Annotated in this window: 44 protein-coding genes; 24 read left to right on the top strand and 20 right to left on the bottom strand. The window is 73.2% G+C overall.

Annotation, left to right across the window (positions count from 1 at the left end; genetic code table 11):
* A partial coding sequence (locus ACZ6H8_RS11110) for a hypothetical protein (RefSeq protein ID WP_464146893.1) occupies positions 1-194 on the bottom strand: 194 nt, incomplete at its 3' end.
* A gap of 18 nt (positions 195-212) precedes the next feature.
* Between ACZ6H8_RS11110 and ACZ6H8_RS11105 the strand changes: the two genes are divergently transcribed.
* The 3 genes from ACZ6H8_RS11105 to nhaA all read left to right on the top strand — a co-directional run bounded on the left by ACZ6H8_RS11105 (position 213) and on the right by nhaA (position 4,235).
* The gene (locus tag ACZ6H8_RS11105) at positions 213-818 is read left to right on the top strand and encodes a DUF6652 family protein (RefSeq protein WP_464146892.1); all 606 of its coding nucleotides are present in this window, start codon (positions 213-215) and stop codon (positions 816-818) included.
* Positions 819-908: 90 nt separating this feature from the next.
* The gene (locus ACZ6H8_RS11100; protein ID WP_464146891.1) at positions 909-2,285 is read left to right on the top strand and encodes a serine/threonine-protein kinase; all 1,377 of its coding nucleotides are present in this window, start codon (positions 909-911) and stop codon (positions 2,283-2,285) included.
* 111 nt (positions 2,286-2,396) lie between these two features.
* The gene (gene nhaA / locus ACZ6H8_RS11095) at positions 2,397-4,235 is read left to right on the top strand and encodes a Na+/H+ antiporter NhaA (RefSeq protein WP_464146890.1); all 1,839 of its coding nucleotides are present in this window, start codon (positions 2,397-2,399) and stop codon (positions 4,233-4,235) included.
* Between the two features lie 148 nt (positions 4,236-4,383).
* Here the strand turns inward: nhaA and ACZ6H8_RS11090 are convergent, their stop codons facing one another.
* Positions 4,384-6,072, bottom strand: coding sequence for an NAD(P)/FAD-dependent oxidoreductase (locus ACZ6H8_RS11090; protein WP_464146889.1), 1,689 nt, complete (start codon positions 6,070-6,072; stop codon positions 4,384-4,386).
* 62 nt (positions 6,073-6,134) lie between these two features.
* Positions 6,135-6,674, bottom strand: a complete 540-nt coding sequence (locus ACZ6H8_RS11085) for a MarR family winged helix-turn-helix transcriptional regulator (RefSeq protein WP_464146887.1) — start codon at positions 6,672-6,674, stop codon at positions 6,135-6,137.
* An 81-nt stretch (positions 6,675-6,755) separates the two neighbouring features.
* Between ACZ6H8_RS11085 and ACZ6H8_RS11080 the strand changes: the two genes are divergently transcribed.
* Positions 6,756-7,670 (top strand): VOC family protein, encoded by a 915-nt coding sequence (locus ACZ6H8_RS11080; RefSeq protein WP_464146886.1) that lies wholly within the window; start codon positions 6,756-6,758, stop codon positions 7,668-7,670.
* A gap of 76 nt (positions 7,671-7,746) precedes the next feature.
* On the opposite strand, the gene ACZ6H8_RS11075 is transcribed toward ACZ6H8_RS11080, so the two are convergent.
* The 4 genes from ACZ6H8_RS11075 to ACZ6H8_RS11060 are packed head-to-tail and all read right to left on the bottom strand — an operon-like array spanning position 7,747 to position 10,127.
* Positions 7,747-8,724, bottom strand: a complete 978-nt coding sequence (locus tag ACZ6H8_RS11075) for a zinc-binding dehydrogenase (protein ID WP_464146884.1) — start codon at positions 8,722-8,724, stop codon at positions 7,747-7,749.
* 49 nt (positions 8,725-8,773) lie between these two features.
* Entirely contained in the window at positions 8,774-9,226 is a 453-nt protein-coding gene (locus ACZ6H8_RS11070) for a DoxX family protein (protein ID WP_464146883.1), read from the bottom strand.
* Position 9,227: 1 nt separating this feature from the next.
* Entirely contained in the window at positions 9,228-9,650 is a 423-nt protein-coding gene (locus tag ACZ6H8_RS11065; RefSeq protein ID WP_464146882.1) for an organic hydroperoxide resistance protein, read from the bottom strand.
* A gap of 45 nt (positions 9,651-9,695) precedes the next feature.
* A complete protein-coding gene (locus tag ACZ6H8_RS11060; RefSeq protein ID WP_464146881.1) occupies positions 9,696-10,127 on the bottom strand; it encodes a MarR family winged helix-turn-helix transcriptional regulator in 432 nt (143 codons plus the stop codon).
* Between the two features lie 161 nt (positions 10,128-10,288).
* On the opposite strand from ACZ6H8_RS11060, the gene ACZ6H8_RS11055 reads away from it, so the two are divergent.
* The 12 genes from ACZ6H8_RS11055 to rpsN all read left to right on the top strand — a co-directional run bounded on the left by ACZ6H8_RS11055 (position 10,289) and on the right by rpsN (position 18,795).
* Positions 10,289-11,383 (top strand): metal ABC transporter substrate-binding protein, encoded by a 1,095-nt coding sequence (locus ACZ6H8_RS11055; RefSeq protein WP_464146880.1) that lies wholly within the window; start codon positions 10,289-10,291, stop codon positions 11,381-11,383.
* Positions 11,380-12,183, top strand: coding sequence for a metal ABC transporter ATP-binding protein (locus tag ACZ6H8_RS11050; RefSeq protein WP_464146879.1), 804 nt, complete (start codon positions 11,380-11,382; stop codon positions 12,181-12,183). The genes ACZ6H8_RS11055 and ACZ6H8_RS11050 overlap by 4 nt, the downstream gene beginning before the upstream one ends.
* 2 nt (positions 12,184-12,185) lie before the next feature.
* A complete protein-coding gene (locus ACZ6H8_RS11045; RefSeq protein WP_464146878.1) occupies positions 12,186-13,040 on the top strand; it encodes a metal ABC transporter permease in 855 nt (284 codons plus the stop codon).
* Positions 13,037-13,876 carry a metal ABC transporter permease gene (locus ACZ6H8_RS11040; RefSeq protein ID WP_464146877.1) on the top strand — a complete coding sequence of 280 codons (840 nt, stop codon included), beginning with the start codon at positions 13,037-13,039 and terminating at the stop codon, positions 13,874-13,876. Before ACZ6H8_RS11045 ends, ACZ6H8_RS11040 begins: the two co-directional genes overlap by 4 nt.
* Complete coding sequence (locus ACZ6H8_RS11035; protein ID WP_464146876.1) at positions 13,873-14,274, top strand: Fur family transcriptional regulator; 402 nt, start codon at positions 13,873-13,875, stop codon at positions 14,272-14,274. Before ACZ6H8_RS11040 ends, ACZ6H8_RS11035 begins: the two co-directional genes overlap by 4 nt.
* The gene (map, locus tag ACZ6H8_RS11030; protein WP_464146874.1) at positions 14,271-15,074 is read left to right on the top strand and encodes a type I methionyl aminopeptidase; all 804 of its coding nucleotides are present in this window, start codon (positions 14,271-14,273) and stop codon (positions 15,072-15,074) included. Before ACZ6H8_RS11035 ends, map begins: the two co-directional genes overlap by 4 nt.
* Positions 15,075-15,083: 9 nt before the next feature.
* Entirely contained in the window at positions 15,084-15,713 is a 630-nt protein-coding gene (locus ACZ6H8_RS11025) for a hypothetical protein (RefSeq protein ID WP_464146872.1), read from the top strand.
* A 76-nt stretch (positions 15,714-15,789) separates the two neighbouring features.
* Positions 15,790-16,788, top strand: coding sequence for a magnesium and cobalt transport protein CorA (locus ACZ6H8_RS11020; protein WP_464146871.1), 999 nt, complete (start codon positions 15,790-15,792; stop codon positions 16,786-16,788).
* Positions 16,789-16,916: 128 nt separating this feature from the next.
* Positions 16,917-17,897, top strand: a complete 981-nt coding sequence (locus ACZ6H8_RS11015; RefSeq protein WP_464146870.1) for a hypothetical protein — start codon at positions 16,917-16,919, stop codon at positions 17,895-17,897.
* A 184-nt stretch (positions 17,898-18,081) separates the two neighbouring features.
* Positions 18,082-18,318, top strand: a complete 237-nt coding sequence (rpmB, locus tag ACZ6H8_RS11010; protein WP_464146869.1) for a 50S ribosomal protein L28 — start codon at positions 18,082-18,084, stop codon at positions 18,316-18,318.
* On the top strand, positions 18,318-18,488 hold the full coding sequence (gene rpmG / locus ACZ6H8_RS11005; protein ID WP_092503806.1) for a 50S ribosomal protein L33: 171 nt from the start codon (positions 18,318-18,320) through the stop codon (positions 18,486-18,488). The genes rpmB and rpmG overlap by 1 nt, the downstream gene beginning before the upstream one ends.
* A gap of 1 nt (position 18,489) precedes the next feature.
* The gene (gene rpsN, locus ACZ6H8_RS11000; RefSeq protein WP_144720329.1) at positions 18,490-18,795 is read left to right on the top strand and encodes a 30S ribosomal protein S14; all 306 of its coding nucleotides are present in this window, start codon (positions 18,490-18,492) and stop codon (positions 18,793-18,795) included.
* Between the two features lie 161 nt (positions 18,796-18,956).
* Here the strand turns inward: rpsN and ACZ6H8_RS10995 are convergent, their stop codons facing one another.
* Positions 18,957-19,496, bottom strand: a complete 540-nt coding sequence (locus tag ACZ6H8_RS10995; protein WP_464146868.1) for a YaeQ family protein — start codon at positions 19,494-19,496, stop codon at positions 18,957-18,959.
* 66 nt (positions 19,497-19,562) lie between these two features.
* Entirely contained in the window at positions 19,563-20,069 is a 507-nt protein-coding gene (locus ACZ6H8_RS10990) for a hypothetical protein (RefSeq protein WP_464146867.1), read from the bottom strand.
* Between the two features lie 104 nt (positions 20,070-20,173).
* On the opposite strand from ACZ6H8_RS10990, the gene ACZ6H8_RS10985 reads away from it, so the two are divergent.
* Positions 20,174-21,790 (top strand): hypothetical protein, encoded by a 1,617-nt coding sequence (locus ACZ6H8_RS10985; protein ID WP_464146866.1) that lies wholly within the window; start codon positions 20,174-20,176, stop codon positions 21,788-21,790.
* A gap of 3 nt (positions 21,791-21,793) precedes the next feature.
* On the opposite strand, the gene yczR is transcribed toward ACZ6H8_RS10985, so the two are convergent.
* Positions 21,794-23,194, bottom strand: coding sequence for a MocR-like transcription factor YczR (yczR, locus tag ACZ6H8_RS10980; protein WP_464146865.1), 1,401 nt, complete (start codon positions 23,192-23,194; stop codon positions 21,794-21,796).
* Positions 23,195-23,289: 95 nt separating this feature from the next.
* On the opposite strand from yczR, the gene yczE reads away from it, so the two are divergent.
* The gene (gene yczE, locus ACZ6H8_RS10975; protein WP_464146864.1) at positions 23,290-24,024 is read left to right on the top strand and encodes a membrane protein YczE; all 735 of its coding nucleotides are present in this window, start codon (positions 23,290-23,292) and stop codon (positions 24,022-24,024) included.
* Positions 24,025-24,066: 42 nt separating this feature from the next.
* Here the strand turns inward: yczE and ACZ6H8_RS10970 are convergent, their stop codons facing one another.
* The 7 genes from ACZ6H8_RS10970 to ACZ6H8_RS10940 are packed head-to-tail and all read right to left on the bottom strand — an operon-like array spanning position 24,067 to position 32,596.
* The gene (locus ACZ6H8_RS10970; protein ID WP_464146863.1) at positions 24,067-24,954 is read right to left on the bottom strand and encodes an ROK family protein; all 888 of its coding nucleotides are present in this window, start codon (positions 24,952-24,954) and stop codon (positions 24,067-24,069) included.
* Between the two features lie 31 nt (positions 24,955-24,985).
* On the bottom strand, positions 24,986-25,714 hold the full coding sequence (locus ACZ6H8_RS10965; protein ID WP_464146862.1) for a copper homeostasis protein CutC: 729 nt from the start codon (positions 25,712-25,714) through the stop codon (positions 24,986-24,988).
* Complete coding sequence (locus ACZ6H8_RS10960) at positions 25,714-27,240, bottom strand: M81 family metallopeptidase (RefSeq protein ID WP_464146861.1); 1,527 nt, start codon at positions 27,238-27,240, stop codon at positions 25,714-25,716. The genes ACZ6H8_RS10965 and ACZ6H8_RS10960 overlap by 1 nt, the downstream gene beginning before the upstream one ends.
* On the bottom strand, positions 27,237-28,925 hold the full coding sequence (locus ACZ6H8_RS10955) for a dipeptide ABC transporter ATP-binding protein (protein ID WP_464146860.1): 1,689 nt from the start codon (positions 28,923-28,925) through the stop codon (positions 27,237-27,239). The genes ACZ6H8_RS10960 and ACZ6H8_RS10955 overlap by 4 nt, the downstream gene beginning before the upstream one ends.
* On the bottom strand, positions 28,922-29,758 hold the full coding sequence (locus tag ACZ6H8_RS10950) for an ABC transporter permease (RefSeq protein WP_464146859.1): 837 nt from the start codon (positions 29,756-29,758) through the stop codon (positions 28,922-28,924). Before ACZ6H8_RS10950 ends, ACZ6H8_RS10955 begins: the two co-directional genes overlap by 4 nt.
* Positions 29,755-30,783: an ABC transporter permease gene (locus ACZ6H8_RS10945; protein ID WP_464146858.1), complete on the bottom strand. Its 1,029-nt coding sequence runs from the start codon at positions 30,781-30,783 to the stop codon at positions 29,755-29,757. Before ACZ6H8_RS10945 ends, ACZ6H8_RS10950 begins: the two co-directional genes overlap by 4 nt.
* A 4-nt stretch (positions 30,784-30,787) precedes the next feature.
* Positions 30,788-32,596 (bottom strand): peptide ABC transporter substrate-binding protein, encoded by a 1,809-nt coding sequence (locus tag ACZ6H8_RS10940; protein ID WP_464146857.1) that lies wholly within the window; start codon positions 32,594-32,596, stop codon positions 30,788-30,790.
* Positions 32,597-32,783: 187 nt separating this feature from the next.
* On the opposite strand from ACZ6H8_RS10940, the gene ACZ6H8_RS10935 reads away from it, so the two are divergent.
* The 4 genes from ACZ6H8_RS10935 to ACZ6H8_RS10920 all read left to right on the top strand — a co-directional run bounded on the left by ACZ6H8_RS10935 (position 32,784) and on the right by ACZ6H8_RS10920 (position 37,286).
* The gene (locus ACZ6H8_RS10935) at positions 32,784-33,920 is read left to right on the top strand and encodes an ROK family transcriptional regulator (protein WP_464146856.1); all 1,137 of its coding nucleotides are present in this window, start codon (positions 32,784-32,786) and stop codon (positions 33,918-33,920) included.
* A gap of 269 nt (positions 33,921-34,189) precedes the next feature.
* Entirely contained in the window at positions 34,190-34,474 is a 285-nt protein-coding gene (locus ACZ6H8_RS10930; protein ID WP_092503791.1) for an HU family DNA-binding protein, read from the top strand.
* A gap of 125 nt (positions 34,475-34,599) precedes the next feature.
* Positions 34,600-36,528 carry a bifunctional copper resistance protein CopD/cytochrome c oxidase assembly protein gene (locus ACZ6H8_RS10925; protein ID WP_464146855.1) on the top strand — a complete coding sequence of 643 codons (1,929 nt, stop codon included), beginning with the start codon at positions 34,600-34,602 and terminating at the stop codon, positions 36,526-36,528.
* Positions 36,525-37,286: a histidine phosphatase family protein gene (locus tag ACZ6H8_RS10920; protein ID WP_464146854.1), complete on the top strand. Its 762-nt coding sequence runs from the start codon at positions 36,525-36,527 to the stop codon at positions 37,284-37,286. Before ACZ6H8_RS10925 ends, ACZ6H8_RS10920 begins: the two co-directional genes overlap by 4 nt.
* 19 nt (positions 37,287-37,305) lie before the next feature.
* Here the strand turns inward: ACZ6H8_RS10920 and ACZ6H8_RS10915 are convergent, their stop codons facing one another.
* The 3 genes from ACZ6H8_RS10915 to ACZ6H8_RS10905 form a co-directional block, all read right to left on the bottom strand.
* Entirely contained in the window at positions 37,306-38,118 is an 813-nt protein-coding gene (locus ACZ6H8_RS10915; RefSeq protein ID WP_464146853.1) for a class II glutamine amidotransferase, read from the bottom strand.
* Between the two features lie 106 nt (positions 38,119-38,224).
* Complete coding sequence (locus ACZ6H8_RS10910; RefSeq protein ID WP_464146852.1) at positions 38,225-39,058, bottom strand: MurR/RpiR family transcriptional regulator; 834 nt, start codon at positions 39,056-39,058, stop codon at positions 38,225-38,227.
* A 7-nt stretch (positions 39,059-39,065) separates the two neighbouring features.
* Positions 39,066-39,878, bottom strand: coding sequence for a class II glutamine amidotransferase (locus ACZ6H8_RS10905; RefSeq protein WP_464146851.1), 813 nt, complete (start codon positions 39,876-39,878; stop codon positions 39,066-39,068).
* 148 nt (positions 39,879-40,026) lie between these two features.
* On the opposite strand from ACZ6H8_RS10905, the gene ACZ6H8_RS10900 reads away from it, so the two are divergent.
* Together ACZ6H8_RS10900 and ACZ6H8_RS10895 are read left to right on the top strand one after the other, a co-directional pair.
* The gene (locus ACZ6H8_RS10900) at positions 40,027-41,349 is read left to right on the top strand and encodes a type I glutamate--ammonia ligase (protein WP_464146850.1); all 1,323 of its coding nucleotides are present in this window, start codon (positions 40,027-40,029) and stop codon (positions 41,347-41,349) included.
* A gap of 2 nt (positions 41,350-41,351) precedes the next feature.
* A complete protein-coding gene (locus ACZ6H8_RS10895) occupies positions 41,352-42,470 on the top strand; it encodes an amidohydrolase family protein (protein WP_464146849.1) in 1,119 nt (372 codons plus the stop codon).
* Positions 42,471-42,533: the final 63 nt, after the last annotated feature.

Raw genomic sequence — 42,533 nt, 5'->3', positions numbered from 1 at the left:
CCGCCCACGACGTCGCCGGAGCCCACGCCGTCGACGCCGCCGGAGCCGAGCGAGCCCGCGCCCACCGAGTCGAGCGCACCGCCGTCCGCCGAGCCCTCGCCGGCGCCGACGCCGTAGCGCGCGTCGGCGTCCAGCCGACCCGCAGACGCCCTGCAGCCGGCGCTGCGGGTCGCACGCCATGCTGGGGCGATCATGCTCGGGGGAGGCGGCGGATGATCCGGTGGGCCTTCGCGATCGTGCTGCTGATCGGCGGCCTGCTGCCGCTCACGGGCTTCACGTTCCTGGGCGACGACGCCGCCGACGAGCACCCGGTGGCGATCGCCTCCGGGTTCGTGCTCATGGCCTGGCCGCTGCTCTACGTCGTCGTCGGCACCGCCGGCGTGGTCGACGCCGTCGTCCGCGCCGTGCGTGGCGACATGCGCACCCTCGCCACCGGCATGCTCGCGGTCAAGCTCTCGAGCATCCCGTTCTTCGTGCTGAGCTTCGTCATGTCGCTCGGGCTGCTGACGTTCCTCACCCTCATCGCCGTGCCTGCGATCCTCACGGTGCCCGTCGCGGTCGTGATCACCTACCTCGCGATGCTGCCGACGTCGGCGTACGGCGTCGCAGCCCTCATCCGCCTCCGGCGCGACCGCATGGTCGGCGGCGTCTTCTTCTGGCTCCTGCTGCCGATGCACCTCCTGTTCGTCGTCGACGTCGTGGCCTCGATCGTCGTCTTCGCACGCATCCGCCGCATCCTCGCCGTACCGCCGCCGATGCACGAGTGGCGGGCGCCCGAGCAGGTGACGGCGCTGCAGCCGCGTCCGCCGTCGCCCTAGGTACGCGCCCGCCTGCTCGGCCGAAGCACGCCGCGCACCGCGCCGCAACCCGCCCGACGACCGCACGTGCCGGGCTACGCTCGCCAGGTCATGGATGGGGATCTCCACGCGCCGACGCTCGAGGTCGGATCGCTGCTCGCGGGTCGCTACCGCGTCGGCGCGATGCTCGGCGCGGGAGGCATGGCCACGGTGCACCGAGCGACCGACGAGGTGCTGGGGCGCGACGTCGCGATGAAGGTGCTCGCGCACGCGGGCGAGGATCCCGCGGCCCGTCGTCGGGAGCAGACGGAGATCGAGATGCTCGCAGCGCTGAGCCATCGCGCGCTCGTGCCCGTGCACGACGCCGCGATCGTGCGCCTCGCAGGCGGCCTCAGCACGATCATCGTCATGGAGCTCGTCGACGGGCCCACGCTCGCGCGACGGCGAGCGGACGGCGTGATCGCCGACGCCGAGCTCGCACGCCTCGCGCTGGACGTCGCCGAGGCGCTCGTCGTCGTCCACGCGCGAGGGATCGTGCATCGCGACGTCAAGCCGTCGAACATCCTGCTCGCGCCGTCGCCGCTCGCGGGCCGGGAGTTCGACGCGAGGCTCGCCGACTTCGGCATCGCGACGCTCGAGGGTGGCGCGCGCCTCACGGCGACGGGGGCGGTGCTCGGCACGGCCGCATATCTGAGTCCCGAGCAGGCGATGGGCGGCGCCGTGACGGCGGCGACCGACGTCTACTCGCTGGGGCTCGTGCTGCTCGAGGCCATCACGGGATCGCGGGAGTTCCCAGGGCCCATGCTCGAGGCGCTGACGGCGCGGATGCTGCGCGACCCAGTGATCCCCGAGACCATGCATCCGCGCTGGGGTGCGCTGCTCGCCGCGATGACCGCGCGGGAGGCCGACGAGCGTCCCTCGCCCCAGCAGGTGGTCGAGATCGCGACCGGCCTCGTCGCCGACCGCGTGCCGGCATCGACCGTCGCGGTCGCCGCCACGCTGCCGCTGCCCGCGCCGTCCATGTCCGCGCCGTCCATGTCCGCGTCGGCGCGGTGGGATGAGGCCGGCGCCTCCTCGGCGGCGGCCTCGACGGTCGTCCACGCTGCCTCCCCAGCGCAGGCGACCGAGGGCAGGCGACCCTGGCGACGCGTGCTGGGGATCGCGGCGGCAGCGGCGACCATCGCCGCGGTCGTCGGCGTCGCCATCGCGATGCAGCCGTCGACGAGCGCGCCGTCCGAGGTCGCCGAGGTCTCCTCCCCGCCGGAGACGACGTCGCCCAGCGTGTCCCCGGTCCCCGATCCCGTCCAGCCGACCGAGGTCGCCCCGACCATCGCACCCACGGTCGCACCTCCGCTCGAGCCCACCGTCGAGCCCGGCAATGGCGGCAACGGCAACGGCGGTGGCGGGAACGGCGCCGGCGGAGGCGGGAACGGCAACGGCGGAGGCGGCAACGGCAACGGCAACGGGAACGGGAACGGGAACGGCTGAGCCAGGGCTCAGCAGGGCCACCCTCGCCGGGAAGCGGGGAGCCGGTGTGCGCGTTGCCAGCATCCTGACCGGTACCGTGCGGAGCACGGTCGGACGCGGCGAGAGGCGAGCATGGCACGTGGGGTCGGATGGGCGCAGGCCGTCATCGACAGGATGCGCACCGAGTCGGGCAGCGCGCTGCTGCTCGTGGTCGTCTCGATCGTCGCGCTGCTGTGGGCGAACTCGCCGTGGTCGCAGACGTACGTCGACCTGTGGCACACCGAGGCGGCCGTCACGATCGGCGACTTCGCGATCGACCTGAGCCTCCACCACTGGGTCAACGACGGCCTCATGGTCATCTTCTTCTTCCTCATCGGCCTCGAGGTGCGCGAGGAGCTCGCCGTCGGATCGCTGCGCGACCGCAGGCGGGCGCTCGTGCCGCTCGCCGCCGGTCTCGCGGGCGTCGCGCTGCCTGCCGCGATCTACCTCGCGATCGCAGGCCGCGAGGCGGCGAGCGGCTGGGGCGTCGTCATCGGCACCGACACGGCGTTCCTGCTCGGGGCGCTCGCGCTCGTCGGCCCCAGGATGTCGGCGCAGCTGCGCGTGTTCCTGCTGACGCTCACCGTCGTCGACGACTTCCTCGCCGTCACGATCATCGGCGTCTTCTACACCGACGACGTGCAGCTCGTGCCGCTCGGCATCGCCGTCGTGAGCCTCGCGCTGCTGTACTGGCTGGGCCGTGCACGACAGTGGCGTTCGAGCCCGTACGTCACGGTGATCGTCGTGCTGTGGGCGGCGACGCTGCTGTCGGGCATCCACCCGTCGCTCGCAGGCATGGCCGCGGGCCTCCTCGTGCCTGCCGCCGCGACCGAGCGCGGCGACGTGCTCGCCGCCAAGCACCTGTTCCGCGACTACTGGCAGTCGCCGGATGCCTCCGTCGCGCGATCGGTGCAGCGAGGGCTCGCGCGCTCCATCTCGGTGAACCAACGCCTCCACGAGGTGCTGCGCGGCCCGGTGTCGCTCGTGATCGTGCCGATCTTCGCGCTCGCGAACGCAGGCGTCGACCTGCGCGGCGGCGTGCTGGGCGAGGCGCTCACGAGCCCCGTGACGTGGGGCGTCGTCGCGGGCCTCGTGCTCGGCAAGCTCGGCGGCATCGCGCTGGGGGCGTGGGGCGCGGTGCGCGCGGGCCTCGGACGCCTGCCGGACGGCGTCGGGCCGGGCAGCGTCGCTGGCGGTGCCGCGCTGTCCGGCATCGGCTTCACGATGTCGCTGCTCATCATCTCCCTCGCGTTCGAGGGCGAGACGGCCGACGCCGCGACCGTGGGCGTGCTCATCGCGCTCGTGCTGTCGTGGGCGCTCGGCTGGATCGTGTTCCGTGTCGCCCGCACGAAGATGGGCGAGACCGAGGCCGACCTGCCCTCGACGCTCGAGCCCGCGTTCGACCCCGAGCTCGACCACACGCGCGGCACCGAGGGTGCGCAGCTGACGGTCGTGGAGTACCTCGACTTCGAGTGCCCGTTCTGCGCCCGTGCGACGGGCATGTGGAAGGACATCCGCGAGCACTTCGGCGACCGCGTGCGGTACGTCGTGCGCCACCTGCCGCTCGACGACGTGCACCCCCACGCGCGCGGCGCGGCGATCGCGGCCGAGGCCGCCGCGCGCCAGGACCGCTTCTGGGAGATGCACGACGTGCTGTTCGCGAACCAGTCGGCGCTCGAGCCGAGCGACCTGCGGCGCTACGCCGAGCAGGTCGGGCTCGACCTCGACCGCTACGACGAGGACGTCGCCGACGAGGCCACCGCGCGCCTGGTCGAGAAGCACGCGCGCAGCGCGCGCGACAGCGGCGCGCGCGGCACCCCGACGTTCTTCATCGACGGCACGCGGCACCGCGGACCGCACGACGGTCGCACGATGATCGCCGCGATCGAGGCGAAGGAGGCGGCGCTGGCATCCGCCAGGCGCCGCTCGTAGCTGGCCCCCCGAGGCCAGCGCCGTGCGGCGTCGCAGCGTGCGCCGCCGAACCTGCACGGGAGGCGTTCCTCAGGTGCACCATGCATGCGAGGTGCCGCTGACGTGCAGGTTCGGCGCTCGCGCTCGGGGCATCTCGCGACCGCGCAGCTCAGCCGGTGAGCTGCAGGGCGCGCAGGCGCGCGAGCTCGGCATGCACGAGCGGCAGCGCCGATGCGCCCTCGCCTGCCGCCGACGCGACGCGCTTCATCGAGCCCGCGCGCACGTCGCCGACGGCGAAGATGCCGCGCACCGTCGTCTCGAGGCTCGCAGGCGGCACGCCGTCGACCCACGCGTGCATGGGCACGTCGCGACCCGTGAGCACGAAGCCGTGGTCGTCGCGGGCGATGTCGTCGGGCAGCCAGCCGCAGGCGGGGTCGGCGCCGAGCATGCAGCACAGCCCGTCGGCGGCGAGCGTCTCGCGCTCGCCGGTGTCGAGGTCCTCGACCGTGAGGTGCTCGAGCCTGGCTGCGCCACCGCCGTCGACGACCGCCGTGCGGCACCGCACGTGCACGGCGGGCGTCGCGGCGATCTCGCGGATGAGGTACTCCGACATCGTCTCGGCGAGGTCGCCGCGGCGCACGAGCATCGTCACCGAGCGCGCGAACTTCGCCAGGTGCACGGCCGCCTGGCCCGCGGAGTTGCCCGCGCCCACCACGAACACGTCGCGATCCTGCATCTCGCGCGCCATCGTCGTCGCCGAGCCGTACGTGACGCCGTTGCCGACGTGCTCGTCGACCCCGTCGACCGCGAGCCGGCGGTACTGCACGCCGGTGGCGAGCACGACGGTGCGCGCGCAGATCTGCGCGCCGTCGACGAGCACGTGGTGGTGCTCGGGCTCATGCTCCGGCCCGCGCTCGATGCGTGCCGCCGACCTGCCGGTGTAGAACCTCGCGCCGAAGCGGCTCGCCTGGATGCGGGATCGTTGCGCGAGCCGCATGCCCGAGATGCCGCGCGGGAAGCCGAGGTAGTTGCGGATCATCGACGACGAGCCGGCCTGCCCGCCGATCGCGTCGCGCTCGAGCACGATCGTCGACAGGCCCTCGGAGGCGGCGTACACGGCGGCGGCGAGGCCGGCGGGACCCGCACCCACGACGACGACGTCGGCGACCTCGCCGTCTGGGATGGCGTCGAAGCCGCCGTACATCGCCTCGCTCACCTTCGCGGGCGTCGCATCCTGCAGCACCTGCCCCGTGAACGAGCGCACGAGCGGCAGCACGGCATCGGAGCCGGCGATCTCGAGCATGCCGAGGGCCTCGGGAGCGTCGGGGGCGAGCACCCGGTTGGGCATGCCGAGCCGGTCGAGCAGGTCGCGGATGGCGCCGACGCGGCGGTCGCCTGGCTCGGCGACGATGTCGGCGGACGACACCACGGGCCCCGCCACCGACCATCCCCACTCCGAGAGCAGCTCGGTGAGGGCGATGTGGAACTCCTCGTCGCGCGTGCCGCGTGGCACGCCGACGAACGTGTCGATGTCGCGGCGAAGGATCGCGAGCCGCATCTCCTCGATGGCGTCGGCGTACTCGCCTGGCACGAGCAGCGCGACGCGGCGGGCAGCGGGCGCCAGCTCCTGGGTGTCGTGCAGCAGCGCGAGGCCCGGGCCGTCGGGCAGCGCCCGCTCGGCGCCGAGCATCGCCACCTGCGTGCCTGCCTCGACGAGCTCCGCGAGGCGTGCGAGCGTCGAGGCCGCGTCGGGTGCGATCTCGATGCGGTAGTCGCGGTCGTACCGGGCGCGGAACTCGCGGTCGATCGACTCGGCGGCGTCGTTCGAGGCGAGCAGGATGACGGGACGCGTGTCCATGCGGTCAGGATAGGCGGCGCGTCGCGCGTGCGCGCCGTGCGGATCGGCGGCGATGCGCCTGGTCAGCTCGCGGTCGCGCGCCGCACGGGGTCGGCGGGGCACGCGTCCTGGTCGCCGCTGGCGTCGGCGTCGGCGTCGGCGGTGATCGCGAGGCGTCGCTCGGGGTCGAGCCGGCCGAGGATCGCGGATGCGATGCGCGCGAGATCGTCGACGCCGGCGTCGTCGAGGCCGTCGAGGATCGTCGAGCGCACGGCGCGTGCGTGCACGGGCACCGCGGCGAGGTACGCCTGCTCGCCGGCGGGCAGCAGCACGGCGTTCGTGGCGCGACCGTCCTCCTCGCAGGCGGCGCGCTGCACGAGGCCCTTGCGCTCGAGCGCCGTGACGACCCGCGAGAGCCGCGGCAGCGTCGCGTTCGTGCGGGAGGCGAGGGCCGTGAGGCGCAGTCGGCCCCGGTCGGCCTCGTGGAGCGCCTCGAGCAGGGTGAGCTCGAACGACGTGAGCCCCGTGGGTGCGAGCTCGCGGTCGAGGGCGGTGGGCAGCAGCTCGAGCATCGCGTGGAGGCGGGCGATCGCGACGCGCTCGCGGTGCTGGAGTGGGCCCATGCCTCCAGCGTAGCCATTGGTTGCAGGTACAAGCAATGGCTGATAGTTTCAGGTACAAGCAACGGCAGGGAGCCAAGGGCCATGACTGGGACGACCGACGAGCGAGTGCTGGACGCCGCGACCTCGATGGGTGCCGTGACGCTGCGCGTCGGCGACCTCGAGGGCATGGCCGACTACTACGCGGGCGCGTTCGCGATGGAGCCGCTCGAGGAGGCCGCGCGCGGCCGCGAGGTGCATCGCGTGCTCGGCCGCGGCAGCACGCCGCTCGTGCGCCTCGTGCACACGCCCGGCCTGCCCGCCGTCGATCGCAGGCAGTCGGGCCTCTTCCACACGGCGTTCCTGTTCGAGGACGCATCCGCGCTCGCCGCGACCGTCTACCGGGCCGCGCAGGAGCCGCGCAGCCGCTTCGTCGGCTCGAGCGACCACCTCGTCAGCGAGGCGTTCTACTTCACCGACCCCGAGGGCAATGGGGTCGAGCTGTACACCGACCGCGACCGGTCGACGTGGATCCACGACGGCGAGCAGATCCGCATGGCGACGAACCATCTCGACCCGAACGCGTACCTGCGCCGCCACCTCGAGCAGCGCGCGGTCGATGCGGGCCCCGCGCTCGCGGGCGCCGTCGGGCACGTGCACCTGCAGGTGGGCGACGTCGAGGCGGCGCGGGCGTTCTACGTCGACGCCCTGGGCTTCGAGACGACCGTGTCGACGTATCCGGGCGCGCTGTTCGCCTCCGCGGGCGGCTACCACCACCACGTGGCGATGAACACGTGGAACAGCGCAGGCTCGGGCCCGCGCGCCGCGAGCCTCGGCCTCGGCGACGTGTCGGTGACGGTGCCGACGGCGGAGGGGCTCGATGCGCTCGCAGCTCGCCTGCGCGCCCGGGGCCTCCCGTTCGCCGCCGATGGCCGCTCGGTCACGGTCGCGGACCCGTGGGGCACGCAGGTGACCGTCGCGCTGCCCGATCTCACCACCGACGAGCTGCTCGCCCGCTGACCGCTCGGCCCGCATGGCTGGGCCGCGAACGGGGCCCGATCCTGCGCGGATCGGGCCCCGTCTCGTGGTGGCGTCGCTACGGGCGCAGCAGCACCTTGCCGACGCGGCCCGGCGTGAGGCTCGCGCGCACGGCATCCCGCACGTCCTCGAAGGGGTGGATGCTCGACACCGGCAGCGTGAGCACGCCGGTTGCGATGCGCTCTGCGAGCTCGCCGAAGAGCGCCTGCCGCGTCTCGGCGTCCATCGTCCTGCTGACGACGGCGCCCCAGAATCCGCGCACCGTGGCCTGCTTGAAGATGAGGTCGCCCGAGCGCAGCTCGAGCACGGGCGAGTCCATCGCGCCGAACGCGATGAGCGTGCCGCCCTCGCCGAGCACCGACAGCACGTCGCCGGCGGAGGAGCCGCCGACCGAGTCGACGCCCGCGACGATCGGCGCGTCGCCCACGAGCGCGGCGACCTGCTCGCGCCAGTCGTCGGCGTCGGTCGCGACGACGTTGCCGATGCCCGCCTCGCGCAGCTCGTCGACGGCGGCCGCGCGACGCACGAGCCCGACGACGTGCACGCCGCGCGCCTCGGCGAGCTGGGCGACCATGCGGCCCACGGCGCCGTTCGCGGCGTTCTGCACGATCCACGATCCCGGCTCGAGGCTCAGGTCGTGCAGCAGCGAGATGGCGCTGAACGGCATCGCCACGAGCTGGGCGGCCGCCTCGTCGGGCAGTCCGTCCGGCGCGGGCACGAGCGAGGCGGCGTCGGCGAGCACGTGCTCTGCCCACACGCCGAACGTGCCGCCCGTGACGACGCGATCGCCGACGGCGAGCGAGTCGACGCCCTCGCCGAGCGCGTCGACGATGCCGACGGCCTCGGTGCCGCTCGCGGCGGGCAGGTCGGGCACGAACCCGTAGGTGCCGCGCACCGTCCAGAGGTCGTGGTTGTGGATGGCGGCGAGCAGGATGCGCACGCGCACCTGTCCGGGGCCGGGCTCGGGGGTGGGGCGGTCTGCGACCGACAGGACGTCGGCCGGCTCGCCGAACGTCTCGTGCACGACTGCACGCATGGGGTGCTCCTCTCGAGAGCGGGGATGGGTCGGGGGATGACGGGGCGCGTCAGCGCCGTCTGCGGGTGCGGATGCGGTGCAGCAGCGCGTGCCGCGCACCGGTCGACCACAGGGCGCCTGCGACGAGCAGGGGCTGGAACCAGAGGCGTGCGAAGCGCGCCGCGTCGGTGTCGAGGCCGAAGCCGTCGCGCCCGTGCACCCACTGGGCGAGGTTGCCGGGGAAGACGGCGACGAAGAACGCCGCGGCCGCGACGCCCACGGCGACGCGGCGTCGCCTGGCGGCGGCGAGCGCGAGGCCGAGCACGATCTCGACGACGCCGGATGCGAGCACGGTGACGTCGGGATCGAGTGGCACGAACCGCGGGACCTGCGCCTGGAAGTCGTCGCGGGCGACCGTGAGGTGGGCGATGCCCGCGCCCACGAGGGCGACGCCCATGAGGATGCGCACGACGTGCTGCGCCGGCCGTCGTCCGCGGCGGCGGTCCTCGCGGGCGTCGGTCACGTCAGTCGTCCGTGACCGTGACGGTCACGTCGATGTTGCCGCGCGTCGCGTTGGAGTACGGGCACACCTGGTGCGCGGCGTCGGCGAGCTCCTGCGCCTGGTCGTGCGGCAGGTCGGGGATGACGACCTCGAGCTCGACGGCGAGGCGGTAGCCGCCCGAGCCGTCGGGGCCGATGTGCACGCGGCCGCCGACGCTCGAGTCGGCGATCTGCACCTTCTTGGCACGTGCGACGCCCTGCAGCGCGGAGTGGAAGCACGCGGCGTAGCCGGCGGCGAAGAGCTGCTCGGGGTTCGAGCCGGCGCCGGTGCCGCCCATCTCGGCGGGCACGGCCATGTCGATGGCGAGGCGGCCGTCCGGCGTCGTGACCTTGCCATCGCGGCCGGCGCCGGTCGAGAGTGCCTCAGCGGTGTAGAGCACGTCCATGGTGATCCTCCTGGATGTCGTGGGTGGGGAAGTCGGGTGGAGCCGTCAGGCGCGGGCGGCGTGCATCGACGCCGTCAGGCCCTGCAGGCGCGCGAGCAGCAGCTCGTCGTCGCGGTCGCCGACGACGCCCATGGCGCCTGCGATGGCGGCGGGGATGTGGGCGAGCTCTCCGCGCAGGGCGAGGCCTCGCCTCGTCGGCGCGACCTCGACGACGCGGGCGTCGTCGGTGCGGCGCACGCGCTGCACGAGGCCGTCGTCCTCCATGCGCCGCAGCAGCGGCGAGAGGGTGCCGCTGTCGAGCTGCATGCGCTCGCCGAGTCCGCGCACGCTCTGCGGCCCCTCGACCCAGAGCGTCACGAGCACGAGGTACTGCGGGTACGTGAGGCCCCACGGCTCCAGCAGCGAGCGGTAGGTCTGCGTCGTCGCGCGCGTCGCCGCGTAGAGCGCGAAGCACAGCATCTCGTCGGTCACGGCCATGGAAGAAGCATTGCACGCAATCGAATCGTGCACAACTCAATCGAGGACGGATGCGCCATGGAGACGGTGGCCCCGGAACGCGGCCCCGGGCTGGCGCGACGGTCACGCCGTGGATGCCTCTGTTTTGACAACGGTTCTCATTCGCGAGTAGCGTCGGCTCCATGCCTCGCCTGTCCACGCGCATCGCCCTGCCCGCCCTCGTCGCGGTGTCCGCCATCGCCCTCGCCGGGTGCTCCTCGTCGGCCGACTCGAGCGCAGGCGACGACGGCACGCTGCAGGTCGTCGCGACGACGACGCAGATGGGCGACGTCGTGCGCGAGATCGTGGGCGACGACGCCGACGTGACGCAGCTGCTGCAGCCCGGCCAGTCCGCCCACTCGTACGACCCGACGCCCGAGGCGCTGCAGGCGCTCGCGGATGCCGACGTGCTCGTCATCAACGGCGCGGGGCTCGAGGAGTGGCTCGACGACACCATCGAGGCGTCGGGCTTCGACGGCGAGCTCGTCGACGCCTCCGCCGACGTGCACCTGCACGAGGGCGAGGCGCACGACCACGGCGACGAGGAGCACGCAGAGGGGGAGCACGCAGAGGGGGAGCACGCCGACGAGTCCTCGTCGAGCGAGCCCGCGGCATCCGAGTCCGAGGAGCACGCCGACGAGGACCACGACCACGACCACGGCGGCACCGACCCGCACGTGTGGAGCGACCCGCACCAGGTCGTGCACATGGCCGAGACGATCGGCGCGGGCATCGCCGCCGCCGACGAGGCGAACGCCGAGACCTTCGAGGCCTCGACCGAGGCGTACGTCGCGCAGCTCGAGGAGCTCGACGCGTGGGTGCACGCCTCCATCGAGCAGGTGCCCGCCGAGCAGCGTCTGCTCGTGACGAACCACGACACCTTTTCGTACCTCGCCGAGGCGACGGACATGACGATCGTCGGCAGCGTCATGCCGTCGTTCGACGACAACGCCGAGCCGAGCGCCGCCGACATCGACGCGCTCGTCGCCGCGATCCGCGAGTCGGGCGTGCGCGCCGTGTTCTCCGAGACGAGCATCGACCCGCAGATCGCCGAGACGATCGCGAGCGAGGCGGACGTCGAGGTCTACTCGGGCGAGGACGCGCTGTACGCCGACTCGCTCGGCGCGGAGGGCACGCCGGGGGCGACGTACGTCGGCAGCGTCGTGCACAACGTGACGCTCATCGTCGAGTCGTGGGGCGTCGAGCCGCTGCCGGTGCCGGATACGCTCGCTCCGTGAGCGTCGTCCGGATCGATCGTGCGTCCTTCCGCAGGGGAGGGCGCACGGTGCTGTCCGGCGTGACCTTCGCGGTGGAGCCCGGCGAGGCCGTCGCGCTCGTCGGGCCCAACGGCGCAGGCAAGTCGACGCTGCTCGACGGACTGCTCGGGCTCGTGCCGCACGACGCCGAGCGCTTCGAGGTGCCCACGGGCCCCGGTGCCATCGGCATGCTCCCGCAGTCGTCGACGACGGATGCCGCGTTCCCCATCTCGCTCGAGCAGGTCGTCATGCAGGGCCGCACCGCGCGCCTCGGGCTGCGCTGGCCCGGCCGCGCAGACCGCGACGCGGTCGCGGCCGCGCTCGAGACCGTGCGCCTCACGGCGCACGCCAAGGCTCGCTTCGGCGACCTCTCCGGAGGCCAGCAGCGTCGCGGCCTGCTCGCGCGCGCCATCGCGGGCGAGCCTGCGCTGCTGCTGCTCGACGAGCCGTTCAACGGGCTCGACTCGGCGAGCAGGCAGTCGCTGCTCGACGCCGTCGAGCGCCTGAAGGCGGCTGGCGTCGCGCTCGTCGTCACGACCCACGACCTCGAGCTCGCACGCGCCGTCTGCGAGCGCACGCTGCTCATCGACCGCGAGCAGATCGCGTTCGACGACACGGTGTGCGTGCTCACGCTCGAGCAGGTGCGCAAGACCTTCGAGCACCACGCGGTCGAGATCGACGGGCACACGCTCGCGACCGCAGAGCATCACGCGGCTGAGCACGGCCACGAGCACGACACGCACCGCGAGCACGAGGTCGACCCGCACGAGCGCCACCGCTGATCGTGCTCGACCTCGTCACCCCCTTCGCGCTGCCGTTCATGCTGCGGCCGCTCGTGCTGCTGCTCGGCCTCGCCGTCGCTGCGGGCACCGTCGGCACGATCGTGAACCTGCGCAGGCTCGAGTTCGCCTCCGACGGCCTCACCCACGCCGTCTTCCCCGGCCTCGTCATCGGCTTCATCGTCGCGGGCGCAGGCGGCGTGCTGCCCGGCGCGCTCGTCGCCGCGGTCGTCGCGGCGCTCGTGCTCGTGGTCGTCGCGAGGCGCACGGGCACCGAGACGGGCGTCGCGATCGTGCTCACCGCCTGCTTCTCGCTCGGCGTCGTGCTCGTGTCGCTGCGCTCGGAGTGGGCGGGGCAGATGGAGTCGTTCTTCTTCGGCAGCCTGCTCACCGTCACCGACGGGCAGCTGTGGCTGTCGCTCGCGATCGTCGCCGTCGCGGTCGTCGGCGTCGTCGTCACGTGGCGCTGGCAGGTGCTGCGCGCGTTCGACGAGCACGCGGCCCGCGTCGCAGGCGTGCCGGTGCGCAGCACCGACGTCGTCGCGAACGTCGCCGTCGCCCTCGTGGTCGTCGCCGCATCCGCCGCCGTCGGCACCCTGCTCGTGCTCGCCGTGCTCATCGTGCCCGCCGCCGCCTCCCGTGCCGTCACGCGCCGCGTCGTGCCCGGCGCGCTCGTCGCGACCGGCATCGCGGCGGGAGCCTCGTGGCTGGGGATGTCGCTGGCGTTCTCGGCGTCGATGGCGGGCGTGCAGGCGTCGCCGTCGTCGATCGTCGCCCTCACGATGCTCGCCGCGTACCTCGTGGCGCTCGCCGTGGGTGCCGTGCGCGACGGTGCGCTCGCCAGGAGGGTCACGGCATGACGCTCGACTACTTCTCGCGTGCGCTGCTCGAGGCGGTGCTCGCCGGTGCGCTCGCCGGGCTCGTGGGCGTGCTCGTCGTGCTGCGCGGGCGCGCGTTCTTCACGATGTCGCTCACGCACGCGACGTTCCCCGGCGCCGTGCTCGCCGCGATCCTCGGCGTCTCCATCCCGCTCGGCGCGGCCGCGACCGCCGTGGCGCTCGTGCTCGTGGCGACGCTCGTCGGCCGCATCCGCACGCAGGGCTCCGCCGTCGCCTCCGGCATCATGCTCACCGCGGGCTTCGCGGTCGGGTCGTTCGCCGAGACGGCCACGCACGTGCCCGTCGACGTCGGCTCGTTCCTCACCGGCACGATCCTCGCGACGACGACGGCCGACCTGTGGCTCACGGCCGCCGTGCTCGGCGTCGCCATCGCCGCGATCGGGCTGTACGGGCGCCACCTGCTGTTCGCGTCGTTCGACGAGGCCGGCTTCCGCGCCGCGGGCCTGCACCCTGCGCGGGCGGAGGCGGTGTCGCTCGCGCTCATCGCCGCGACCGTCGTGGCGATCATGCCGGCGCTCGGCGCGATCCTCGCCGTCGGGCTCATCGTCGCGCCCGCTGCCGCGGCGAGGCGGCTCGTGCGCTCCGCGACGACGATGCTGTGGGTCGCGCCGCTCATCGGCGTCGTGTGCGCCGTCGCCGGGCTGCTCGTCTCGCGGGCCTGGTCGGTCTCGGCAGGCGGCGCGATCACGCTCATCGCCGCCGCCGTCGTCGGCCTCGCGCACCTCGTGCCGCGGCGCTCCGCCGCCCTCGCCGCTCCCACGTCGCCCGCGGCCGCGGGTAGCGTGGTCGCATCATGACCGACGTGCGCCGACGATCCACGAAGCAGCGCGAGGCCGTGCGCGAGGCGCTCGACGCCGCCGACGGCTTCGTGTCCGCGCAGTCGCTGCACGCGACGATGCGCGAGGGAGGCTCGACCGTGGGCCTCGCGACCGTGTACCGCGCGCTGTCGACGCTCGAGGGCGACGGCGTCGCCGACTCGGTGCTGCACGAGGGCGAGACCGTCTACCGCGCGTGCACGCCCACGCACCATCACCACCTCATCTGCCGGGTCTGCGGCCGCACGGTCGAGCTCGACGCCGACCCCGTGGAGTCGTGGACGCGCGAGGTCGCTGCGAGGCACGGCTACTCCGACCCGCACCACACCATCGAGATCACCGGCATCTGCGACCGGCATGCCCCGGGAGGCGACGCATGATCGAGATCCTGTCCGCACGCGAGGTCGAGGCGGCGAAGCCGGCCGGCGAGCTCGTCGGCCGCATCCTGCAGACCGTCCGCGACCGCGTCGTGCCCGGCACGAACCTGCTCGAGATCGACGCGTGGGCCGCCGAGATGATCCGCGACGCCGGCGCGACCTCCTGCTACGTCGACTACGCGCCGTCGTTCGGGCGCGGACCGTTCGGCTTCCACATCTGCACCGCGATCGACGACGCCGTGCTGCACGGCAAGCCGTACGACCGCGTCGTGCGGCAGGGCGAGCTGCTCACGCTCGACCTCGCCGTCATCGTCGACGGCTGGGCGGCCGACTCGGCGCTCACGTTCGGCGTGGGCGGCACGCGGCCGGAGGACGTCGCGCTCGTGGATGCCACGCGCCTCGCGCTCGAGGCGGGCATCGCGCAGGCGCAGGTCGGCAACCGCATCGGCGACATCAGCCACGCGATCGGCGAGACGCTGCGCGGCGCGGGCTACACGATCAACGGGCAGTTCGGCGGGCACGGCATCGGCTCGACGATGCACCAGGATCCGCACGTCGCCAACGACGGCGCCGCAGGCCGCGGCTACACGTTGCGCCCCGGCCTGCTGCTCGCGATCGAGCCGTGGGTCATGGCCGGCACCGACGAGCTGCGCATGGATGCCGACGGGTGGACGCTGCGCTCGGCCGACGGCTCGCGCACCGCGCACTCCGAGCACACGGTCGCGATCACCGACGACGGCCCCGTCGTGCTCACGCGTCGTGCAGACGAGGTGCCGCCGACGCTCGGGCTCGCAGCGGCCTGAGGCACGCTGGTGCGCTGGGAGCAGGGAGACGAACCTCCCGCGTCGTGGCAGCGCGACGACGCGCGCTACCGAGTCTTCGTCTTCGCGGGCCCAGACCTCGAGACGTCGACGACCGATGTGCTCGACGCCTCCGTGGAGCAGGCGCTCGACGCGGCGCACACGCTGTCGCACCACGACGAGCACCTCTGGTCGCTCGCCCTCGTCGAGCATGACGGGCGCGGGCGCGATGGTCTCGTCTGGCTCTCGGGCATGGACTACCACCAGCAGCCCGACACGCAGGCGCAGTGGCGTCGCCGAGGGCAGATGCAGAGCAGGCTCCTGTCGGCGCGATCGCAGGCGGGCAGGCCGCTCGTGCTGCCGAACGGGCTGCGCGTCATACGCATGTTCCCGGAGTGGTGGCCCGGCTCGCCGCTGTGGGAGTCGTTCAGCGACGACTACCGGCTGCCGCTCGACGAGCTCGGGCTGACTCCCGAGCTCTGCGACGCCCTCCGCACGTGGCATGACGCCTGGAGCGAGCGCCAGGTCGAGGAGCCGCTCCCGGACGAGGAGGCGTGGGTCGCCGAGGGGCTGCGACTGCACGCTGCGGTGCAGGGCGAGCTCGACGGCGTGGCGGAGGTGCGGCGCGAGTTCGGTCCCTGACGCACGGATCGGCGGCCGCCGCACGGATCTCGTGAGGATGCACGCGCATCCACCGCAGCGGGTCCATCATGGGCCGGTGCCCATCATCGACAACGCCGTCTACGTCGACGGCCACCGCATCGACGACCCCTCGAGCCTCGAGCAGACGTTCGAGCACATGCGCGATGCCCGTGGCATGGCGTGGATCGGTCTGCTGCGGCCCACGGAGGAGGAGCTGCAGGAGGTCGCCGCCGAGCTCTCGCTGCATCCGCTCGCGGTCGAGGATGCGCTCGAGGGGCATCAGCGCGCGAAGCTCGAGCGCTACGGCGACACCCTGTTCGCCGTGCTGCGTCCCGCGCGGTACGTCGACGAGCGCGAGGCGGTCGAGTTCGGCGAGCTGCACGTGTTCGTCGGCGCCGACTTCGTCGTGACGGTGCGCCACGCGGAGGGGCCTGACCTCGCCGCCGTGCGCCAGCGCATGCAGGCCACCCCCGACCTGCTGCGCCTGGGACCGGAGGCCGTGCTGTACGCGATCCTCGACCAGGTCGTCGACGACTACGCCCCGGTCGTGCGGGGGCTGCAGGCCGACATCGACGAGATCGACGACGCGCTCTTCCAAGGCGGCGAGCCGGGGTTGGCCCGCAGGATCTACGAGCTCGCGCGCGAGGTCGTGAGCTTCCAACGCGCGACGACGCCGCTCGTGGCGATGCTCGAGACGCTGCGCGACGGCGTCGACGAGCATGCGGTCGACGTCGAGCTGCGGCGGCTGCTGCGCGACGTGCTCGACCACGTGATCCGCGTGAACGAGCGCGCCGCCGCCTTCCGAGCCGTGCTGCACAACGCGCTGACCGTGAACGCGACGCTCGTGACCGAGCGGCACACCGAGACGGCGCTCGCGCAGAACGAGAGCGTGAAGAAGATCTCCGGTTGGGCGGCGATCCTCTTCGCACCGAGCCTCGTCGGCACGGTCTACGGCATGAACTTCGAGCACATGCCCGAGCTCGAGTGGGCGTTCGGGTACCCGATGGCGCTCGGGCTCATGGTCGCCACGAGCGTCGCGCTGTACGCGGTGTTCCGCGGCAAGCACTGGCTCTGACCACCTGGAGGAGCCTGGGACCGGCGGGGCGCACCTGTCCGCACAGCGCATGGATCCGCCGATCCGTCCACAGATCCCAGGCGGCGCGCAGCGGCGCGTGGTGGAGTGACGGCGTCGAGAGGACCGTCATGAGCGACCCGACCGCATCCCAGCCGCATCCCGCATCCCAGCCGCATCCCGTGTCGCAGCCCCATCCCGCTGCCCAGCAGCATGCCCGGGCATTCGCCCAGCAGGCGGCGCCGCCTCCCGGCGAGCGCACCCCTCGCCGCGTGCTCGGCATCCAGCCCGTGCTGCTCGTCGGCATCGTGCTGCTCACGCTCGTGTCGCTGCTCACGATCGTGCTGATCTTCGTCGGCGACATCGAGACGCAGGCGCCGCGCGTCGTGTGGACCGTCGTCGCCTTCGTCGGCTTCACGGCGCTGCTCGCGCTCGACCTCGCGCTCTCGAGGCGCTCGGTCGTGCCGCTCGTCATCGGCGTCGCGGCGAACGTCTATCTGCTGTCGGTGCTCATGCTCGCGACGTGGGTGGAGCCGGTCGTCGTCGTGGCTCCCGAGACGATCTGCGACCCGTACGACGGATGCGACTACGCCGACCCCGACCGGTACGGGCCGCCCCTGGCCCTGGCGCTGTTCGGCGTGTACCTGCTCGCGTTCGTCGTCGTGCGCGCTGCGGCGGCGGGCGCGTGGGCGCTCGTGGCGCTCGGGCGGCGCGGCGGGCTGCCGATCGCTCGCGTCGTGGGCGTGGTGGCCGCTGCGCTCGTCGGTCTCGCCGCGGTGCTGCTCACCCTGCACCTCGCGATCACGCCGTTCGGCGTCCGCATCGGCGATCTCTACTGGCGTGTTGCCGTGGCGGTCGTCGTGCTCGCCGCGCTCGCCGCGTGCGTGACGACGCTGCTGTACTGGAGTCGCAGGCAGCTCGAGCCCCGGCCCACCCCACTGCCTCCCGTTCCCCAGCAGCCCGTGGCCCAGCAGCCGTGGCCCGACGGTGCGTGGCAGGCGTCGCAGCCGCCGCGCCGCGACCAGGGCGTCGTGCCGAATCCGATGCAGCCCCAGCAGCAGTGGCCGCCGCAGCCGCCTCCCTCGCATCAGGACTGGCCGCCGCCCGCCTGATCTGGGCGTCGTCCGAGGGTGCGCCACGCCGCGGTGGCGCATCGGCCCGGGCGTGTCGTAGGATGGTCGTTTGTGTGGCGTCGCCGCACGGCGCATCCCAAGCCGCTCCTCGGAGCAGAACTGGGCGCGCAGGCAAGTGATCTTGGGTGAGGCCTCGAGGCCTCACGGTACCCCTGGAGGAATCATGGCAGCAGTGTGCCAGGTGACTGGAGCCGTTCCCGGCTTCGGACACGCCATCTCGCACTCGCACCGCCGGACGAAGCGCCGCTTCGACCCGAACGTGCAGAAGAAGACGTACTACGTTCCCTCGCTCCGCAAGAACGTCACCCTCACGCTGTCCGCTAAGGGCATCAAGGTGATCGACGTTCGCGGCATCGAGTCCGTGGTCCGTGACCTGCAGAAGAAGGGGGTGAAGCTCTGATGGCCAAGAAGGCTCAGGACGTTCGTCCGATCATCAAGCTCCGCTCGACTGCCGGCACCGGCTACACCTACGTGACGAAGAAGAACCGTCGCAACAACCCCGACCGTCTCGTGCTGAAGAAGTACGACCCCGTCGTGCGCAAGCACGTCGAGTTCCGAGAGGAGCGCTGACATGGCCAAGAAGTCCATGATCGCGAAGAACGAGCAGCGCAAGGTCATCGTCGCGCGCTACGCAGAGAAGCGGGCTGCCCTGAAGAAGGCGCTCGTCGACCCCAACGGCACCGACGAGTCGCGCGAGGAGGCCCGTCTGGGTCTGCAGAAGCTGCCTCGCAACGCCTCGCCCGTGCGCGTGCGCAAGCGCGATGCCATCGACGGCCGCCCGCGCGGCCACGTCGGCCAGTACGGCATCTCGCGTGTGCGCTTCCGCATGATGGCGCACCGTGGCGAGCTGCCCGGCGTGACCAAGTCGAGCTGGTAGCCACCAGCCCCTCGCCGGGAGACCGGCATCGCACGAAGGCCCCCGTCCGCATGGACGGGGGCCTTCGTCGTGCCGCAGCACGAGGTGACGCTGAGCGGGCGAGCAGGTGCACATGGCACGTGCGACCCCACTCGGCGTCACCTCGCGTCGGCCAGCGCGGCTCAGGCGGCGCGACGCTCGTGGATCGCGCTCGTGAGGGTCGTGCCGCCGACCTCGACGTAGATCACGCGCTCCGTCACCGAGAACGACATCGTCGTGCGCCTCGCGATCGTCGCGGCGAGCGCCTCGACGAATCCGGCGTCGAACGACACGAGCCGCACGTCCTCCGCCTTGTGGATGCGCTTGCCCGTCCACCTGCCCGCGACCTTCGCCGGGTCGCGGTGCGTGTACACGGCGGTGCGCTCGGCGGCCATGCTGCCGCGGTGGATGCGGTCTGCCTCGGGTGCGCCGACCTCGATCCACGCCATGAGCGCCCCCGTGAGGTCGCGCACGAGCACGGCCGGCTCCTCGCCGCCGGAGAGCGAGTCGCCGAACGCGATGCCCTCCTCGTGCTCGAGCAGGTAGGCGAGCACGCGCGTCGTCATGAACTCCGCCGTCTCCGACGGATGCTGCGCGACCTTGAACGACAGCTCGTCGTAGACGCCGCGGTCGACGTCGGCGAGCTGCACGTCGAAGGTGTGGATGGTCGCGCCGATGCCCATGTCGCCCAAGCCTAGGTGCGCAGCCGGCGGCGTCGGCGCCGCCAGGCTGCGCGCGGGCAGCGCCCGTCAGGCCTGCACGATCGTCATCGGGTAGGCGGTGCCGGAGCCGTCGTCGCCGACGAGCTCCATGCCGCCGGTTGCCGAGGTGCCCGTGAACACGATGTCGGCGACGGCGCCGGCAGGGGACTGCAGCTGCGAGATCGTCAGCGAGAGGGTGTCGCCCTCGACGCTCCACACGTCGGTCGGGGAGTCGTACGGCTGACCGTTGAAGCTGGCGAAGTCGACGGTGCCGTCGGCGTTCAGGGTGAAGGTGACCTCTGCGACGCCTTCGGCGGTGCCGAACCAGGACGTGCCTGCCAGGGTCTCGGCGGTCGCGCCGGGCACGATCTCCGGCGCGTCGGTCGTCGGCGCCTCGCTCGTGGGCGCCTCGGACGACTCCGTCGCAGGAGCCTGAGACTCGGCGGCGCTCGAGGCGGGAGCGCTCGCCTCGGGCTCGTCGGACGAGCTGCAGCCGGCCACGGCCAGCACCCCCGCAGCGACGAGCACGGGCACGGTCAGGGTTCGCTTCCTCATCCGCGTGAGCGTACGCCCTCGCGCACTGCGTCGCCGATGCGGGCGGCGTCCAGCGACCGCGCCTACGCTCGCAGGCGACGGACACCGCGCGGAGGAGAGGCGTCATGGCGATCGCACACGGCAGCGGCACGGCCCACGAGTCGAGCGGCACCGCGAGCCGCGGACGCGCCGTCGGGCTCGTGCTCCTGGCACCCATGCTGCTCGCGACGGCGATCAGCGTCGGCTGGCCGACGATCGACGCGCTCACGGCAGCGAGCGTCGGCGCGTCGAACCCGATCGTCGATGCCGGCCCGGCCGACTGGGGGCCGGTCGTCGCAGCCGCCGGAGGGCTCGCGCTCGCCGGGTTCGGCATCACCCTGCCCTCGCTGCTCGCCGGGATGCTGCTGGCGATCCCGATCGCGCAGGCCCTCGCCGTCGGCGCCGTCGCAGCACGCATCGCCGTGGCGGTGCTCGTCGTCGCACCCATGCCGGTCGCATCGGCGATGTGGTGGGCGAGCGGGGCGGCGACGCTCGGGCCGTCGGGGGCGCTCGGCGCCTTCGCCGCCGCAGCCCTGCCCACGATCGCCGGCGTCGCCGCGATCGCGCTCGTGCCGGTCGTGCGCGCCGGCATGCGCCTGCGGCACGTGCTCCTCGTCGTCGCAGGCGTCGGGGGCGCCGCCGTCGCGCTCGCGCTGCAGACGTTCGTGACGTCGCTCTTCCCCACGGACACCGCGTCGACCTTCGCCTCGACGTCGTACGAGCGCACGTTCCGCATGCTCGACGTCGCCGGCGGCGCCGCATACGACGCCGTCGTGCTGGTGGTGCTCGGTGGCGCGGGCATCGCGGGCGTGGCGCTCGTCGCGGCGCTGCGCCCGGCGATCGTCGTGCACGAGGTCGCCTCCGCCCGCCCGCTCGCCGCGACGATCGGCGCGCTCGTCGCAGGCGTCCTCGCGCTCGGCGTGCTCGCGATGCCGATCGCGCTCGCGGCCTCGCCAGGCGAGCGGGGCGTGCCGCTCGACGTGCTCGCGTCGGCGGCGGCCGGCTCGTGGGTGCCTGCGCTGCTGGGTGCGGTCGCCGCTGCGGTGCTGGCCGCGCTCGCCGCCGTCGGCATCGGTTGGTTCCGACCGCTGGGCAGGCACAGCCTCTGGCTGCTGCTGCCGTTCGCGCCGGCCCTGCTCGTCACGACCACGCCGCTGATGGGCTCCATGTACCTGCGTCGCATCACCCTGCTCGACGAGCTGCTGCCGCTGCTGCCGAGCCTCGTCGTGTCGGTGCCGCTGCTCGTGGCGCTCACGCTGCTCGTGGCGGGCATGCGCCGCACGGGCGCGCTGCAGATGCGCACGCTGCTGTGGGCGTCGCTCGTGGGCGTCGCGGTCCTCGCAGCCCTGCAGGCGCAGGCCGTGCTGCCCGGGCTCGTGCTCGCCTCCGGCCCCGAGGGCTCGATCTCGCTCGCGCTCGTGAGCCTGCTCGGTGTCGGTGGGCTCAGCGGCGGGATCGGCGCCGCGGCGCTCGCGACGACGCTGCCGGTCGCCGTCGTGCTCGCCCCCGTGGTCGTGCTGGGGCTCGGCGCGCTGCGCGGCGCGACGCTCGTCGGCGAGGACGCGCCCCTGCCGGCGGCGCACGCCGCGTCAGCGCACGTGTCGCCTCCGCAGGGCTACCAGCCGCATCCGCAGGGATACGCGCAGCCGCATCCGCAGGGATACGCGCAGCCGCAGCCTCCGCAGCCGCAGCAGCCGTCCTGACGCTCAGACGACCGCGAGCTCCTCGTACGTGCCGCGCGGCGAGCTGCCGGCGCGCACGTCTCGCCACGCGATGCCGAGGCGTTCCATCGCGGCGCCCGTCACCTCCGGCTCCCACGTGATCGGGATGCGCGCGAAGCGATCCAGCACGCCCGTCGCCGTGAAGCGAGGTCCTGGCGGCAGGAGCAGCCCGTGCTCGCGTGCCGCGAGCGACAGGCTCGTCGACACGGGTGCTCCGAGGTCGACCCATGCGGCGAGGCCGCCGGGCACCGCCGGCATCGTCACGCCGGGCATGTGCGTCTCGAGCCCGGCACGCACAGCCTCGCGGCCGGCCGAGAGCCTGCGACGCGTGTGGGCGAGCAGCCCCTCCATGTCGTCGAGGAGCTCGGTGGCGATGCACTGCTCGAGCAGCGCGCTGCCGAGGTCGAACGACGGCCGGATGGCGAGGATGCGCTCGACCTGCGGTGCGTCGGCGCGGATCCAGCCGATGCGCAGGCCACCCCATGCGAGCTTCGACATCGAGCCGACGCTGATCGCCGGCCCGTGGGCGGCGAAGGGGCGCGGCGTCCAGCCGCGGTCGACGTCGAGCTCGACGCACGTCTCGTCGACGACGACGAGCGCGCCGACGCTGCGCGCCGTGGCGGCGAGCTTCGCCCGCTCGAGGTCGGGCATCGTCGCGCCCGTGGGGTTGTGGAGGTCGGCGATCGTGTAGACGATCGCGGGCCGGGTCTCGCGGATGCGGCCGGCCATGTGCTGCAGGTCCCAGCCCTCGGTGCCCACCGGCGTCGGCACGAGGCGCATGCCGACGCGGCGCAGCGCCTCCATGGCGTGCGGGAAGGTCGGCTGCTCGACGACCGCGGCGCGGCCGCGCTCGCCGAACGCGGCGGTGATGAGGGTGAGGGCGTGCATCGCGCCGCTCGTGACGACGATCTGCGAGGCGTCGGTCGGCAGGCCGCGCTGCGTGTAGCGCGCCGCGATGCGCTCGCGCAGGTCGGCGAGGCCGTCGAGGCAGTAGCCGGGGGTGCTCAGCAGCGACGCGAGGCGGTCGAGGGCGCGCACCGTGGCGGCGTGCAGCCCGGGCGTCGAGCCGACGGAGGCGATCGTGAGGTCGATGACGTCGTCGGTGGGGCCTGCGACGCGCGCCGCCGAGCGGTGCGGCAGCGCGACGCGCGTGCCGGAGCCGTGCACGCGGGCGAGGTAGCCGGCATCGGCGAGGGTCTCGTAGGCCTTCGTGACCGTGGCGCGCGACCGGCCGATCTCGGCGGCGAGCGCTCGCTCGCTCGGCACGCGCTCGCCGACCGTCACGCGGCCGTCGAGCACGAGCATGCGGATGCGGTCTGCGAGCGACTGCGCCACGGCGCCGCCCTGATACCACTCGCCGAGCTGGCGACCGAGTCGAGATCCCATCGCACCATCATGCTCCTGAGTGGACCGGTATGCACGCGCCACTTGCTGCGCGGTGGCTCGCGCATGCCGAGCCACTCTCCGCGCATCCTGGCTGCATGGCCCGTCCCGCAGCATCCGCACGCCGCCGTCTCGCCATGCCGGCATGGCTGACGCGGCTCGTGCTGCCCGTCCACGCCGTGTCGAGGCGCGACGTCGTGCGACGCCTCGTGCAGCTCGTCGTCGGCCTGTGGCTGTACGGCGTCGGCATCGCGCTCATGGTGCGCGCCGAGATCGGCGTCTCGCCGTGGGATGTGCTCACGCTCGGCATCCAGCAGCAGACGGGCCTCGGATTCGGGCTCATCATCATCCTCACGTCGGCCGCGGTGCTGCTGCTGTGGATCCCGCTGCGGCAGCGCGTGGGCGTCGGCACGCTCGTGAACGGCCTGCTCGTGGGGCCCTTCGCCGAGCTGACGCTCGCGATCGTGCCGCCCGTGCCCACCGCCGACCCGGCCACGTGGTGGTTCCGCGTGCCGCTGTTCCTCGCCGGGCTGCTCGTGCTGGCCGTCGCGACCGGCATGTACATCACCGCGAGCTTCGGGCCGGGGCCGCGCGACGGGCTCATGACGGGCGTCGTGCGCGTGACGCGCTGGCCCATCTGGGTCGCGAGGACGCTCATCGAGGGATCGGTGCTCGTCGTCGGGCTGCTGCTGGGAGGGCCGCTCGGCATCGGCGCCCTCATCTTCGCGTTCGGCGTCGGCCCGCTCGTGGGCTGGATCCTGCCGTGGTTCGAGCGGCGCCGCAGCGCCGCGGAGGCACGAGAGGCCGCTCGCGTCGCCGCGGTGCCTGGCTGACCGGCGACGCCGCCCGACCTCCATGCAGCCGCGGGCCCGGCGCTACGGCATCGAGGCCACGCGCTCGCGGCTCGCAGCGATCGCGGCGCCGTGCGCTCCCGCCCAGTCCCCGAGCCGTGCGGCCGTGAAGCGCGGCAGCGTGTGGAAGCTGCGATCGGCGCGCGCTCGCGCGATCGCGGGCTCGACCGTCCAGCGCGGCGACCGCGCGACGCCGCCGCCGAGGATGACGAGCTCGGGATCGACGAGCGCGCTCACGTGGAGGAGCGCGCGCGAGAGGCCCGTCGCGGCTCGGTCGAGCACCGCCATGGCGGCGCCGTCTCCGCGCTCCGCGGCCTCGACGACGTCGCGTGCCGTGGCGTCGACGGGTGCGGATGCGGCGAGCTCCTGCCACCGGACGCCGAGCTGCGTGCCCCCGACGACGGTCTCGAGGCATCCGGTCGCGCCGCACGAGCACGCGAGCGCCTCGTCGGTCACCCGCATGTGCCCGATCTCGCTCGCGGCGCCGTGCGCGCCTCGACGCACGTGCCCGCCGACGACGAGCGCGCCCGCGATGCCCGTGCCGAGCACGACGACGAACGCGTCGTGCGCCGTGTGCGCCGCGGCCTCCGCGATCGCCGCCGCCTCGCCGTCGCGCACCGCGACGCCGGGCACCGACAGCCGCTGCGAGAGGGTCGCCGCTGGCGCGGTGCCGTCGAGCCACGGCAGGTTCGCGCTGCGGCCGACGACGCCGGAGCCGGCGTCGAGGGTGCCGGCGATCGTCACGCCGAAGGCGGTCGGATGCGCGGGCGCCGCGTCGAGGAAGCGCAGGACCTCGTCGGCGAGCCGCTCCACCGAGCCCGTCGCCAGCCGCGTCCTCGCGATCTCGTCGTCGCCGTCGCGGAGCACGAGCTTCGTGGAGCTGCCGCCGTAGTCGATGCCGAGCGCGATCATCCGTGCGCGCCCGTCGACGCAGCGCCGCGCGTCACGCGGCGCCCGCCCGGCGCACGGCGTCGCGGATCGCGACGGCCGCAGCCTCGTCGGTCGTCGCGTACGTCGTCTCGCCGGCGGTGGCGTCGGTGCCGAGCGTCACGGCGAGGTGCTCGGTCACGGTGCGCTTCGCGGACGCGTGGATGGCGTCGACGCCGGTCGCGGCGATCGCGACGGCGTTCGCGGCCGTGACCCCTGCGCCCGCCATGATCTCGATGCCGCCGCGCGCGTGCTCGACGAGCCGCTGCAGCTCGTCGAGCGCGTCGATCGCGCGCGATGCGCCACCCGACGTCAGCACGCGACGCACGCCGCGCGCGACGAGCTCGTCGATCGCGGCGAGTCGCTGCGGCATGACGTCGAAGGCGCGATGGAACGTGACGTCGCCCCCATCGACGGCCTCGAGCACGCGATCGAGCAGGTCGAGGTCGATGGTGCCGTCGTCGAGCAGGCCGCCCACGACGACGCCGGCGGCGCCGAGCCGCCGCGCGTGCCGGACGTCGGCGACCATCACGGCGCGCTCCGCATCGTCGTACGCGAAGCCGCCCTCGCGCGGCCGCACGAGCACGTGGATCGGCATGCCCGTCGCGACCGCGGCATCGGTGAGCGCCGCCGAGGGCGTGAGGCCGCCGGTGCCGAGCGCGCTGCAGAGCTCGACGTGGTCGGGCGCGACGCGCGCGGCGATCGCGACGCCCGCGGGGTCCTGGATCGACAGCTCGAAGCGCATCACGCCTCCTGCCCGGCGAAGGGTCGCCGCACGTCGCGGCCGGCGAGCACGGCGGCCGAGAGGTCGGGACGCTCCGCGACGGCGTCGTAGGGGAACATCGGGCGGACGATGCGCTCGTGGCCGAGCCGCCGCAGATCCTGGTCGACGGGCCCCGGCGTGAGCGCGAGCGTCCACCCCTTCGCGACGTCGTACAGCGTCGGCTCGAGATAGCCGATCTTCGTCACGAGCACGTCGGCCGCGGTCGGCTCGAGCCCGAGGCGCTGGAAGTCCTCCACGGCGTGGAAGGCTGCGCGATGCTCCGTGACGATCGCGTGGATGCCGCCGACGCGGATCACGGCGGCGCGACCCGCGTCCGGGACGTCGTCGTGGACGCCGTGCAGCACGCCCCGGATGCGCACGGGCGGCGCGACGCGGTCGTCGACGCGCGCGCCTGCGACGACGTCGACCGCGTCGCCCGGGTGCAGGCGTGCGAGCTCGGCGACGGCCTCGGCGTCGAAGATCGACGCGACGAGGGTCACGGGTGCGTCGTCGCCCGTGAGCGCCGGCGTCTCGAGCAGCCGCGCGAGCGTCCACGTGACGTCGCCCGAGCCGCCTGCACCGGGGTTGTCGCCGGAGTCGCTGATGACGTAGGGGCGCTCGCGGCCCGCCGCACGGTGGGCGAGCGCCGCAGCGACGCCCTCGTCGAGCGTGCCGGGAGGTCCGACGAAGCCGAACGCCTCCCGCGCGTCCCACAGCTCGCCCGCGATGCGCTCCGCCTCCGCGACGATGCGCGCCTCGTCGTCGCCCGTGACCATGACGGTCGCGTGGCAGCGGGGCTCGTCGGCCCAGGCGTAGCCGATCCAGATCGCGGCGTCGAGGATGCCGTCGAGCCGCTCGACGTCGGCGAGCTGCGCATAGAGGCTGCGCGCGGGCTCGACGCGCGTCGAGGTCTGCTCGCCCGACAGCAGGATGGGCACGCGCACCCAGGCCCGCAGCGGCGCGGTGCCGCTCGTGAGCCGGTCGACGAGGTGGCGGGCGGAGCGCTCCTTCGTCTCCCACGCGTCCTCGTGGGGCGCGAGCCGATAGCACGTCGGCAGGTCGAGGCCCAGCGCGAGCGTCGGCGAGACGTTGCCGTGGAGGTCCATGGGCGCAGCGATCAGCACGTCGGGTCCCACGACGTCGCGGACGGCCGTGAGGAGGTCGCCCTCGGCGTCGTCCATCCCGTCGACCGACATCGCGCCGTGGATGTCGAGGTACACCCCGTCGAGCGGCGCATCGGCGTGCGCCTGGGCGAGGCCGCGCACGATGCGCTCGCGGTGGTCCTCGTACACCGCGCGCAGCACGGCGCCTCCCGGGATCGACCTCGCCATGTGGATCGGCACCCATTCGGCGGCGTCGCGCAGCGGCTGCCCGGGCGCGAGGTGCGGATATCGGTCGAGCAGCGCGTCGCCCTCCCACGTGCGGAAGTCGCGGTGCTCGGCGCGGTGCGCGGCGTACGCGCTCGACTCGATGGCGATGCCTGCGATCGCGATGCGGGGGCGGATCACGGTGTGCTCCTCTCGATGAGCGCTGCGCGCGCCTCGCGTCTGGCCCGCTGCGTCGCCGGATCCGCGGAGGGGACCGACGACAGGAGCTCCTTCGTGTACCGCTCGCGCGGCATGCGCAGGACCCGGTCGGTGGGGCCCTGCTCGACGATCCGACCACGATGCATCACGACGACGCGATCGGTGATCTCGTGCACCACCCCGAGGTCGTGGCTCACGAACAGGCAGCCGAAGCCGTGCTCCTCGTGCAGCACGCGCAGGAGCGCGAGCACCTCGGCCTGCACCGAGACGTCGAGGGCGCTCGTCGGCTCGTCGGCGACGAGCAGCCGCGGGCGCAGCACGATCGCGCGAGCGAGGCCCACGCGCTGGCGCTGTCCGCCCGAGAGCTCGTGGGGGTAGCGCGCCGCGGCGTCGGCGGGCAGCCGCACGGCATCGAGCAGCTCGGCGACGCGGGCGCGCCGGGCGCGCTGCGACATCCTCGGCTCGTGGATCGCGAGCGGCTCGGCGATCGACGCCCCCACCGTGGCGCGCGGGTCGAGCGAGCCGCCGGGGTCCTGGAAGACGACGCCGACCTCGGCGAGCCGGCGCCGGGCGGCGCGGTCGGCGCGCCTGCCGAGCGCGGTGCCGAGGAGCGAGACCTCGCCTGCCGATGCGGGGACGAGCCCGAGCGCGAGCCTCGCGATCGTCGACTTGCCGGAGCCCGACTCGCCAACGAGCCCCACGATCTCGCCGGCACCGACCGCGAGGTCGACGTGCTCGACGGCACGCACCATGCGGCCGTGCACGCGGTACGAGGCGGCGGCGTCGCGCAGCACGAGCACGGCGTCGTCAGGCACGTCCGGTGCACGCGACGCGTCGTCCTCGTGCGCGGCGTCCAGCATCTCGAGCGGGAGTCGCGGGATCGCGGCGAGGAGGTCGCGCGTGTACGCGTGCGACGGCGTCGTGAGCACGTGCGCCGCGTCGCCCGACTCGACGACGCGGCCGTGCCGCATGACGAGCACGCGGTCGGCGAGGTCGGCGACGACGCCCATGTTGTGCGTGATGACGAGCAGCCCCGTGCCGTGCTCGCGCACGAGGGTCCGCAGCAGGTCGAGCACCTCGGCCTGCACCGTGACGTCGAGCGCCGTCGTCGGCTCGTCGGCGATGATGACGGCGGGCTCGCACGCGAGCGCGATCGCGATGACGACGCGCTGACGCTGGCCGCCGGAGAGCTCGTGCGGGAACTGGCGTGCGCGACGCTCCGGATCCGGGATGCCCACCTGGCGCATGAGGTCGATCGCGCGGTCCCGCGCGGCCTCCTTCGTCGCATCGGTGTGGTTGCGGACGGCCTCCGCGATCTGCGCACCGAGCGTCATCGTCGGGTTCAGCGCCGTCATCGGCTCCTGGAACACCATCGACACGATGCGGCCGCGCACGTCGTCGAGACGCCGCTGGCTCGCACCGACGACCTCGACGTCGCCGTCGGCGTCCTGCACGCGGATGCTGCCGGTCACGTCCGCGGTCGTCGGCAGGAGCCCCATCGCGGCGAGCGACGTGGCGCTCTTCCCGGATCCCGACTCGCCCACGAGCGCGACGACCTCGCCGCCGTGCACCTCGAGCGAGACGCCGTCGACGGCGTCGGCGTCGCGGCCGCGGAAGCGCACGTGCAGGTCGTCGATGCGCAGCGCGGACCTCGCGGAGGCGGTCATGCGTTCCTCCCCTTCACGTCGAACACGTCGCGCAGGCCGTCGCCGGTGAAGTTGAGCGCGCAGACGACGAGCACGATGGCGATGCCGGGCGGGAGGATGAGCCACCACGCCTCCTGGTACACGTACGTCAGGCCCTGGCTCAGCATCGCACCCCAGTCGGTCGCCGGCGGCTGCAGCCCCATGCCGAGGAAGCTCACGTAGGCGACGAGCAGGATGGCGTCCGCGACCTGGAACGTCGCGTTGACGATGACGGTGCCGAGCGTGTTCGGCACGATGTGCCGCAGGACGATCCGACCGTGGGAGCCGCCCATCGCGCGTGCCGCGACGACGTAGTCGCGGGTCGCGACCGACAGGGACTCCGCGCGGACGAGTCGCGCGGGCACGAGCCACGAGACGAGGCCGATCACGACGATCATGACCCACTCGCTCGGCCGGATGATCGTCGAGAGCACGAGCAGCAGGAAGATCGCCGGGATGGCGATGCCCGCGTCGACGATGCGCATCATGATCGCGTCGACGACGCCGCCGACGTAGCCGGCGATCGCACCCCACAGCGTGCCGATGACCGTCGCGAGGATGCCGGCGAGGATGCCGACGAGCAGCGAGGTGCGGCCGGCGAGCATGAGACGGCCCAGCACGTCGTAGCCGAGCGCGTCCGTGCCCAGCGGGTGCCCGTCGACGCCGGGGCGCAGGTTCGCGCCGTCGAGGGCCGTGCGCACCTGCTCCGTGGGATGCACGAGGGGGCCGAGGGTCACGAACGCGATCGCGAGGAGCAGCAGCGCGACGCCGACGAGGGCGAGGCGGTTGTCGGCGAAGCGGCGCAGGGCGCTCATGCGACGCCACCCCGCGTGCGCGGGTCGAGCAGCGCCTGCACGACGTCGGCGAGCAGCGATCCCACGACCGTCGCGACCGCGATCACGAGCACGCATCCCAGCAGCACGGGGAAGTCGCTCGACTGCGCGGCGCTCCAGAACAGCAGGCCCATCCCGGGGTAGTTGAAGAGCTGCTCGACCACGAGCGCGCCGCCGAACATCACCGGCAGCTGGTAGCCGAGCATCGCGATGACGGGCGTCACGGAGTTGCGCAGCACGTGGCGCGACAGCACGTGGCGGAACGGCGTGCCCTTCGCGCGCGCCGTGCGCACGTAGTCCTCGCTGAGGTTGTCGAGCGTCGACGAGCGCATGTAGCGGCTGAAGCTCGCCACGAGCGGCACGGCACCCGTGAGCACGGGCAGCACGAGTCGCTCCGGCTGCGTCAGCACGGCCGCGACGGTGCCGCCCTGCGGCGCGTTGGCGGGCAGCACGCCCAGCGTCTGGCTGAAGACGAGGATGAGGAGCATGCCGAGGAAGAAGCTCGGCGTCGAGTACGCGATGATCGCGAGCACCGAGATCGCGTAGTCGGTGCCGCGGTTGCGGCGCACGGCCTGCAGGATGCCGACGGGGATCGCGACGACCACGGCGACGACGAGCGCGAGGCCGGTGAGCAGCAGCGTCTTCGGCAGCCGCTCTGCGATCGCGTCGGCGACGGAGCGGTTCAGCAGGTAGGAGTCGCCCAGGTCGCCCGTGAGCAGGCGCCCCATGAACAGCAGGTACTGCTGCCACACGGGGCGGTCGAAGCCCTGCGCGCGGTTGAAGGCGTCGATCTGCTCGGCGGTGGCCTGCACGCCGAGCACGCCGCGCGCGGGACCTCCAGGCAGCATCTGCAGCAGCGCGAAGACGATGATGGTGACGACGAGCACGACGAGGATCGCCTGCGCGGTGCGGCGCGCGAGGAAGAGCGCGAGCGGGTGGGCGCCCCGCCGGCCCGTGGCCGCCGCGGGTGCGGCGGCCACGGGGGCGATGTCCGGGGTCGTGCTCATCGACCTACTGCTCCGACCAGGTCCAGCGCTGCGGGTGGAAGTTGCCGAGCGAGTCCTGCTCGACGCCCGTGAGGCCCTGGTCGATCACCGACACCTGGTAGACGGGGTTCGGCACCCACATGACGGGCAGCTGCTCCGCGCCGTACGCCGAGTAGTCCTGCATCGCCGCCTCGTCGGAGGACGTCTGCGTCGCGGCGATGAGCTCGTCGAACGTCGCGTCGCTGTAGGAGCCGAAGTTCGAGCCCGTCCCCGTCGCGAAGAGGCGCTCGCCAGAGGGGTAGGCGCTGAAGTACCACGAGCCGGCCGAGCCGAAGAACGGCAGCTCCCACGTGCACTCCGGCGAGGTCGACTCGCACGGTGCGATCGAGCCGAGGACCGAGTTGAGCGGTGCCGAGTCGATCGTGACCCCGACGCCCGCCTCCTCGAAGGTCGACTGCATCGCGGCGAACATGTTGTCGGTCTCGGTCGAGCCGCTCTGGCTGAGGATCGTGATCGCGAGCCGCTGACCGTCCGCGATCCCCTCGCCGCACGTCGCGCCGTCGGCGCACGCGTAGACGCCGTCGGACCCGAGCGCCCAGCCGTGCTCCTCGAGCAGGTCCTTGGCTGCGTCGACGTCGAACGGGTAGGGGTTGTCGCGCTGCGCGTCGGAGAGGAAGTCCGAGTCCGGCTGCTGGGGCACGGGGCCGTAGCCAGGGCTCGCGGTGCCGTTCCACACGACCTCCGCGATCTGCTCCTGGTCGACGAGGTGCTGCAGCGCCTGGCGCACGTACAGCTGCGAGTAGACGGGCCCCATCTCGGGGTGCTGGAAGTTGTACGGCAGGTAGGTGATCGACCAGCCGTCCCAGTTCACGACGTCGTAGCCCATGCCCTCGTACTGCGCGGCGTTCGTCGCCTCGTTCGTCGGGATGTAGCCGTAGTCGACCTCGTTGGAGCGGACGGCGGCGACCTCGGCGTCGGTGCTCGTGAACGGCAGGAAGTCGATCGTCGCGATGTTCGCCGCGTCGTCGCCGTCGTACGCGTCGTTCTCGACGAGCGTCACGCGACCGGAGTCGCTGAAGGACTCGAGTCCGTAGGGGCCGCTGAGCGTGTCGAAGAGCGGGTTGCCCTCGTAGCCCGAGAGGTCCTCGCCCTCGCCGATGAGGTAGTCCCAGATCGCCTGCGCGCCCTCGGGGGTGGAGGCGAGCGCCGGATCGGGCGTGCCGCCGTCCTCCGTGATGCTCCACGCGTGCGCGGGCATGGGCATGATGAGGGTCAGCTGCGCGGCGAGGAGCCATTCGGGGTTGTAGGCCGCGTCGAAGGTCAGCTCGACCGTGCGGTCGTCGGGGGTCGCGACCTCGGTGACGTTGTCGGGCATCGCGCCTGCGCGATAGCTCGCCCACTCGTCGGTGTTGGCGCGCACGAGGTCGAACCAGAACGCCACGTCTGCCGACGTCACGGGCGTGCCGTCCGACCACGTGCGCTCGTCGAGCGTGATGGTCGCCGACGTGCCGTCCTCCGAGAACTCGACGGTGTCGGCGAGGTCGGCATCCTCGACGCGGTCGACGGTGCCCGTCGAGCCGTCGTACGCCACGAGCGGCTCGTACATCGCGCGGATGAGGGAGCCGTTGTGCGTCGCGAGCTTGCCGGAGACGGCCACGGGGAGCAGCCAGTTCGGCGTGGCGTTGACGGGCAGGGCGTAGGACAGCTCGTCGCTCGAGGCGGCCTGGCCTCCCTGGCCGTCGGAGGCGCACGCGGTGACGAGCGCCGTGGCGGCGACGACGGCGAGCGCAGCGCTCGCGGCTCGTCGACCGCGTGTCGTGAGGGTGGTTCGCATGCAGACCTCTTCTCCGCCCGCCAGGGCTGGTCGGGCAACGGTGCCGTCGATGGTTGGTACGGTAACCGACAAAACTTCGGTCGGTAACCGTCTGATGTGTAACGATCAGGTTTCGCCGGTTCTGACGGAAGTGCCCCATGGCGCAAGATGGTCTCGCCGCGTCGAACGCGAGCCGACGAGGAGGGCCATGTCCCGCACGAGCGCCAGCGCGGCCGAGAACGCCGTGCTCGCAGCGATCGCATCGGGCCGCGCGCGATCGCGCCGCGAGATCGCCGACGTGCTGGGCCTCGCTCCGTCGACCGTGACGCAGCACGTGCAGTCGCTGCTCGAGCAGGCCCTCGTCGAGGAGGGAGCCGTCCGCGCGTCGAGCGGGGGCAGGCGCGCACGCGAGCTGCGCATCGTCGGCGGCGCCGACCTCCTGGGAGCGATCGACCTCGGCGGCTCCCACGCGCGCATCGGCATCGCGCGACGAGGGGGCGGCCTCGAGGCGACCGACGAGTTCGCCGTCGATCTCGCCGCGGGACCCGAGCCCGTGCTCGCCGCCATCGCGCACGCCCTGGCCGAGCTCGCCGAGGACCGGCAGCTCGAGGGCGTGGGCATCGCCCTGCCCGGACCGGTCGACGCGCTCGCGCGCGGCGTCGTGAGCCCCTCGCGCATGCCGGGGTGGTCGGGCGTCGACGTCGCGACGATGCTCACCGGCCTCGTGCACGCTCCCGTCATCGTCGAGAACGACGCCAACGCCATGGCGATGGGCGAGCACTTCGCGCGCGAGCCGAGGGCGCAGGGATCCGTGACCGTCAAGGTCGGCACCGCCATCGGCACGGGCATCGTGATCGACGGCACCGTCTACCGTGGCTCGTCGGGCGACGCGGGCGACATCACGCACACGAGGGTGTCGGCGGGTGGCGACCGGCCGTGCTCGTGCGGCAACCGCGGCTGCCTTGAGACCGTGGCCTCGGGCGCGGCGCTCGTGCGCCTGCTGCGGGAGCGCGGCATCGACGCGTCGGCGACGAGCGACGTCGTCGCGCTCGTGCGTGCCGGCGATCCGGTCGCGACGGGACTGGCGCGCGAGGCGGGGCACCACCTCGGCGAGGTGCTCAGCACCATCGTCAACTTCTTCAATCCCGGCGCGATCTACGTCGGCGGCGCGCTGTCGGTGCTCGAGCCGGTCGTCTCGGCCGTGCGGAGCCACATCTACGAGGGCGCGCACCCGCTCAAGACGCGCGACCTCGACATCTCGCCGGCTCGGCTCGGTGCCGACGCGAGCCTCGTCGGCATCTCGCGCGAGGTCAACGACCATCTCGCGCGGCGCCTGCGCGGGTGAGGTCGGGCACGGCTCGCGGTGGCCTCCCGGCGTCGTCGCCGACCGTGCGGCGTGCCGTGCACGCGAGATGCATGGAAGGCCCCCATCGGGCTCGCATGCGACGGATCCGGCCCGGGATCCGCGGAATTCCGCGGAATCTGCGGCGTGTCGCGCCAGCCTGCGCGGCGTGGCGCGGCCGCGCGGGTACCGTGGCGGTGCGGAACGGGGCGTGCCCCGGGCCGCCGTACACGACCCGCCCTGGCGGGGAAGAACGAGTCCAGGAGGACACCATGGCAGAGACCATCAACAAGACGACCCTCGTCGCGAAGATCGCAGCGTCCACCGACGCCAGCCAGGCCACCGTCGGCGCTGTGCTCGACGCGCTGTTCGCCGAGATCTCGGGCGCCGTCGCCAAGGGCGACAAGGTGTCGATCCCCGGCTTCCTCACCGCCGAGCGCACCGCGACCGCTGCCCGCACGGGCCGCAACCCGCAGACGGGTGCCGAGATCAAGATCGCTGCTGGCCACCGCGTCAAGCTGACCGCAGGCTCGAAGCTGAAGGCTGCCGTCAAGTAGTCACGCTCCACCAGCGCGCGAAGGGCCCCGGGTTCGTCCCGGGGCCCTTCGTCGTCGCTCGGGGTGTCGGATGCACGCCGTGCAGCCCGGTCGGGACGCATAGGCACCGCCGATACCCTGTGCACGTGGCACGCGCTCGACTGATCGGTCCCGGCGCCGTCGTCGCCGCAGGCCTCGTCGCGGTTCTCGTGGCGCTCGAGCTGGGCGGGGGAGCGGCGCCCCTCACGATCGGCGACCCCGGCGCGGTCGTGCGCTGGGGGACCCCCATCGCGCGCATGCTGCAGGACATCGCGACGGCGACGCTCGTCGGCGGCCTCGTGCTGGCATGCTTCGCGCTGCAGCCGGGCTCGAAGGCGTGGGACCGCACGATCGATGCGTCGGCCGCCGCGGCGGGCGTCGCGACCGCCGCCTCCGCCGCCGTCGCGTTCCTCGCGTTCCGCACGGTGTACGACGCGCCGTTCTCGGTCGACGAGCAGTTCACGAGCGGGTTCGTCTACTTCTTCACCGAGATCGAGCGCGGTCAGTACCTCGGCATGGCGACGCTCGCGTTCGCCGCCGTCACGACGCTGCTCGTCGTCATCCGATCCGCGGCCGGCATCGCGTGGGTCACGGTCGCGTCGGTCGCGCCGCTCGTGCTGCTCGCCGCGGCCGGCCACGCGGGCACCGCCGAGAACCACACGCTCGCGACGAGCTCGCTGTGGCTGCACCTCGTCTTCGTGAGCATCTGGGTCGGCGGCCTCATCCACCTCGTGCTGCTGCGCCTCGACCGCAGCCCGAGCCTGCACGACGCCATGCGCCGCTACTCGTCGCTCGCGCTCGTGAGCTTCGCGGTCGTCGGCTTCTCGGGCGTCGCGAGCGCCTGGGTGCGCACGGGCTGGGAGGGGCTCGCCACGCCGTACGGCGGCCTCGTCGTCGCGAAGACCGTGCTGCTGATCGTGCTGGGCGGCTTCGGCGCCTGGCAGCGCACGCGGCTCATCCCTCGCGCGGTCGAGACGGGACGCGTGCGCTGGTTCCTCGTCGCCGAGCTCGCCTTCATGGGCATCGCGATGGGCGTCGCCAACGGCCTCGCGCAGACGCCGACGCCCGTGTCGGAGGCGCTCGTCGACTCGAGCCCCGCCACGGTGCTCACGTCGTCGCCGCTGCCGCCGACGTTCGAGGCATCGCGGCTCGCCACCGAGTGGTCGCTCGATCCGCTGTGGACGGTCGTGTGCGCCCTGCTCGCCTTCTTCTACGTCGCGGGCGTCGTGCGCCTGCACCGCCGCGGCGACCGGTGGCCGCTGCTGCGCACCATCCCCTGGCTCGCGGGCGTCGGCCTGCTGTGGTGGGTCACGTCGGGCGCGCTCGCCGTCTACGAGCACTACCTCTTCTCGTTCCACATGGCCGGCCACATGCTGCTGGGCATGGCCGTGCCGCTGCTGCTCGTGCCCGGCGCCCCGGTCACGCTCGGCATGCGCGCCATCGCGAAGCGCACCGACGGCACCCGCGGCGGCCGCGAGTGGCTGCTCGCGATCGTGCACTCCAGGTGGATGCACGTCATCGGGCACCCGCTCGTCGCGACGGGCATCTTCGTCGCGAGCCTCTGGATCTTCTACTTCTCGCCGCTGTTCCGCTGGGCGATGGAGGACCACGTCGGGCACGTGTGGATGGTGGTGCACTTCGTCGGCTCCGGCTACCTGTTCGTGCAGGCCCTCATCGGCATCGACCCGTCGCCGCACCGCACGCCGTACCCGATGCGCATCGTCATGCTGCTCGCGGCGATGGCGGCGCACGCGTTCTTCGGCGTCACGATCATGACGAGCGAGGGGCTGCTGCTGGCCGACTGGTTCGGTGCGATGGGCAACGGCGTCGACGCGCTCGAGGATCAGCAGGTCGGCGGCGGCATCGCCTGGTCGATCGGCGAGATCCCTGCGCTGCTGCTCGCGCTCGTCGTGTGCGTGCAGTGGGCGCGGTCGGATCGGCGTGAGCAGCGGCGCGTCGACCGAAAGGCCGACCGCGACGGCGAGGCGGACCTGCAGGACTACAACGCGATGCTCGAGAGGATGTCGAAGCGATGACGGATGCGACCACCACGGATGGCCAGCGGCTGCCGGACGAGCTCGGCGCCCTCGCGGGCGGCGTGGGCCTCACGCTGCACATCGTGCGGCACGCCGAGACCGAGTACAACGTGCAGCACGTCATGCAGGGCTGGTCGGACTCGCCCATCACCGAGCTCGGGCACCGGCAGATCGCGGCGGTGGGCGAGGCGCTCGCGCGCGTGCCGTTCGATGCCGCGTTCTCGAGCGACCTCGAGCGCACGCGCGTCACGGCTCGGGGCATCCTCGCCGCGCATCCCGCCGCGCCTGCGCTCGAGCTGCGCGAGGACCTGCGCGAGTGGAACTTCGGCGGTCACGAGGAGGTGCCCTCCGCGGTCGTGTGGGGACGGCTGTTCGCGCAGCACGGCCTCGAGGTCGACCGCGAGCTGTCGGCGATGCGGGTGCTCGCCGAGCGCATGTCGTGGAGCGACATCTTCGACGGCATCGCCGACCTCGACGAGTCGGGGCAGAGCGAGAAGGCTGCCGAGACGGTCGTGCGCGGCGACCGTGCCCTCGCGCACGTGATCGAGACGACGACGGCGGATGCGTCGGCCGGCGAGGAGCGCACGGCGCTCATCGTGAGCCACGGCGGCTTCATCACGACGCTGCTGCGGCAGCTGACGCCGGAGATGACGCCGAACACGATCCTGCCGAACTGCTCGATCTCGACCGTGCGGCTGCGCGGCACCCGGTGGACGCTCGAGGGCGTCGGCGAGCGCGCGGAGGCGTTCTCGGCCTGACCGGTGGGCGTGCGACGGGTCAGGCCGCCGCGCGCTGCGCGTGCGGCAGGTCGACGACGTCGACGGCGAGGGTGCGCAGGTCGACGCGGGCGGCGGTGTGCTGCGCCATGCGCTGCCACCCGTCGCCCGGCAGTCCGCTCGAGGTGAAGGCGACGGCGCCGTCGGCCTCGCGTCGCCACGACAGCTGGTAGTAGTGCTCGACGTGGTCGAGCGGCAGGTCGACGCCGAGGCCCGACGACTCGAAGAGGTCGAGCGGCACGGGGGCGCCCTCGTTGGCGTGCACGGCGACGAGCTCGTCGGCCGACAGCACGAGCAGGTTGATCGCGGAGGTCTCGAAGCGCTCGCGCAGCCGCGCGACCGTCGACGTCGTCGCCTCGAACAGCGGCACGCCGCGGGCGACGTCGCGCAGCACGAGCGCCGCGACGATCGCGGAGTCGGTCGTGCCGCCGATGCGCTCGAGCTCCTCGGGCCGCACCATGGCGCGCAGCTCGTGCACGGGGCGGATGGAGCCGTTGTGCGCGAAGGCGATGCCGTCGGCGACGAACGGATGCGTGTTGCGGCGCACGTTGCCCATGCCCTCGGTCGCGAGGCGCAGGTGCGCGATGCGTGCCGTCGAGGCGCCGTCGGCGATCGCGCTGGCCAGGTCGGCGCTCGTCGCCCCGTCGCTGGGGTCGCGGTAGCGCCGCACGGTGCGCGCGTCGTCGAGCCAGGCGGTGCCCCAGCCGTCGGCGTGGAGCCGCCCCATCCGCTGCCACTCCCGAGCGTCGGCGGCTCCGAGCACGGACCGAGCCGTCGTCGCGCGGGGAGCGGCGTAGCCGAGCAGTCGACACATGCGCATCCCCCTCCGTCGCCTCCATCCTCGCGTCGGCGACGAGGACGTCGCGACGAGGGGCGTCACGAAGCGCAACCTTCACGGTCTGCCGCGTCGAGGGCCGCTCCTAGCCGTCGAGCAGCTCGCCCTCGCGGCTCGGCTCCCACTGCTGCAGACGCGCCGTCGCCGCATCGCCGAGACGGTCGATCGCGCGAGCGACGAGGTAGTCCACGAGCACGACGGCGCCCGCTGCGCTGTCGAGCGGCGTGGGTGCCGCGTCTGCGACGGGCAGCACGACGGATGCGTGCCTCGCGGCCGGGGACAGGCCGGGATCGGTCACGAGCAGCACCGTGGCGCCGCGCGCGCTCGCGAGCTCGGCGGCGCGCACGCTGGAGCGCTGGTACCTGGCGGCGTCGAACACGACGACCGTGTCGCGCGGCTCGACGTCGACGAGCCGCGTGAGGCTGCGCCCGAGCGGATCCTCGAGCTGCTGCACGCGCGGTCGCACGGTGGCGAGGTTGATGGCGAGGTGGGCGGCGAGCACGCGCGAGTAGCGTCCGCCGAGCGTGAGCACCCACCCCTTCGTCGCGACGAGCGCATCGACGGCGGCGTCGAGCTCGGCGGCGGGGATCCGCGCGAGCGATGCGACGGCCGCGTCGGCGACGACGCGCGCGAAGCCCGCGAGGTCGGCGGTCGCACCCGTCGGGCGGTGGTCGAGCTTGCCGAGCGGTCCGCGGCGCGTGGAGAGCTCTGCGCGCACGGCATCCTGCATCGCCGAGAACGAGGCGTGGCCGATCGCCTTCGCGAATCGCACGACCGTGGGGTTCGAGACGCCGGCGGCCTCGGCGATCCCGGCGACCGTGCCGAGCGCGCTCGCCGGATAGTCGGAGCGGACGACGCGTGCGACGCGCACCTCGCTGGGTCGCAGGTCGGCCGCGTCGATCGCGTCGAGCACGCGCACGGGAGCCCTATGCCGCCCGACGCCGCGCGCGAGCGAGGTCGACGACGTCGACGGCGAGCGTCGCGAGGTCGACGCGGGCTGCGGTGTGCTGCGCCATCCGCTGCCATCCGTCGCCCTCGAGGCCGCTGGAGGAGAACGCGACGGCGCCATCCTCCGACCGCGACCACGAGAGCTGGTAGTAGTGGTCGACGTGGTCGAGCGGCAGGTCGGGGCCGAGCCCCGACGCCTCGAAGTCCTCGGTGGGCACGGGAGCGCCCTCGTTGGAGTGCACGGCGATGAGCTCGGTCGCGCTGAGCACGAGCAGGTTGATCGCGGCCGTCGGGAACTCGTCGCGCAGGGTCGCGACGGTCGACGTCGTCGCCTCGAGCAGCGGCACGCCGGCGTCGAGGGCACGCAGGATGAGGGCGAAGACGATCGCCGAGTCGGTCGTGCCACCCACGCGTGCCACCTCGTCGGGGGTGACCATGGTGCGCAGCCGCTCGATGGGGTGCAGCGAGCCGTTGTGGGCGAAGGCGATGCCGTCGGCGACGAACGGGTGCGTGTTCGTGAGCTCGTTGCGCATGCCCTCGGTCGCGAGGCGCAGGTGCGTGATGCGCGCCGTGGCCTCGTGCTCGACGAGCGCGCTCGCGAGGTCGGGGTTCGTCGTGCCGTCGCTCGGGTCGCGGAACTGCCGCACCGAGCCCAGCTCGTCGAGCCACGCGGTGCCCCAGCCGTCGCAGTGCAGTCGCCCCATCCGCTGCCATTCGGCGCACGCGAGGCCGCCGATCACCTCGGCGGCGGTGGCGGGTCGAGGTGCTGCGTAGCCGAGCAGCCGGCACATGGGACGCTCCTAGGGTCGATCGGGATCGGGCCTCCATGGTCGCGCGCACGAGGGCGCTGCGCATGACGGCCATGTAACGAACAGAACAATCATTGCAGAATGATGTCGATGTAACACACATGACATGACGCGCGTGCATCATGGGCACATGACGGATGCCTTCGCAGAGCGGCTCATCGCCGACGGCGCGACCATGCTGGTCGGCACGACGTGGAACCCCGGCGGGCTCATCCTCGCCAAGACCGTGCCCATCCCGCGGGCGACGGCCTTCGTCGAGACGGGCCTCGGCGCCTCGTACACGTGGCACGCCTTCACGATCGACCAGGGCGGCATCGCCTACACCGACCGCATCGGCGCCGTCGGCGACCAGCGCATGCGCATCGACGAGGAGGCCGTGCGCGTGCTGCCTGGGGGCCTGGCCTGGGCGCCCATGCGGTTCGAGACGCAAGCAGGCGACGTCGTGCCCGAGTGCACCCGCAGCCGCCTCGCGCACGTCGAGGCGGAGCTCGCGAGCGAGGGGCTCACGGCCCTCGTCGGGCACGAGCTCGAGATGCTGCTGTTCGGCGAGGACGGGGAGCCGCTCTCGCCGCTGGGATGGACGCCGTACGGGCTCGCCGGCACGCTCCGCTTCGAGGGCTTCCTCCGCGACGTGTACGCGCAGGCCGAGGCGGTGGGCCTGCCGATCGAGCAGCTGCACTGCGAGTACGGCATGCAGCAGATCGAGCTGTCGCTCGCGCCCGCGTCGCCCGTCGTCGCCGCCGACCGGCTCGTGCTCATGCGGCTCGTGCTCGGCCGCGTCGCCCGCGACCACGGCCTGCGCATCTCGTACAGCCCGCGCCCGCGCACCGACTCCGCAGGCAACGGCGCGCACCAGCACGTGTCGCTGCACCGCGACGGCGTGCCGCTGCTCGCAGGCGGCGACGGCCCGCACGGCATCACGGCGGAGGGTGCGAGCGCCATCGCGGGCATCGTCGCGGCGCTGCCGCAGCTGCAGGGCGCGCTCGCAGGATCGCTGCTGTCGGCGTCGCGGCTCGTCCCCGGCATGTGGGCGGGCGCATGGGCGACGTGGGGGCTCGAGAATCGCGAGGCGGCCGTGCGGCTCATCGCAGGACGATCCCCGAACGTGGAGGTGAAGATCGTCGACCCGTCGACGAGCGCGTACGTCGCCTCCGCCGCGATCCTCGGCGCCGCGCTCGACGGCATCCGCGCAGGCAGCGAGCTCGGCCAGGAGGCCACCGACGACCCCGGCAGGCTCAGCGACGACGAGCGCGACGCGGCTGGCATCGTGCAGCTCACGAGCGACCTCGCCACCGCGATCGACCGCCTCGACGCCGGCGCCGTCGCCAGGACGGTGCTCGGCGACGAGCTCGTCGATGCGATCGTCGCGCAGCGCCGCTTCGAGCTCGAGCACTACGGCGACCTCGACGACACGGCCGCCGTCGAGCGCTTCCGCTTCGCATGGTCGGTCTGAGCGTGGCCGCCGCCTCCAGCATCCGCGACCACCTCGACGCGCTCGCGATCGTCGACCATCACGTGCACGGCGCGTTCGTCGAGCCCGTCTCGCGCGCACGCTTCGAGTTCGCCCTCAACGAGGCCTCGACGGTCGACCTGCCCGCGTGGGACTCCGCATGGGACACCCAGCTCGGCTTCGCCATCCGCGCGCGCTGCGCGCCGCTGCTCGACCTCGAGCCGCACGCCGAGCCCGACGCGTACTGGGCGCGGCGCGAGCAGCTGGGCGCCGCGGAGGTCGCGCGCAGGCTCACCGCCGCGAGCGGCACGGCCGCGTGGCTCGTCGACGTCGGCTTCACCGAGGGCGTGTGCACGCCGCAGGAGCTCGCTGCGATGGCGGGCGGCTCCGCCTTCGAGATCGTGCGGCTCGAGCAGGTCGCCGAGGTCGCGGTCGCGGCCGGCGGGTCGTACGCGGAGGCGTTCCGAGCCGAGCTCGCCGCACGGCTCGCCGAGCCGCAGGCCGTCGGCTGCAAGACGATCATCGCGTACCGCACCGGCTTCGTCGTCGACTGGTCGACCGTCGCCGACGCCGAGGCGGATGCGCTGGCCGAGCGCTGGCGCGACGCGGGCGGCGTGCGCCTCGACGATCCGCGGCTGCTCGTGTTCGGCATCCGCTGCGCCATCGCGGCAGGCGTGCCGCTGCAGGTCCACGTCGGATTCGGCGACCGCGACGAGCGGCTCGACCACACGAACCCCATGCATCTGATCGACCTGCTGCGCGAGCATCCCGACGCTCCGATCGCGCTGCTGCACTGCTACCCGTTCGAGCGCGAGGCAGGCTACCTCGCGCAGGGCTTCGCGGGAGTCCACATCGACGTGGGCCTCGCGATCAACTACCTGGGTGCCCGATCCCGGTCGCTCATCGCCCGCTCGCTCGAGCTGGCGCCGTTCCGCAAGATCCTCTACTCCTCCGACGCCTACGGCCCACCCGAGCTGCATCTGCTCGGGTCGCACCTGTGGCGCGACGGCACCGCGAGCGTGCTCGAGGACTTCGTCGCCGACGGCGACTGGTCCGAGCACGATGCACGCCGCATCGCCACCCTCATCGCCGCCGACAACGCGCGGCGCCTCTACCGGCTCTGAGCCGGCCCTCGCGGCCGGCCCCGTTCGACAGGATCCCCATGTCCGAGTCCACCAGCACCACCC

This window comes from Agrococcus sp. AC640b (assembly GCF_979255995.1).
This window is presented reverse-complemented; position numbering and strand designations above follow the sequence as displayed.

Bases quoted from the DNA above. Each gene is read 5' to 3' on its own strand.
- ACZ6H8_RS11055 (WP_464146880.1), top strand. From the start codon at position 10,289: ATGCCTCGCCTGTCCACGCGCATCGCCCTGCCCGCCCTCGTCGCGGTG.
- rpmG (WP_092503806.1), top strand. From the start codon at position 18,318: ATGGCCAAGAAGGCTCAGGACGTTCGTCCGATCATCAAGCTCCGCTCG.
- rpsN (WP_144720329.1), top strand. From the start codon at position 18,490: ATGGCCAAGAAGTCCATGATCGCGAAGAACGAGCAGCGCAAGGTCATC.
- ACZ6H8_RS10955 (WP_464146860.1), bottom strand. From the start codon at position 28,925: ATGACCGCCTCCGCGAGGTCCGCGCTGCGCATCGACGACCTGCACGTG.
- ACZ6H8_RS10985 (WP_464146866.1), top strand. From the start codon at position 20,174: ATGGCGATCGCACACGGCAGCGGCACGGCCCACGAGTCGAGCGGCACC.
- ACZ6H8_RS11085 (WP_464146887.1), bottom strand. From the start codon at position 6,674: ATGGGCCCACTCCAGCACCGCGAGCGCGTCGCGATCGCCCGCCTCCAC.
- ACZ6H8_RS10945 (WP_464146858.1), bottom strand. From the start codon at position 30,783: ATGAGCACGACCCCGGACATCGCCCCCGTGGCCGCCGCACCCGCGGCG.
- ACZ6H8_RS11075 (WP_464146884.1), bottom strand. From the start codon at position 8,724: ATGCGTGCAGTCGTGCACGAGACGTTCGGCGAGCCGGCCGACGTCCTG.
- yczE (WP_464146864.1), top strand. From the start codon at position 23,290: ATGGCCCGTCCCGCAGCATCCGCACGCCGCCGTCTCGCCATGCCGGCA.
- ACZ6H8_RS10920 (WP_464146854.1), top strand. From the start codon at position 36,525: ATGACGGATGCGACCACCACGGATGGCCAGCGGCTGCCGGACGAGCTC.
- ACZ6H8_RS10915 (WP_464146853.1), bottom strand. From the start codon at position 38,118: ATGTGTCGACTGCTCGGCTACGCCGCTCCCCGCGCGACGACGGCTCGG.
- ACZ6H8_RS10965 (WP_464146862.1), bottom strand. From the start codon at position 25,714: ATGCGCTTCGAGCTGTCGATCCAGGACCCCGCGGGCGTCGCGATCGCC.
- ACZ6H8_RS10940 (WP_464146857.1), bottom strand. From the start codon at position 32,596: ATGCGAACCACCCTCACGACACGCGGTCGACGAGCCGCGAGCGCTGCG.
- ACZ6H8_RS11035 (WP_464146876.1), top strand. From the start codon at position 13,873: ATGACCGACGTGCGCCGACGATCCACGAAGCAGCGCGAGGCCGTGCGC.
- ACZ6H8_RS10935 (WP_464146856.1), top strand. From the start codon at position 32,784: ATGTCCCGCACGAGCGCCAGCGCGGCCGAGAACGCCGTGCTCGCAGCG.
- ACZ6H8_RS11105 (WP_464146892.1), top strand. From the start codon at position 213: ATGATCCGGTGGGCCTTCGCGATCGTGCTGCTGATCGGCGGCCTGCTG.
- ACZ6H8_RS10905 (WP_464146851.1), bottom strand. From the start codon at position 39,878: ATGTGCCGGCTGCTCGGCTACGCAGCACCTCGACCCGCCACCGCCGCC.
- ACZ6H8_RS11090 (WP_464146889.1), bottom strand. From the start codon at position 6,072: ATGGACACGCGTCCCGTCATCCTGCTCGCCTCGAACGACGCCGCCGAG.
- ACZ6H8_RS10995 (WP_464146868.1), bottom strand. From the start codon at position 19,496: ATGGGCATCGGCGCGACCATCCACACCTTCGACGTGCAGCTCGCCGAC.
- ACZ6H8_RS11065 (WP_464146882.1), bottom strand. From the start codon at position 9,650: ATGGACGTGCTCTACACCGCTGAGGCACTCTCGACCGGCGCCGGCCGC.
- map (WP_464146874.1), top strand. From the start codon at position 14,271: ATGATCGAGATCCTGTCCGCACGCGAGGTCGAGGCGGCGAAGCCGGCC.
- yczR (WP_464146865.1), bottom strand. From the start codon at position 23,194: ATGGGATCTCGACTCGGTCGCCAGCTCGGCGAGTGGTATCAGGGCGGC.
- ACZ6H8_RS10970 (WP_464146863.1), bottom strand. From the start codon at position 24,954: ATGATCGCGCTCGGCATCGACTACGGCGGCAGCTCCACGAAGCTCGTG.
- ACZ6H8_RS11060 (WP_464146881.1), bottom strand. From the start codon at position 10,127: ATGGCCGTGACCGACGAGATGCTGTGCTTCGCGCTCTACGCGGCGACG.
- ACZ6H8_RS11100 (WP_464146891.1), top strand. From the start codon at position 909: ATGGATGGGGATCTCCACGCGCCGACGCTCGAGGTCGGATCGCTGCTC.
- nhaA (WP_464146890.1), top strand. From the start codon at position 2,397: ATGGCACGTGGGGTCGGATGGGCGCAGGCCGTCATCGACAGGATGCGC.
- ACZ6H8_RS11040 (WP_464146877.1), top strand. From the start codon at position 13,037: ATGACGCTCGACTACTTCTCGCGTGCGCTGCTCGAGGCGGTGCTCGCC.
- rpmB (WP_464146869.1), top strand. From the start codon at position 18,082: ATGGCAGCAGTGTGCCAGGTGACTGGAGCCGTTCCCGGCTTCGGACAC.
- ACZ6H8_RS10990 (WP_464146867.1), bottom strand. From the start codon at position 20,069: ATGAGGAAGCGAACCCTGACCGTGCCCGTGCTCGTCGCTGCGGGGGTG.
- ACZ6H8_RS10930 (WP_092503791.1), top strand. From the start codon at position 34,190: ATGGCAGAGACCATCAACAAGACGACCCTCGTCGCGAAGATCGCAGCG.
- ACZ6H8_RS11015 (WP_464146870.1), top strand. From the start codon at position 16,917: ATGAGCGACCCGACCGCATCCCAGCCGCATCCCGCATCCCAGCCGCAT.
- ACZ6H8_RS11080 (WP_464146886.1), top strand. From the start codon at position 6,756: ATGACTGGGACGACCGACGAGCGAGTGCTGGACGCCGCGACCTCGATG.
- ACZ6H8_RS10950 (WP_464146859.1), bottom strand. From the start codon at position 29,758: ATGAGCGCCCTGCGCCGCTTCGCCGACAACCGCCTCGCCCTCGTCGGC.
- ACZ6H8_RS10900 (WP_464146850.1), top strand. From the start codon at position 40,027: ATGACGGATGCCTTCGCAGAGCGGCTCATCGCCGACGGCGCGACCATG.